Source organism: Janthinobacterium longum, assembly GCF_051380735.1.
GTDB lineage: Bacteria > Pseudomonadota > Gammaproteobacteria > Burkholderiales > Burkholderiaceae_D > Janthinobacterium.
In genome coordinates this window covers 340,753-397,137 of sequence record NZ_JBNYXQ010000003.1, presented here as the reverse complement: position 1 = coordinate 397,137, position 56,385 = coordinate 340,753, and the positions used below count along the sequence as shown (strand labels likewise).

The following is a 56,385-nucleotide window of genomic DNA, read 5'->3' as shown; positions in this document are numbered from 1 at the left end:
CATGGTGCCGATGGGTGCGGTGTTCAGCAAACAGCATATCCACGACGCCTTCATGGACGCGCCGCCCGGCATTGAACTGTTCCACGGCTACACCTATTCCGGCCACCCGCTGGCCTGCGCCGCTTCGCTGGCAACCTTGCAGGTATTCGAGGAACAGGACATCCTGGGCCACGCCAAGGCGATGCAGGGCTACTGGCAGGATGCGGTCCATTCGCTCAAGGGCCTGCCGCATGTGATCGACCTGCGCAGCATCGGCCTGATCGCCGGCATCGAGCTCGATCCCATCGCCGGCAAGCCCGGCACGCGCGCCTTTACCGCCTTCAAGCAGGCGTTTGCCGACGGCGTGCTGATACGCACCACCGGCGACATCATCGCCCTGTCGCCACCGCTGGTGCTGGAAAAGCAGCATATCGACGAGCTGTTCGGCAAGCTGGCGACGGTACTGAAAAATCTCGACTGAGGACCAACATGAACGATCTCGATACGATTACCCATTTTATCAACGGCGCCAAAGTCGATACCACCAGCGGCCGCTACGGCGACGTGTATAACCCTGCCCTGGGCGAACCTGTAGCGCGCGTTGCGCTGGGCACGGCGGAAGATGTGGACACGGCCGTGCAGGCCGCCGCTGCCGCATTTCCCTCGTGGTCGGCCACGCCGCCGCTGACGCGGGCCAGGGTGCTGTTTCGCTACCTGCAGCTGTGCCAGCAGCACACCGATGAATTTGCCGCCATGCTCACGCGCGAACACGGCAAGACCTTTGCCGACGCCCAAGGCGAGGTGGCGCGCGGCATCGAGATGGTGGAGTTTGCCGTCGGCATACCGCAACTGCTGAAAGGCGAATTCACCGACCAGATTTCGCGCGGCATCGACGCCTGGTCGATGCGCCAGGCGCTCGGCGTGGTGGCCGGCATCACGCCATTCAATTTCCCCGTGATGGTGCCGATGTGGATGTTCCCGGTGGCGATTGCCTGCGGCAATACCTTTGTATTGAAACCGTCCGAGCGCGATCCCTCGGCCTCGCTGCTGCATGCAAAACTGCTGAAAGAAGCTGGCCTGCCCGATGGCGTGTTCAATGTGGTGCAGGGAGACAAGGTCACGGTCGACGCCCTGCTTGACCATCCGGTAGTGCAGGCGATCAGCTTTGTCGGTTCGACCCCGATCGCCGAATATATCTATGCGCGCGGCAGTGCCAGTGGCAAGCGCGTGCAGGCGCTGGGCGGCGCCAAAAACCATATGGTGGTGATGCCCGACGCCGATATGGACATGACGGTCGACGCCCTGATCGGCGCTGCCTACGGTTCGGCCGGCGAGCGCTGCATGGCGATCTCGGTGGTGGTGGCGGTGGGCGATGCAGGTGACAAACTGATAGGCGCACTGGCAACGCGCACGGCCGCACTGAAAGTGCGCGACGGCATGGCAGATGGTGCGGAAATGGGGCCGGTGGTCTCGCTGGCGGCCAAGCAGCGCATCGAAAAACTGATCGCCTCGGGCGTGGAGCAGGGCGCGACCCTGGTGGTTGATGGCCGCAATCATGTGGTGGTGGGGCGCGAGAACGGCTTCTTTGTCGGCGGTACTTTATTCGATCACGTCACGCCCGACATGAGCATCTACAAGGAAGAAATTTTCGGCCCGGTACTGTGCGTGCTGCGCGCGCCCGACGTGGTGCATGCGGTGGACCTGATCAACGCCAACGAGTACGGCAATGGCGTGGCGATCTACACGCGCGACGGCGGCGTGGCGCGTGAATTCGTGCGCCAGATCCAGGTCGGCATGGTCGGCGTCAACGTGCCACTGCCGGTGCCGATGGCCTTCAACAGTTTCGGCGGCTGGAAGCGCAGCATGTTCGGCGATCACCACGCGTATGGCCCCGAAGGCGTGCGTTTCTACACGCGCCACAAGGCCGTGATGCAGCGCTGGCCGAATACCGCCAGCGCTGGTGTGGAATTTGCTTTTCCCCAGATGAAGTAAGGGCGTCACCCAGTATTTACCGTAGCTAACAAGAGGAAAGCGTGATGATCGAATCCCTGAATTATTTGCCGCATGCAGCCTTGCCCAGTGCCGAACTTGCTGGCCATTTCACCGACCTGGCGCCACCCCTGACGGCGCGCCAGGCCGCCATCGAAAGTGCGCGCTGCCTGTATTGCTACGATGCGCCGTGCAGCCGCATCTGCCCTTCCGAAATCGATGTGGCCAGCTTTATCCGCAATATCCACGACAAGAATATCAACGGCGCCGCCGCCGGTATTTTGAAAAGCAATATCCTGGGCGGCAGCTGCGCCCGCGTCTGCCCGACCGAAATCCTGTGCGAAGACGTCTGCGTGCGCAACCACGACGCCGAAGGCCAGCCCGTGAAAATCGGCCTGCTGCAGCGCTACGCGGTCGATCACATGCAGTTTGCCAGCCATCCGTTCAGGCGCGCCGCTGCCACCGGCAAGACCATCGCCATCGTCGGCGCCGGTCCGGCCGGCCTGTCGTGCGCGCACCGGCTGGCCATGCTGGGCCATGACGTGGTGATTTTTGAAAAAGAGAGCAAGGCCGGTGGCCTGAATGAATACGGTATTGCCAAGTACAAGCTGACCGACAATTTCGCGCAGAAGGAAGTCGACTTCCTGCTCGGTATCGGCGGCATCACGATCCGATGGTGCCAGGTGTTGGGTGACAACCTGCAGCTGCGCGAGCTGCATGCGCAGTACGACGCCGTGTTCCTGGGCCTGGGCCTGGGCGCCAGCCGCCAGCTGGGATTGACGGGCGAAGAGGCGCCGGGCCTGCTGGCGGCAGTCGACTATATCAGCGCGCTGCGCCAGGCCGACGACCTGGCCGCGCTGCCGGTGCCGAAACGCGCCATCGTGATCGGCGCCGGCAATACCGCGATCGACATGGCGGTGCAGATCCAGCGCATGGGGACCGAAGAAGTCACGCTGGTGTATCGCCGGGGCTTCGACGCCATGACCGCCACCCATCATGAACAGGAGATTGCCAAGGCCAACCAAGTGCGCATGCTGACCTGGGCCCAGCCGCAGCAGGTGCTGCTGGACGCTGCCGGAAAAGTGGCCGGCATGCGCTTTGAAAAAACCCGCATCGAAGGCACGCGCCTGATCGGCACCGGCGAGACGTTTGAGGTGGCGGCCGACGCCATCTTCAAGGCCATCGGCCAGAGTTTCGATACGCAAGTGCTCAATGACGCCATGGCGGCGCTGTTGCAGCGTGAAGGCGACAAGATCGCTGTCGACGCGGGTTTTCGCACCGTGCTGCCAGGCATCTATGCGGGCGGCGACTGCGTGGCGCCGGGGCAGGACCTGACGGTACAAGCCGTGCAGCATGGCAAGCTGGCCGCACTGGCCATCCATTCCGATTTGCTTAACAAAGTGGGGGCTGCATAATGGCTGATCTCAGCATCGAATTTTGCGGCATCAAGGCGCCGAACCCTTTCTGGCTGGCCTCCGCGCCACCGACCGACAAGGCCTATAACGTGGTGCGCGCGTTTGAGGCGGGGTGGGGCGGCGTGGTATGGAAAACCCTGGGTGAAGACCCGGCCGCCGTCAACGTCTCGTCGCGCTATTCGGCCCTGTATGGCAAGAACCGCGAAGTGGTCGGCTTCAACAATATCGAATTGATTACCGACCGTTCCCTGGAAATCAATCTGCGCGAAATCACGCAGGTGAAAAAGGACTGGCCTGACCGCGCCATGATCGTCTCTCTGATGCTGCCCTGCGAAGAGCACTACTGGGCCGATATCCTGCCCAAGGTGGCAGCGACCGGCGCCGACGGCATCGAGCTCAATTTCGGCTGCCCGCACGGCATGCCGGAGCGTGGCATGGGCGCGGCCGTCGGGCAGGTACCCGAGTACGTGCAGATGGTCACCGCCTGGTGCAAAAAGCACAGCCGCTTGCCTGTGATCGTCAAGCTGACGCCGAATATCACCGACGTGCGCATGCCGGCACGCGCAGCCAAAGCCGGTGGCGCCGACGCGGTATCGTTGATCAACACCATCAACTCGATCACCTCGCTGGACCTGGACCGCATGGTGGCCTTGCCGACAGTCGGTAGTGCCAGCACCCACGGCGGCTATTGCGGCGCGGCCGTGAAACCGATTGCGCTCAATATGGTGGCCGAAATCGCCCGCGATCCGGCCACGCACGGCCTGCCGATTTCCGGCATCGGCGGCATCGGCAACTGGCGCGACGCGGCCGAATTCCTGGCCCTGGGCGCCGGCTGCGTGCAGGTCTGCACGGCCGCCATGCTGCATGGTTTCCGCATCGTTGAAGAGATGAAGGATGGCCTGTCGCGCTGGATGGACGAGAAGGGCTATGAGCGCATCAGCGATTTTTCAGGCAAGGCGGTGGCCAACACGACCGACTGGAAATACCTGGACATGAACTACCAGGTGATCGCGCAGATCAACCAGGACGACTGCATCAAGTGCGGCAAATGCTACGTGGCCTGCGAAGACACTTCGCACCAGTCGATCGCGCAGCTGATCGACGCGGCCGGCACGCGCACCTACGAGGTGATCAAGGAAGAGTGCGTGGGCTGCAATCTGTGCGAAATCACCTGTCCGGTGCAAGGCTGCATCACGATGGTGCCACAGGCCACGGGCAAGCCGTACATGAACTGGACGCAGGACCCGAGAAATCCAAGGGCGTTGGTGACGGCCTAACATAACCTACTGCGCGTCGCGCTTTGCGGCCTGCGATGCTCACCGTGCTCTAGCACGGCTGCGCTTCTCGGCCACAAATCGCTGCCGCTCGCTACGGTTCTGTTAGCCGTTGTACGGCTAATGGTTGGAAAAAAGAGGGCATGATTTTTGCATATGTTTAATTGATAAACATTCACTGGCAATTGCGGTAAGCTCGATTTTTTACCGCAACTCCCTTTCCCTTTCCCGTATCGCGCTACCGATGGAGTACACCTGTGAACCACGACTATTCAGGCAACACGCAGCTATGGAATGAAGACCTGGCGCCCACCACGGCGGCCCAGCGTACCTGGCGCTGGTATCACTTCGCTGCGCTGTGGGTCGGCATGGTGATGTGCATACCCGCCTACACCCTGTCGGCCAGTTTGATCGACAGCGGCATGTCCGGCTACCAGGCGGTGCTGACGGTGTTCCTGGCCAACGCCATCGTGCTGCTGCCGATGCTGCTGATCGGCCATGCGGGCACCAAGTACGGTATTCCGTATGCGGTGCTGGCGCGTTCCTCGTTCGGCACCAGCGGCGCGCGCTTGCCGGCGCTGATGCGCGCGATAGTCGCCTGCGGCTGGTATGGTATCCAGACCTGGTTCGGCGGCCAGATGATCTACACGCTGATGGGCGTGTTGCTGGGCCATGAGCTGGGCGGCGAGAAGGTCGCGGGGCTGGGCATCAACGCCAGCCAGCTGCTGTGCTTCCTGGCGTTCTGGGCGATCCAGTTCTATTACATACTGCACGGCATGGAAGCGATCCGCAAACTGGAGACCTATACCGCGCCCCTGAAAATCCTGATCTGTTTCGTGCTGCTGTACTGGGTGCACAGCAAGGCCGGCGGCGTGGGCAGTCTGCTCGACCAGCCGTCGCAATTTATCGAAGGCGGCAAGAAGGCCGGCCAGTTCTGGATCGTCTTCTGGCCATCGCTGACGGCCATGGTGGGCTTCTGGGCTACCCTGGCGCTGAACATTCCCGACTTCACGCGCTTTGCGAAAACCCAGCGCGACCAGATCATCGGCCAGTCGGTCGGCCTGCCGGTACCGATGGGTTTGCTGGCCATGCTGGCCGTGATCGTTACGGCGGGTTCCGTCGTCATGTACGGCAAGGCCATCTGGGATCCGGTCGACCTGGCCAGCCGCATGACGGGCGCTGCCGTGCTGATCGCGCTGATCATCTTGCTGATCGACACCGTCAGCGTCAACCTGGCGGCCAACCTGGTCGGCCCTGCATACGACTTTTCTTCGCTGGCGCCCAAGCAGATTTCATACAAGATGGGTGGCTATATCACGGCCTTTATCGCGATTGTCATGATGCCGTGGAAGGTGCTCGAATCGACCCAGGGGTACATCTTCACCTGGCTGATCGGCTACTCGGCGCTGCTGGGCCCCATCGCCGGCATCCTGATCGTCGACTATTATTTTGTGCGCAAGACCGAGCTCGATGTGAAGCAGTTGTACCGCGCTGATGGCGTGTACTCGTACGGCAATGGCTGGAACATGGCCGCGCTGGTGGCGTTCATTATCGCCGTGCTGCCGAATATTCCGGGCTTTCTGAACGCTGCCTTCCCCACCGCGTTTCCGGGCGTGGGCGAGACGTTCAAAACCATTTACACCTACGCCTGGTTTGTCGGCGTGGCGATAGCCGCCGTGGTCTACGGCGTCATGATGAAGGGCAAAACGGTGGCGCGCGTGCAGCAGGTGCCGCTGGCCTGATCGGTTCCACCATTGGAGGAGACAAGCATGACTACACTGATACGCGGCGGCACCGTCGTCAACGCCGACCGGGCCTTTCGCGCCGATGTGCTGATCGAGGGCGATCTGATCGCCGCCGTCGGCGACAATCTTGCCGTTCCCGCTGGCGCCACCATCATCGACGCGGCCGGCCTGTACGTGATGCCGGGGGGGATCGACACGCATACGCACATGAACCTGCCGTTTATGGGGACGGTTACCTCCGACGACTTTTTCACCGGCACGGCGGCAGGCCTGGCCGGTGGCACCACCACCATCATGGACTTCGTCATCCCCGCGCCGAAGCAGTCGCTGATCGAGGCCTATCACCAGTGGCGCGCGTGGTCGGCCAAGGCGGCCGGCGACTATACCTTCCACGTGGCGATCACCTGGTGGAGCGAGCAGGTACATGAAGAGATGGGAGTGCTCGTGCGCGAGCATGGCGTGAACAGCTTCAAGCACTTCATGGCCTATAAAAACGCCATCATGGCCGACGATGAAACCCTGATCAAGAGCTTTACCCGCTCGCTGGAACTGGGTGCCCTGCCGACAGTGCATGCGGAAAACGGCGAGCTGGTTTATCAGCTGCAGCAGGACTTGCTGAAAAAAGGCATCACCGGGCCGCAGGCACATCCCCTGTCACGTCCGCCAGCGGTAGAGGCAGAAGCGGCCAACCGCGCCATCGCGATTGCCAACGTATTGAACACCCCCGTGTATATCGTCCATGTGTCGTGCGCCGAATCGCTCGACGCGATCACGCGCGCCCGCGCCAATGGCCAGCGCGTGTACGGCGAGGCGCTGGCCGGCCATCTGGTGATTGACGACAGCGTGTATCAGAGCGACGATTTTGACTACGTGGCCGGCCATGTCATGAGCCCGCCGTTTCGTGGCAAGCACCACCAGGCGGCGCTGTGGCACGGCCTGCAAAGCGGCAACCTGCACACCACCGCCACCGACCACTGCACCTTCTGTGCCGAGCAGAAAGCGGCCGGCAAGGACGACTTCACGCGCATCCCGAACGGCTGCGGCGGCGTCGAGGAACGCATGGCCGTGGTGTGGGATGCGGGTGTCAATTCGGGCACATTGACGCCGTCCGAATTCGTCAAGGTATCGTCAACCAATGCGGCGCAGATATTCAATATTTATCCGCGCAAGGGCGTGATTGCCGCTGGCAGCGACGCCGATATCGTGCTGTGGGATCCGCAAGGCACGCGCACGATTTCTGCAGCCACGCAGTTTGCAAAAGGCGGCTTCAATGTCTTCGAAGGGCGCACCGTGCGCGGCATTCCCGTCACCACGATTGCTCGCGGCCGCGTGGTGTTTCACAAGGGCGAGCTGATGGCGGTGGAAGGGGCGGGGCGCTATATCGAACGTCCGGCTTTTTCCGCCACCACGGCATGATCAAGGAGTTATTGATGACTGAACTACATATCAATGGGGAACGCTTGTGGGACTCCCTGATGGAACTGGCGCAGATCGGCGCGACCGCAAAAGGCGGCGTCAAGCGCCTGGCGCTGACAGACCTGGACAAGCAGGGCCGCGATCTGGTGGTGCGCTGGGGCCGCGAGGCCGGCATGAGTATCACGATAGACCAGATCGGCAATGTCTTCATGCGCCGCGATGGGGTTGATAATTCCCTGCCACCGGTGATGACGGGCAGCCATATCGACACCCAGCCCACCGGCGGCAAGTTCGACGGCAACTACGGCGTGCTGGCCGGGCTGGAGGTGGTGCGTACCCTGAACGATCTGAACATCACGACGCAGGCGCCGATCGAAGTGGCGTTCTGGACCAACGAAGAAGGTTCGCGCTTCGTGCCGGTGATGATGGGTTCGGGCGTATTTTGCGGTGCGTTTTCGCTGGAGACGGCGTATGCGGCAAAAGACACGGAAGGCAAGACTGTCGGTGAAGAGCTTGAACGTATCGGCTACAAAGGGCCGCAGGTGCCGGGCGACCATCCGATCGGCGCCTACTTCGAAACCCATATCGAGCAAGGGCCGGTACTGGAGGATGCCGACAAAGTCATCGGCGTGGTGCCGGCCGTGATGGGCCTGCGCTGGTACGACTGCACCGTCAACGGCATGGAGGCGCATGCGGGGCCGACGCCGATGGGCCTGCGCAAGGATGCGCTGCAGGTGGCAACAAGCATCATGCAGGAAGTCGTCGCGATTGCGCACCGCTACCCGCCTTACGGGCGCGGCACGGTTGGCATGGTGCAGGTGTTCCCGAACAGCCGCAATGTGATACCCGGCGAAGTAAAATTCAGCATCGATCTGCGCAACGTGAATGACGAACTGCTCGATACCATGGATGAGGACATCCGCGCCTTTATAGCGCGCACCCAGGCCGACACGGGCCTGGCCATCACGCTGGAACAGGTGTCGTACTTCGCGCCGACGCCATTCCACCCCGACTGCGTGGGCGCCGTGCGCAACGCCACCGAAAAGCTCGGCTATTCGGTGATGGACGTGGTCTCTGGCGCCGGCCACGACGCGATTTACGCTGCGCGCCTGGCGCCGGCCGGCATGATCTTCGTGCCCTGCAAGGACGGCATCAGCCACAACGAAATCGAGGACGCCAAACCCGAACATCTGGCAGCGGGCTGCAATGTGCTGCTGCTGGCGATGCTGGAGCGGGCGGTGGTGCTTTCCTAGTCATCCATTTGTTACGGTGCTATGCTGGCCGCATGACGTCTTCCGATATCCTCGCCCAGCAGGCCGGCCAGTTACTGGCCTCTGGTGATTTTGCCGCTGCCGAAACGCTGTTCCGGCAGGCACTGGCGCTCGATGCCGGCCAAGTGTTTGCACTGTCGAACCTGGCCTGGATGCGCGAGCAGCAAGGCTTGCTCCAAGAGGCGCAAAGCTGTTATCTGCGTGCGCTGGCGCAGTCGCCTGACGACGTGCACCTGCTGCAAAACCTGGGCGCGCTATTGATGCGGCTACGCCGGCCTGTCGAGGCCGAGCGTATCAGCCGGCGCGTGCTGGCGCTGGCGCCGGACATGCCGTCAGGCTGGTCCAACCTCGGCGCACTGCTGGCGGCCCTGCAGCGCGAAACCGAGGCCGAACGCTGCCACCGCGATGCCATCGAACTAGATGGCGGCTATGCCAACGCGCGCTACAACCTGTCCTATCTGCTGCTGCGCCAGGGCCGCCTTCCTGAAGGCTGGCAGATGCTCGAAGCGCGGCCGCAGCCGACCGCCTTTGGCGACTATTTCCGCTTTCCGCGCTGGCAGGGCGAATCGCTGGGGGACAAATCCATCCTGATCTGTCCTGAAGCGGGCATGGGCGATATGCTGATGTTGTGCCGCTATGCGTCCGTATTGCGCCAGCAGGGCGCATCGCGCGTGTCCATCCTGTGCCACGCACCGCTAAAAACACTGCTGCAAACACTGGCGGGTGTCGATACCGTGCTGGCCATAGGAGATGCGGTTCCCGATCATGGCTGGGACTATTGGACACCGATACTGAGCTTGCCCTGCTTGTGCGGCACGACGCTGGAAACGATACCGTTGTTGCCTTCTTATTTACATGCGCAGCCGCAGGCGGTGCTGGACTGGGCCGGCCGTTTGCCAGCAGCCAGGCTGCGCGTGGGGCTGGCGTGGAAGGGCAATCCCGGTTTTGAAAACGATGCGGAGCGTTCGCTGGCCTCACTTGATACTTTTGCGCCACTTGCTGCGGTGGATGGCGTCCAGTTTGTCAGTCTGCAAAAAGGCGCGGGCGAAAACGATATATCAAGCGCCATCAGCCTGGCCGGCGGCGGTTCAGCGCTGACCGATATGGCCGATACGGCGGCACTGATCGCTAACCTGGATCTGGTGATCAGCGTCGACACGGCGGTAGCCCACCTGGCCGGCGCAATGGGCAAACCGTGCTGGCTGCTGCTGCCCGATTACCTGCCGGACTGGCGCTGGCTGGCGGGCCGCCGCGATAGCCCGTGGTATCCGGCCATGCGGCTGTTTCGCCAGCCGTCCATAGTCGGCTGGGAACCACTGATCGGCCATGTCGCCGATGAACTGGCGCGCATGGTCGCGGCGAAACCTGTCAGAACTGGTAAGACAGCTTGAGCGACAGCGACGAGACGTCGGCGTCCTGCGCCACGCCGGCATTCTTGGGCTTGTATTTCTCGGAACTCAGGCGCAGAGTGCTCCATAACCTTGGCGTCAACGCATAGCCGATCTCGAATGCGCTGCCCACGGCGTTTTTGTAGCGGATGCTCTGTTGATCGCCATCGACGTCAGTCTTGACCTTCGGCGACACCACGTAACTGAGTCCCACGCCGAAGCGCACCGTTTCCAGGCCCGTGTAATACACCATGCCTTCCAGCGGAATCCGCGAAAACTTCGCGCTGCCATTTGCGCCAGCGCGTGGGTCGTACTGGTAGTTGACCAGCGCCGTAGCCTGGACCGGATACTGGCTGGACTGCCAATCTACGCCGCCACCCACCTTGAAGCGACCGCCGCCGCGAAACGTGATCGGGCGTCCCGCAGGCGTGCTGGCAACCTGCCAGTCGTCGCCGCTGTAGCTGACAGCCGCGCTGACCACCGGGCTGAAACCATCTGCTGCAATGGCGGCGCCGCCAGCGAGCAAACCGGCCAGCGCCACCAGATACTGCATGAAACGTTTATTCAAGACACACTCCATATCGATTGATTGTCGCTCACGATAACTTAAAAATGCCGGTCATGCATATTTCAGCCAGGCGCTAAGCCCTGGGCTGAAAATTGCGCAGGAAATACAGCAGCGCCTGCGCCGCGATATCGGCGTCGTCGGCCGTCATGGTTTCCAGCGGATTGTGGCTGATGCCGCCATTGCCGCAGCGCGTAAACAGCATGGCTACATCCGTAATGGCAGCCATCGCCATGGCATCGTGGCCGGCGCCGGACAGCAGGGCATAGGGCACGATATCGACCGAAGCGACGGCTGCGTCCAGCTGCGCCATCAGCCATGGTGCGCACGGCGCCGCGCTGGCCGACAGCAGCAGCTCGAGTTCGACATGGACCTGGCGCCGCGCGCAGATGGCGTTGATGCCGTCCAGGATATCGTCGACGGCGGCCTGGCGCACCGTGTCGCTGGCGGCGCGGATATCGAGCGACAGGTGGCAGGCGCCGGCGATCACGTTGACGGAACCGTTCGGCACGTTCAACTGGCCGACGGTGCCGACCAGTGCCTCGCCCTGGTTGCAGCGCTGCTCGATCAGCAAGATGATTTCGGCTGCCGCGCTGGCTGCATCGCGGCGCATGGTCATCGGCGTGGTGCCCGCGTGGCTGGCCAGGCCATGCAATTTGACCAGGTAGCGCGAGCTGCCGGCTATTGCCGTCACCACGCCCAGCGGCAAGTCGCGCTCTAGCAGCACCGGCCCTTGTTCGATATGCACTTCCACATAGCCGAGCAAGTCCTGCGGATCGCGCGCGATGGCGCCTATCTTTGTCGCGTCATGGCCGGCGGCAGCCAGCGCGTCGCGCATGCTCACGCCGTCCGCGTCGTGCTGCTCCAGCAAGGAAGCGTCGAACTTGCCCGTCACGGCCGTGCTGCCTAAAAAAGTGCTTTTGAAGCGTACGCCTTCTTCTTCGGCAAAGCCGACGATTTCAAAGTGAAAAGGCAGCCGTTCGCCGCGTTCATGCAGGTGGCTCACCACGGCAAGCGGCAGCACGATGCCCAGCCTGCCATCGTATTTGCCGCCATTGCGCACGGTGTCGTAGTGCGAGCCCGTCATCAGGGTTTTAGCGCCGGGCAGGTTGGCCTCGTAACGGCCCACCACATTGCCGACCGCATCGATGGTGACCTGCATGCCGGCTTCCTGCATCCAGGCGGCCAGTTGCGTCGCCGTGCGCTGGTGGGCGGGCGTCATGTAGGCGCAAGTCAGGTTGTCGCTGCTGTCGCTGAACGCAGCCAGGGCTTCGCAATGGCGCATGATGGCCGGGCCAAAAGGCAGTCGCACGTCCAGCAGGTCGTTCAGGCGCAGCTCGGCGATGCGCTTGATCTGGCGCAGCGACTCAAGCAGCTCGTCGGGCCGGCGGTTTTTCAGGCGCCGTGCAAAGGTGGCGATGATCTCCTGGCGCGTCAGGCCTTCGCCAGTCGGGCCTTTCACGGCCAGAATAAAGGGGAAACCGAACCTGGCGTTGTAGTCGGCATTGAGCCGCTGCAGGGTGGCGAATTCTTCGGCGCTGCACAGGTGCAGGCCCGATTTTGCCTGCTCGTGCGTGGACTCGGCCGTCAGCTGGCCGGCAATTGCCGCCTTGCCGGCTAGTTCCGGGTGGGCGCGGATCAGGCCCAGCTGTTCGTCTGGCGAGGCCTCGTCCAGCACCCGCTGCAGTTCGCGCTTGAGCGCCGTCAGGCTGGCAAACGGCCTTGCCGCAGCTGCGCGGCGGGCGATCCAGGGCGAGTGTTCATAGATGCCGTGCAGTTGCTGGACAAACTGTTCGGCGCTGCTGGCGTTCAGGTCGGAAAGGGAGGTCATGGGTATCCAATCATGCAAGCGTTGATGATAGCGCCACAGCACCTTGTTCGTTATATCTGCGCGCTGATAAAGCTTATCGCTGGACCAGGGCTTTGGCCGCAGCACTGACCTGGTCGCGCAGCCATTTGTGTTCGGGCGCCTGGTGCACGCGCTGGTGCCACAGCTGGTAAAAACGCATCGGCGGAAATTTCAGTGGCACGGTGTAGGTTTTCAGCGGCAGGGTCTTTTCATAGAAGCGCATGAACTGGCGGCCGGTGGTCAGCACCAGGTCGGTCTGCGTGAGCATATAGGGTATCAGGCCGAAATAGGCCGATTCCACCACCACATTGCGCTGCAGGTTCTGCCGTTCCAGGAAGGAGTCGATCACGCCGTGGTAGCCCGGCATCATGGGCGAGGGCGCCACGTGGGGCAGGCTCAGATAGTCGTCCAGGGTCATCGCGTCGCTGGCGGTGCGCCGCGCATAGGCGTTTTCCGCATGCATGGCGCAGATGATCGGGTCTTCGAACAGCTTTGAAATGTGCAAATGAGCGGGCGGTTCGTCCCAGTTGGCGATCACCAGGTCCAGGCCGCCGTCGGACAGTTGCCGGATATGGTCGATCCCCGGCCCCAGGCTGTGCAGCACCACGCGGCTTTTGGGCGAGCCGCGCCGCAGCAGCGCCACCACGTTGGGCAGGAACTGGCTGTCCAGGTAGTCGGGCGCGGCAATATGAAAGGTGCGCGCCTCTTCCTGCGCCACGAACGGCGTCTTGCGCACGAACAGGCTTTCCGTCTGGTCGAGGATGCGCTTGGCCGGGTTGAGCAGGCTTTCGCCATGCTGGGTCGGCACCATGCCGCGCGCGCCGCGCACCAGCAGCGGGTCGCCCGTCAGCTCGCGCAGCTTGCGCAGCGAGGCGGAAATCGACGGCTGCGGCTGGTTCAGTTTCAGCGCCACGCGCGAGACATTTTTTTCCACCAGCAGCAGATAAAGAATGCGGATCAGGTGCAGGTCGAGGTGTTGCGGCAGGCTGGACATGGGCGGCGTCTCTGTTGTATATCGATTCGGATATGTCAAATATACGATATTTTTCATGTGATGGGCGATGAATCCGGCTATCTTGTGTAGATTGGCGCCTTATCGGTTCTGCTGCAGCTCAAGAATAATTTCAAGGAATACTATGGAAGTGTTTGCCTACCTGATCCCTTACGGCCTTGAATGGCTGAACCTGATCGTGCGCTGGTTGCACGTGATTACCGGCATCGCCTGGATCGGCGCTTCCTTTTATTTCGTCTGGCTCGATAATTCGATCCGACCGCCTGCGCCTGGCTCCGAGCTGGCCAAAAAAGGCGTCTCGGGCGAGTTGTGGGCCGTGCATGGCGGCGGCTTCTACAATCCGCAAAAATACCTGGTGGCGCCCGCCGAACTGCCGAAAGAACTGCACTGGTTCAAATGGGAGGCGTATTCAACCTGGCTGTCCGGCTTTGCACTGCTCACCATTGCCTATTACTTCAATGCCCAGGCCATGATGATCGACAAGTCGGTGGCCGACCTGTCCAGCGGCCAGGCGATCGGCATCGGCATCGCCACCCTGGTGATAGGCTGGACCGTCTACGACCTGCTGTGCCGTTCCGCCCTGGCCAAACATGAACTGTGGTTCGGCGTGGTGGTGTTCGGGCTGATCGTCGCGGCCGCTTATGCGCTCACGCATTTGCTCAGCGGGCGCGCCGCGTATATCCACGTGGGTGCCATGATCGGCACCATCATGGTGGCCAATGTGCTGATGCTGATTATTCCTGGCCAGCGCAAGATGGTCGAAGCGATGGCGGCCGGCAAGCTGCCCGACCCCAGGCATGGCCTGAAAGCCAAGCAGCGCAGCGTACACAACAATTACTTTACCTTGCCGGTGCTGTTCATCATGATCAGCAACCACTACGCGATGACCTACCGTAACGATCACGCCTGGCTGGTGCTGGCTTTGATCATGGCGGCCGGCGTGTTTATCCGCCACTTCTTCAATCTGCGCCACAAGGGCAGGGTGGAGTGGCGCTATCCGGTACTGGGCGTGGCGCTGCTGCTGGCCGTGGCGGTGGCGATTGCGCCTAGGGCGCCTGTCGCCGTTGCCGCTGCGCCGATGGTCGACCAGGGAGCACAATTGAAGTCCGTGCAGGCGATCATTGCCCAGCGCTGCGCCACCTGCCATTCGGCCAAACCCGTGCAGCCCGGCTTTGCCACCGCGCCGGTAGGCATAATGCTGGACAATGAAACGGAAATCCGCCAGCACGCGGCGCAGATCTACAAGCAGGCAATCGAACTGAAAGCCATGCCGATCGGTAACCTGACCAATATGACGGAAGCCGAGCGCAACGAACTGGGCGCCTGGCTGCAACAGACACTGCAAGGAACAAAATGACCACCACAGAACAGCAAATCACCGACTGGATCGACGCGCACTTCGACGAAGAAGTGGCCTTTCTGCAGCAGGTAGTGCAGGTACCGACCGATACGCCGCCGGGCAACAATGCGCCGCATGCCGAGCGCGTGGCGCAGCTGCTGCAGGCGTATGGCTGGGAAGCAGAAAAACATGCGGTGCCAAGCGATCAGGTCGAAGCGTATGGCATGGAGAGCATCACCAACCTGATTGTGCGCCGCCAGTACGCAGCCGGTGGCCCCACCGTGGCCCTGAACGCCCACGGCGATGTGGTGCCGCCCGGCGACAACTGGACTTATCCGCCGTATGGTGCGCAGGTGGCCGATGGCTATCTGTATGGCCGCGCGGCGGCGGTGTCGAAAAGCGATTTCGCCACCTATGTGTTCGCCACCCGCGCACTCGAAGCGCTGGGGATTGATTTGAAGGGCCAGCTGGAACTGCACTTTACCTACGACGAGGAATTCGGTGGCCTGCTGGGGCCAGGCTGGCTGCTGGAACAAAAGCTGACGAAGCCCGATTTCGTGATCGCGGCCGGTTTCAGCTACAACATCGTTACGGCCCATAACGCCTGCTTGCAGCTGGAAATCACGGTGCATGGCAAGTCGGGCCACGGCGCCATGCCGGAAACCGGCATCGACGCGCTGCAGGCGGCCAGCAAGATACTGAACGCCATCTATGGCCAGCTGCCGGAGCTGAAAAAGATCAAGTCAAAGGTGCCGTGCATCGACTCGCCGACCATGCTGGTGGGCCGCATCGACGGCGGCACCAATACCAATGTGGTGCCGGGCAAGGTCACCATGAAGCTGGACCGCCGCATGATCCCGGAAGAAGATCCGGTGGCGGTGGAGGCGCAAGTGCGCGCGCTGATCGAGGCGGCGGTACAGGACGAACCTGGCATCCGCATCGAGATCCGCCGCCTGCTGCTGTCGCATGCGCTGCGCCCCTTGCCAGGTTCCGAGCAGCTCGTTGCCAATCTGCAGAAAAACGCGCTGGCGATTCTGGGCGAGACGATTCCCGCCCAGGGCACGCCGCTGTATGCAGACGCGCGCCTGTACGGCGAGCATGGCATTGCCGCCGTGCTGTATGGCGCCGGCCCGCGCACGGTGCCCGAGTCGAATGCGAAAAAGGCCGACGAACGGCTGGCGCTGGACGACTTGCGCAAGGCCAGCAAGATTGTGGCGCTGACCTTGCTCGATTTCCTGGCAGTCAGAGCGTGAGCAAAACCATCCGTGAATTGGCGGGCGAGCTTGCCGCCGGCCGCCTCACCAGCGTGGCACTCACGCAAGATATGCTGGCGCGTGCCGAAGCACACCGTGCCCAGGGCGGCCATGCTTATGTCAGCCTGGACGGCGAGCAGGCCCTGGCCGAGGCGCGCGCCAGCGATGCGCTGCGCGCGGCCGGCATGGTGGCCTCGCCGCTGGCCGGTATTCCGATTTCGATCAAGGACCTGTTCGACGTGCGCGGGCAGGTCAGCAGCGCAGCCTCGCTGGCGCTGGCCGATGCGCCACCGGCCAGTCGTGACGCCGCAGCAGTAGCGCGGCTGCGTGCGGCCGGCGCCGTGCTGCTGGGGCGCACCAATATGAGCGAATTCGCGTTTTCCGGCCTGGGCCTCAATCCCCATCACGGCACGCCGCGCAATCCGCACGATGCCAGCCGGGTGGCCGGTGGCTCCACTTCCGGTGGCGCCGTGACGGTGGCTTTAGCCATGGCGGCCGGCGCGCTGGGCACCGACACGGGTGGTTCGATCCGCATTCCGTCGGCGTTCTGCGGTCTGACGGGCTTCAAGCCGACGGCGGCGAGCGTACCGCTGGCTGGTACGGTGCCGCTGTCGCGCTCGCTGGACTCGGCCGGGCCGATCGCCCACAGCGTCGATTGCTGCGCCATGTTGCATGCGGCGTTGTCTGGCCAGGAGCTTGCATGCTCAAAGCCATCGCTCAAGGGCCTGCGCTTCGGCTACACGCTGGACTTTGTCGGCGCCGGTGTCGACGCGCAGGTGCAGCAGGCGTTCGATGCTGCACTGGCGCAGTTGCGCGCGGCTGGCGCACTGGTGGAACAGTTCGACTTCCCCGAGCTGCTGCAACTGCCGGCCATCAATGGCGGTGGCGGCCTGGTGGCGGCCGAAGCGTGGCACTGGCACCGCGAACTGCTCGAAGCGCGCGGCGCGCAGTACGACCAGCGCGTGGCGACCCGCATCCGGCGTGGCCAGCAGCAGGGCGCGGCTGAATATATCGACCTGCTCGACGCGCGTGCGCATATGCGCGCCATCGCGCAGCAAACACTGGCGCCGTACAACGCCTGGCTGATGCCCAGCGTGGCCATCGTCGCGCCTGAAGTTGCACCCCTTGAAGCAGACGATGCGACATTCTTTGCCACCAACGGCCTGGTGCTGCGTAATGCCAGCGTGATCAATTTCCTCGACGGTTGCGCCTTGTCGCTGCCGTGCCAGGGCAAAAGTATGCTGCCGGTCGGCCTGTCCCTCTGCGGCCTGCACGGCAGCGACGCCCGCATCCTGCATATCGGCCGCGCGGTGGAGGCGCTGTTGCGAGAACAGTAGGCAAGACGGGGCGCAGAAGTATGCCGGTTTGTAATATGATAGCTGGCATTGATATGGGAAAGTCGCGCACCGCGTGCCGGCAAACTACACACTGTGCTTCGATACGACCTGATCAGCTGTCATGAATGCGGTGTGCTGTACCGAAAGCGCCCCTTGCGCCCGCGTGAAAAGGCGCGCTGCGTGCGCTGCCGCTCGGTGCTGTATCGTGCCACACCGGGAGGTGGTGCTTCCGCCGACCTGAACCGGGTGGTGGCGCTGACCCTGGGCGCCACCTTCATCTTCCTGATCGCCCAATTTTTCCCCATCGTCGAACTCGACGTCAATGGCCTGACCTCCAGCGCCACCCTGCTGGGCGCCATCCGCGTGCTGTGGCATGAGCAGATGCAGGTGGTGGCCACCATGGTCTTCCTGTTTACCATGCTGTTTCCCGCGATTGAACTGGGCGCCTTGCTGTACGTGTCGCTGGGCTTGCGGCTGGGCGTGAAAGTGACCGGTTTCAACCCGGTGCTGCGCGCGGTGCAGACGGCGCGCGCCTGGGGCATGACGGAAGTGCTGATGATCGGCATCCTGGTCACCGTGATCAAGATGACCAGTCTGGCCACCGTGGTGCCGCGCCCCGGCCTGTTTGCCTTTGGCGCGTTGACCATGATGCTGGCGATCGTAGTCTCGTTCGATCCGAAGGCGCTGTGGAATGCGGGCGATGATTTGACGCGCCAGGCCTTGCCCGGCATCGGCTACAAAAGCTTCGAACCCGGCGACGCGCTCCTGCCCTGCCACAGCTGCGGCCTGGTAGCACCGCCAGGCGGCACGGCCAAACACCCGCACTGCGTACGCTGCGGATCAACCCTGCATGGACGCCACCCGGACAGCATCAACCGCACCTGGGCGCTGCTGATCGCCGCCGCCATTCTGTATATCCCCGCCAACCTGCTGCCGGTGATGGTCACGCGCTCGCTGTTCGGCGTTGAAGACGACACCATCATGAGTGGCGTGGTGTTTTTCTGGACCAGCGGCTCGAAAGGCCTGGCCATCATTATCTTTATCGCCAGCGTCGTGGTGCCGATGCTGAAACTGGCCACCCTGGCGCTGCTGGCTTTCACGGCGCAGCGTCGTTCGCGCTGGCGTCCGGAGCAGCGCACCAAACTGTACCGCATGGTCGAATTTATCGGCCGCTGGTCCATGCTCGATATCTTTGTCGTCACCCTGACGGTGGCGCTGGTGCGCTTCGATGCCCTGGCCGTGATCACGGCCGGCCCGGGCGCGCTGGCCTTTGGCGCGGTGGTGGTGCTGACCATGCTCGCGTCGATGCAGTTCGATCCGCGCCTGATCTGGGACCCGGTCGACGAGGCGGCCAAACCGCATGAACCCGCTGTAAAAAACCTGGCAATTGGAGAGCATCATGTCTGACAAGGAAGAGGGCGGCGTACGCGCGCCCGATACGCGGCAATTGCCGGAACCGGACGTGGACAAGGCCAGCCGCTGGCTGCCGTCCTTGGTGTGGCTGATCCCGCTGCTGGCCGCGCTGATCGGCGCCGGCCTGGCCGCCAGGTCCATCCTCGACCAGGGGCCGACGGTGACCGTCAGCTTCAAGAGCGCCGAAGGGCTGGAGCCGGGCAAGACCAAGGTCAAGTACAAGGATGTCGATATTGGCCAGGTGCGTTCCATCAACCTTGGCGAGGACCTGAGCCGCGTGCTGGTGACGATCGAGATGAGCAAGGAAGCACGCCGCTTTGCCACTGCCGATTCGCGCTTCTGGGTGGTGCGTCCGCAGATCGGCGCCAGTGGCGTGACGGGCCTGGGCACCTTGCTGTCGGGCGCCTACATTGGCGTCGACACGGGCAAGTCAGTGACGAAGAAAGAGAGCTTCACGGGCCTGGAAAGTCCGCCCGCCGTCGATGGCGACCAGAAGGGGAAATTGTTCACCCTGCATGCGGAAAGCCTCGGTTCGGTCGACGTCGGTTCGCCCGTGTTCTTCCACCGCCTGCGCGTGGGCAAGGTGGCCAGTTTCAGCCTGGACAAGGATGGCAACGGCATTTCCATGACGGTGTTCGTCAATGCACCGTACGACCAGTTTGTTGGCAAGAATGCACGCTGGTGGCATGCCAGCGGCGTCGATGTACGTCTCGACTCGAACGGCTTCAAGCTGAACACGCAATCGCTGGCAGCGCTGCTGATCGGTGGCATTGCCTTCGAAGCGGAAAACGGCCGCAAGCCGCCCGAGCCGGCGCCTGCCAATACCGCTTTCCGGCTGGCCCCCGACGAGGCCAGCGCCATGCGTGAGCCCGACGGCGAAGCCATTACCACCGTCTTTTATTTCGACCAGTCCCTGCGCGGCCTGCAGCCCGGCGCCACGGTCGATTTCCGCGGCATCGTGCTCGGTGAAGTGCGCTCGGTAGGCGTCGAGTTCGACCCCGTGAAGAAGAATTTCCGCATGCCCGTTACGGTGAACCTGTATCCGGCGCGCCTGGGCATGCGCTTCCAGACGGCGGTGGCCAATGCGGAAGAGTCCAGGAGCAACCAGATGCTGGAGCGCATGGTCAGCCGCGGTTTGCGCGCCCAGCTGCGCACTGGCAACCTGCTCACCAGCCAGCTGTATATCGCGCTCGACTTCTTCCCGAAAGCGCCAGCTGTGGCGCTCGACACCAGCAAGTATCCGCTGGAAGTGCCGACCGTGCCGAACACGCTCGACGAATTGCAGACGCAGGTGGCCAGCATTGCCAGGAAGCTCGACCAGGTGCCGTTTGCCGACATCGGCAATAATCTGAACGCCACCATCAAGGAGGCCAATGCCTTGTTCAAGCAGCTCGACAGCCAGGTGGTGCCGGAAATGCGCGGCACGCTGACGGCGGCAAAAAATACGTTTGGCACGGCCGAACAGGTACTGCAAAAGGATTCGCCGCTGCAGTCCGACGTGCGCCAGGCCATGCAGCAGTTGACGCAAACCCTGCAGTCGCTCAACGCCCTGACCGATTACCTGGAACGCCACCCCGAGTCGCTGATCCGTGGCAAACAAGGAGATGAGAAAAAATGAAGACCATAGTTGCCATGCTGGCCGCCACCGTGCTGCTGGGCGCCTGCTCCACGACGCCGCCCGAGCATTTCTATACGCTGTCCGGCGGCGCCGAGTCGAACCTGCAGCCCGCCAAGCCGGTGCAGTATTACGTCGAGATGCTGGCCGTCAGCGTGCCGCAGCAGGTCAGCCGCAACCAGTTCGTGGTGACGGCGCCGTCAGGCCGCATCGAACTGCTGGAGCAGCAGCGCTGGGCCGGGCCGCTGGCCGGCGAGATCGGCCAGGCGCTGTCGACCGCCGTCACCGGCGAGCTGGGCGCGATCGACGTGTTCCGCACGCCGTACCCGGACAAGTTGCCGGTCTACCGCATCAGCACCAATGTGCAGCGCTTTGAATCGGTAATGAACGACCATGCGCTGATCGACGCCGTGTGGAGCGTGCGCGAGCTGGCCAGCAACAAGGTGGTCACCTGCCGTACCGTGGCCAATCAAAAGACCGGCGCCGGCTACGATGAGCTAGTGCTGGGCCACCGCCGCGCCGTGCAGGCAATCTCGAAACAGATGGCCGACGTGGTGCGCGGTTTCGGCACCGGCAATCCCGCCTGTCCCGCAATTTGAAAGAAGCTTCATATGTCACTGATTGATTTCACCACCCTGTCTGCGCTGGCCGCCACTTCCGCCAGCATCAGCCAGCCGTGCAGCTGCTGCACCGTGCCGCTGGACGCCTGGCAGCGCTTGCCCACCTCGCTGGAACTGGATCGCTTCGAGGAAGTGGGCACCCTGGTGGCAGACGCCTACGAGGAAACGTCGTTTGCCGAATACCACCCGCAGGGCACGCGCGACGACAGCCCCGACGCACCGATCGCGCCGCGCTACTATCCGGCCAACCGCAGCCAGGTGGCGCGCTGCCTCAATTGCGGCCGCTACTACCTGCGCTACAACGAGGCCGGTGGCTATTTCACCGAGCTGCGCATCCGCGCGCTACGGCCGGAATTGCTGGTGGATGCTGCGTAGGCCGTAGCAGGTGCGCCGCGCCGCAAGCCGGCCCGGCCTGCTTTTCGCCAGGCTCGCCGCCGTGCAGTTACCGCGTCATTACTGAACTACGGCGCTACCCGCAGCAAGACGTCAGCGTGGTGATGGCCAGTAAAGTTGGAAAACATCTGACCGCGCAACTGGACCTGCTGGCCCAGCTGCGGCCTGAGGGCGGCGTATTGCTCGGGCGTCAGCACCAGCTGAATTTCCCGCACATCCTTGTGCGCCTCGTGCTCGGACCTGCCATCGTCCCGGGTGCAGATCGCCTGCGCGAGCGTCAGGTAAAAGCCGGTTTCGGCTTCGTCACCATCGGCGATGCTCTCGAAGTTCGGGCGGCCAGGAAACGTTGCCCGATGCAAGGTGCCGCTCAGGGCCACTGTGTCTGGCTCATATTTCAGGCAATCGGCGGCATGGGCGGCCGAGCAAAGCAGGCTGATAAACAGCAAACTCAACAGCTTCAGGCGAATCGCCATGGCAGCTCTCCAGTAAAAGCACTGGGCTTATATTAGCGGGGGTTTTGTAGCGAGCAAGGTGATTTGATGAACCTTGCTTAACTGTAATGAAGAAGCCCCAGGCGAATCAGCGGCATGCGCAGCGGATTTGGTCGGGGGCGAGAGGATTCGAACCTCCGGCCTCTGCGTCCCGAACGCAGCGCTCTACCAGGCTGAGCCACACCCCGCCGACTGCTATTGCATGACAGCAGACGGCGGGGCAGCTTTCAAGCGGAGGTATCAACGGGCTTGTTTTTTCTCCTGCTGGGCTTTTTTGATATCCGCTTCCGTCACTTTCTTCGCTGGCGCATTGGTCGCGGGCGCCTTCGGGGCCTTGCGCACGGCCTGGGCTTCTGCCATGACGGCGCCGCAGTCGGTGTCCGGGGCGCGGTCGACGTTGATCAGGGGCAGGATGGCGGCGACCGGGGCGACTATGGTGGCCAGGGCCACGGCGGCGCCGGCTTTCAGGGCCAGCGGGCCTTTTTGCGGGCCGATTTTCGGATCCTTGAAAGTGCCTTTTGCGTACAGCGGGGTGCGCAGCGAGAACACGCGGGCACCCTTGGTTTTCGGGCGGATGTCGAGGTCCAGCGCTTCGCTGGCCAGGCTGACGTTGCCCGTGACATTGACGACGGCGTTGTCGGTGTCGAGCACGAAGCGGCGCACGTCGGCCACGCCGTTCTTGACGGCAAAGTCGCTGGCCAGGCAGTTCAGTTGCACCTGTTTGTCGCCGAACACTTTCACGAACACGGCGTTGGCCAGGTTCAGGCCGGCCAATTCCAGGATGAACTGGCTGACCGTGCCTTCGCTGACGGTGGCCGCCAGTTCGCCATTGGCGCTGGCCAGCATGGTCGACACGGAATTGCCGTGGCCGGTCAGGGCGGCGTCGGCATAGACTTCACCGAAGCTGGCCTGCATCGATTGCAGTTTCGGGAACAGTTCGCGTATCTTGAGATGGCGCGCCGCCACCCTGGCCTGCGCAGCGATGATTTTCTGGCGGCCGTCGAGCGTGATGTTGGAGGTGACGTCGCCGCCGGCCAGGCCGAAGTTCAGCGGCGTCAGGCTCAGTACTTTGTCTTTCATCTGGATATGGGCAACGATGTCCTTGAACGGGATATCGTGCGTGCGCACCAGTTTCTTGCCCGAGAATTTTACGTCGGCATCGAGTGCATCCCACTTGGCCGTGTTGAACTGTTCCACCGGCAAGGCCTTGTCGGCTGGCTGGTTTGCCGCCTTGCCGCGCGATTTTTTGCTGGCATTGCTTTCGGCGCCGATGGTCGGCCCCAGGTCTTCCAGGCGCAACTGCTGCGAGACCAGTTCGCCACGCAGCAGGGCGCGCGGTTTGCGCGGCAGGTATTGCAGGGTGCCGGCCAGGTCGCTCTCGCCTACCTTGCCCTTGAATTTTTCATAGGTCCAGTTCCAGATGTCGCCCTCTTTTTTGCCCAGCAGGCGGCCGCGGGTGGCATATTCCGGGGTTTCCGGCAGCAGCACGCCTGTCAGCGGATACAGGTCGGCCATGCTGGCGCCTGCCAGGCTCAGCTGCAAGTCGATGCCGGACAGGCTGCGCGGGTCGGTCAGGGTGCCGTCCACGCTGGCTTTGTTCTTGCCCAGTACGGCATGGGCCTGGATCGGATAGACGGTATGGTCGTCGGTCAGTGACAGTACGGCACCGGCCTTGCCGCCACCGGTGACGGGGGCTTTGCGGTAGGTGCCGCCCAGCGTGAAGGCGATGCCGAATTTTTCGACTTTTGCACCGGCCGGCGCATCATTTGGCGTGGCGTCCGGTGCGGTGGAGCTGACCTTGGCGTTCAGGTCCATGTCGATGGTCTGGTCGAGGTAGCGCAGGGTGCCGGAGGCAAACGCCATGCGCTGGATTTCCACGTCCCATTCCGAGGGGCCATTGTCTTTCAGGGTCCAGCTGTTGCTGCCGTCGGCACGGCGCTGCAAGGCAACTTGTGGTGCTTCCAGCGCCAAGTCGGTCAGTACCACGCGATGGCTGAGCAGGGGCAGCAGATGGGTCGACACCACGATGCGCTGGGCGCTGGCCATCTGCTTGCCGGCCGTGGCCCAGTCGGGATTGCTGATCCGCACGTCATTGGCGGTAATCGTCGGGCGCGGCACGTAGCGGCGCCAGCCGGCTTCGGTTGTCAAGCCCTGGTGGAATTTGACTTGCAGGTCGCCGCCGATCACGAATTCGCGGCCCGTGCTTTCCGATACCTTTCGGTTGATATAGGGACGGGCGCGATTCCAGTCGAAGGTCATGAGGAAAATGACAATCAGAAGTATCACTGCCAACAGGCTGGCCAGTGTCCAGCCGACTATTTTCAAAGGTTTTGCGCGTGCCATAACAGATCCCGGTCATTTTGATTTTCACTGCAATGTAGGGGAAATGAAGCTGCGGGTCGGTTCGGTACCATACGCAAGCGGCCAGGCCGGCGCACCATGAAAAACGGCGCCATCGGCGCCGTTGTCATGCTCGCTGCGTGAATCGTGATCAGTGGTTGCGGGCCACGGCGAACGAGCACAGTTGCAGCATCGACTGTTTATACACGCTGTCGGGCCAGCCGGCGATGGCGTCGGCCGCGCGCCGGGCGGCAGCTTCCGCCTGCTGGCGTGTGTAGTCGAGCGCGCCGCTGCTGGTAATGGCGGCCAGGATGGCGTCGAAATGCTGTTCGTCGCCCTGTTCGATACAGCTGCGTACCAGCTCGCGCTGTTCCGGCGTGCCGTTTTCCATCAGGTAGATCAGCGGCAGTGTCGGCTTGCCTTCACGCAGGTCGTCGCCCACGTTCTTGCCGATTTCCGTGGCGTCGCCTGCATAGTCGAGCACGTCATCGATCAGCTGGAAGGCGGTGCCCAGCGAGCGGCCATATTCGGCCGCCGCTTCGATATCGGCTTCGCTGGCGCCGGCGATCAGCGCGCCCAGCTGGGCCGATGCTTCGAACAGCTTGGCCGTCTTCGAGCGGATCACGGTCAGGTAGCTTTCCTGCGTGACATCCGGATCGTGCATGTTCAGTAACTGCAGTACTTCGCCTTCGGCGATCACGTTGGTGGCGTCCGACAGGATTTGCATCACGCGCATATTGTCCAGCGCTACCATCAGCTGGAATGAACGCGAGTGCAGGAAGTCGCCCACCAATACCGAGGCGGCGTTGCCGAACAGTGCATTGGCTGTCTGGCGGCCACGGCGCATCGATGATTCATCGACCACGTCGTCGTGCAGCAGCGTGGCGGTATGGATGAATTCGACTACGGCGGCCAGTTCATGGTGCGCCGTGCCGCGATAAGCGTGGGCCTTGGCGACCAGCAAGATCAACACGGGGCGGATGCGTTTGCCGCCTGCGCTGATGATGTATTCGGCGATCTGGTTGATCAGAATGACATCGGAATGCAGTTTTTGGCGGATCACCGTGTTGACTGCGTCCATATCGGCGGCAATCGTTTCCACGATGGTGTTTTGATTAACGTGTTTGTGAGCGTCAGACAAGGCGAACCTGCAGTAGATTGTGGGTGCGACGATTATACGACATGGCTTGCTGGCGCGTGCCGTTTGACATGGTTACAGAGCAATGATTGCCTTTCCGTCCATCACGGCGCTGTGCTGCCAGCGCAGCGGGGTTGTCGACATACCACGATCATCCGCCTTTGTGAATAGTTTTTGACGCGATTTCTCAGGCCGTGTATAATCGCTGGTTCCCCCTGTTGTGCACGGCTTGCTTTTCATGGCGGTGGGACAAATTCTTTCAACATTTGATGAGGTTTCAAATCATGTACGCGGTCATAAAAACCGGTGGCAAACAATATAAAGTTGTCGCTGGCGAAAAACTTAAAGTAGAACAGATACCGGCAGACATTGGTTCCGAAATCACCATCGATCAAGTTCTCGCAGTAGGCGCGGGCGACACCATTAAATTTGGTGCGCCATTGGTCGAAGGTGCAACGGTACTGGTTACGGTTGTGGCGCATGGTCGCCATGATAAGGTCAAAATTTTCAAGATGCGTCGTCGTAAGCACTACCAGAAGCATCAAGGCCATCGCCAGAATTTTACCGAAATCCAAATCGTTTCGATCAACGGCTAATCGCCGCTGTCCGACATAATCAGCTATCAAGGAGTCTTAAATGGCACACAAAAAAGGCGGCGGCACAACGCGAAATGGCCGTGATTCAGAATCAAAACGTCTGGGCGTCAAAGTCTACGGCGGCCAAACCATCAATGCCGGCGGCATCATCATTCGTCAACGCGGCACCCCAGTGCGCGCCGGCGAAGGCGTAGGCATGGGCAAGGACCACACTCTGTTCGCGTTGATCGCTGGCAAAGTGAAGTTCGTTGTCAAAGGTGCTGGCTCGAAGCAGTTCGTGACCGTTGTAGCAAACGAAGCAGTACCAGCGTAATTCCCGCCCGGAGCGATACGTCGCTCCGCTGGAATCGCATGATGTAAGGCGCAAGCCTTCAATCGAAAGGCTCTGCCCAAGGTAGAGCCTTTTTAGTTTTATGGCGGCAAAATTATGAAGTTTATTGACGAAGCAAAAATCGAAGTCATCGCGGGCGATGGCGGCAACGGCTGTGCCTCTTTCTGCCGTGAAAAATTCCGACCTTTTGGCGGTCCCGATGGCGGCGATGGCGGAAAGGGCGGCACCATCTGGGCAGTCGCCGACCGCAATATCAATACGCTCGTTGATTTCCGTTTTTCCAAAATGCACAAAGCCAGGAATGGCGAACCTGGCCGTGGCGCCGATTGCTACGGCAAGGGCGCTGACGATATTCACCTGCGCATGCCGGTCGGCACCCTGATCGTCGACCATGCCAGCGGTGAAATCCTGGCCGACCTGACCGAACATGGCCAGATCGAAATGCTGGCCAAGGGCGGCGAAGGCGGCTGGGGCAATATCCACTTCAAGTCCTCGACCAACCGCGCACCACGCCAGAAGGGCGAGGGCAAGGAAGGCGAACGCCGCGAACTGCGCCTGGAACTGAAAGTGCTGGCCGATGTGGGCCTGCTGGGCATGCCGAACGCCGGCAAGTCGACTTTCATTTCGGCCGTCTCGAACGCGCGCCCGAAAATTGCCGATTATCCATTTACCACCCTGCACCCGAATCTGGGCGTGGTGCGCGTGTCGCACGAGAAGAGCTTTGTGATCGCCGATATTCCCGGCTTGATCGAAGGCGCTTCCGAAGGCGCGGGCCTGGGCCATCAATTCCTGCGCCATTTGCAGCGCACCGGCTTGCTGCTGCATATCGTCGACCTGGCGCCGTTTGAAACCAATGTCGATCCTGTCAAGGAAGCCAAGGCACTGGTCAAGGAACTGAAAAAGTACGACGAGTCGCTGGTCGACAAGCCGCGCTGGCTGGTGTTGAACAAGCTCGACATGGTGCCGGAAGAAGACCGTAAAAAGCTGGTCAAGGACTTCCTCAAGCGTTTCGCCTGGAAGGGTCCCGTGTTCGAGATCTCCGCGCTGAACCACCAGGGTTGCCCGGAACTGGTCAATGCCATCTACCAGCACCTGGAAGAGAAGAAACACAGCGAAAGCCGTGCCGAAGAAACGCAGATGACCGAAGAAGCACGCGGCATTTCGTCGATCGACCCGGACGATCCGCGTTTCAAGATCCTGGACTAGGCATTTGACGCCGGTACAGGCCGGCGCTGAGCCATCCCTGCGCAAGCTGGGTTGGCAGCGCCGTGTATTGCAACTGATTACTGCCGCCTACGGGCTGGGCGCATTCGCCTGCCTGCTGTTCGCCGATGAGATGGCGGCCGGCATGGGCATCTTTCTCAATGGCGTGAACGGCTACAGCCAGTTCTACGCCACGCATGTCGGCCTGTGGGGCGCTACCGCGCTCCTGGCGCTGTTCGCGGCACGGCAGGGCGAAATGCCCGTCCTCGGCGATATCACTGCAATATTGGTCCTGGCGCAGCCGGCCGGCCGCCTGTTCGCGGCTATCAGCTTCGGCTTGCCCCAGGGTGTGGTGTTGTACATGTGCGCGATGGAGTTGGCAGTGGGGCTGGTGTTGCTCTTGCTGCGTCCCGCGCGCTGACAGATAAGAGCGTCCATGGATTCCGTGATTCAAAAAGCTACCCGTATCATCATCAAGGTCGGCTCCTCGCTGGTCACCAACGACGGCCGTGGCCTCGACCATGCCGCCATCGCGCGCTGGGCCGCGCAGATCGCCGGCTTGCGCGCCCTTGGCAAGGAAGTGGTGCTGGTCAGTTCCGGCGCCATCGCCGAAGGCATGCTGCGCCTCGGTTTCGAGCGCCGCCCCACCGATATCCACGAATTGCAGGCCTGCGCCGCCGTCGGCCAGATGGGCTTGGCGCAAATCTACGAAAGCAGCTTTCGCGCGCACAGCCTGGGCACGGCACAAGTGCTGCTGACGCACGCCGACCTGGCCGACCGCGAACGCTACCTGAACGCCCGCTCCACGCTGACCACTTTGCTGCGCCTGGGGGTGGTGCCGATCATCAACGAGAACGACACGGTGGTCACCGATGAAATCAAGTTCGGCGACAACGATACCCTGGGCGCGCTGGTGGCCAACCTGATCGAAGCCGATGCGCTGGTGATTCTGACCGACCAGCACGGCCTGTTTTCGGCCGATCCGCGCAAGGACCCGAACGCCTACCTGATCACGCAGGGCGTGGCGGGCGACCCGGCGCTGGAAGCGATGGCCGGCGGCGCCGGCAGCAGCCTGGGCCGTGGCGGCATGCTGACCAAGATCCTGGCCGCCAAGCGCGCCGCCAAGTCGGGCGCGCATACTATCATCGCTTGGGGGCGCGACAGCGACGTACTGAGCCGCCTGGCGCAAGGCGAAGCGATCGGCACGCAATTGCGCGCGCAGACGGGCCAACTGACGGCGCGCAAGCAGTGGATGGCCGACCATTTGCAAACCGCTGGCGCAGTGGTGCTCGACGCGGGCGCCGTGCAAAAGCTGCAACTGGAAGGCAAGTCACTGTTGCCGATCGGCGTGGTGGCGGTGCAGGGTGAATTTGGCCGCGGCGCCGTGATCACCTGCCTCGATGGCACCGGCGTGCCGGTGGCACGTGGCTTGTGCAACTACACCAGCGGCGAAGCACGCCGCATCATGCGTAAACCTTCGAACGAGATTGAAGCTATCCTCGGCTTTATTGAAGGCCATGAGTTGATTCATCGCGATAATATGGTGTTGTTGTAATGAAAAGCGCTCCGAGTGGCCTGATGCCGTTAAGCTGAGAGCGTCGGGAGATGTCGCATTTGCCCCAAACAGCGGAAATGCCGGGGTCGGACCCGCCGGGTCCGACCCCAGAACTTGCTTCTTGGGTGAAAAAGAACACTAACTGAACGGCATTCGTCCGATGAGCCGCCTTCAGCTTCAGGTCAGCGCCGGCATCGGCGTTTTTTCCTTGTAATCGCACAAGTCGGCAATCATGCAATTCCAGCACTGCGGTTTGCGCGCGATGCAGGTGTAGCGGCCATGCAGTATCAGCCAATGATGCGCATCGAGCAAAAATTCCCTGGGCACGAACTTGAGCAATTTTTGCTCGACGATCTCGACATTCTTGCCCGGTGCAATGCCGGTGCGGTTCGAGACGCGAAAGATATGCGTGTCGACCGCCATCGTCAGTTCGCCAAACGCCGTATTCATCACCACATTGGCCGTCTTGCGGCCCACGCCGGGCAGCGCTTCGAGCGAGGCGCGGTCGCGCGGCACTTCGCCGCCATGCTGGTCGAGCAATATCTGGCAGGTGGCGATGACGTTTTTGGCCTTGGTGCGAAACAGGCCGATGGTACGGATATAGCTGGCCAGTTCATCGACACCCAGCGCCAGTATCGCAGCTGGCGTATTGGCCACCGGATACAGCACGCGGGTGGCCTTGTTGACGGAGACATCGGTCGCCTGCGCCGACAGCAGCACGGCGATCAGCAGTTCGAACGGCGTGGTGTACTCGAGTTCGGTCTTCGGTGCAGGGTTGGCAGCGCGAAAGCGCTTGAAAATTTCCAGGCGTTTGGCAGCGTTCATGCGTCTTTTTCCGGCGTCTCGGGTGTGACAGGGGCGCTGGCGGCAGCCGCCTTGGCGCGCGCGCGCTCCATGGCGGCAGCAATAATCGCGCGCTTGCGTTCTTTTTCGGCCGCTTCGGCCGTCGTGGCGGGCACTTCCTGCTGGAGCTCCTGCATTTTGGAGACAGCCTTGGCGGCCAGGCGCGCGTCGTTCTCGTCGGCTTCGCGGCGCAGCCGTTGCGTGCGCAGATCGTGGCGCGCGCGCGCGTCATCGGCGTCAAGCGCGCTCCAGGCATCCCATCCGGTAGCGTCACCGCTGACCGGATACATGACGATGCAGTCGACCGGGCAGGGCGCCACGCACAGGTCGCAGCCAGTGCACAGGCTGGCTACCACCGTGTGCATCTGCTTGGCCGCGCCGCTGATCGCATCGACCGGGCAAGCCTGGATGCACAGGGTACAGCCGATGCATAGCGATTCATCAATGTAGGCGACTGAACGGGGACGTTCGAAGCCATTGACGGGGTTCAGTGGAATGACTTTTTTGCCCAGTAAATTGGCCAGCAGCGCGATGCCTTGCGCACCGCCCGGCGGGCACTGGTTGATCTCGGCGCTGCCTGCGGCAATCGCCTCGGCATACGGGCGGCAGCCGCTGTAGCCGCATTTGGTGCATTGCGTTTGCGGCAGCAAATCTTCTATCTGGTCGGCAAGGGAGGGGGTAGCTTGGTGCGGCACGGTGATCTTTAATGCTCAAAAACCTTATTATCGGCCATCTGGCCTGTGCACAAGTGAAAAACCTGTGCGGCACAGGACTTGCGTTGGGAAAGACATGTATTGTATTTCCAACAGGAATTAATGACGTCCAATAAACAACTTTTAAAAAGTGCCATTGTATGTGACGATGAGGTCAGGCCATACCGTCAAAAACCGACCACATTACCCGCGCCTTTACTTGATATGCCGGGTGACAGGAGCAGTACATGCGTTTTTTGCGCACAGTTGCTTTGTCCTTGATCACTTTCTGCGCCATGCCCGCCTTGCACGCGCAGGTGGCGCCGCCCCTGGGCGTTCTGCGCTTCGCCACTGATGACTGGCCGCCTTTTGTATCGCCCAGCTTGCCGGCCAATGGCATGTCGGCTGCCATGGTCAGTGCCGTCTTCGAGCGCGTGGGGTATCAGGTCGAGTATGAGTATTTCCCCTGGAAGCGAACCATGCAGTTGGGCCTGAGCAGCCCCCGCTATGCCGGCTTCATGGCCGTATGGCGTACGCCGGAACGGGAGACGCGTTGTTATTTTTCTGTCCCTATTGGCAATACGCATGGTGTGCTGGCGTATCTGAAGGAGGACGGTGCACCCGGTGCCACACTGCAGGAACTGGGCAAGGTGCGCATCGGAACGGTTGCCGGCTATGCCAACGGCGAGCAGTTCGACGCGATGGTGGCGCGCGGTGAACTGAACACCGAAGAAGGCCTGAACGATGCCACCAACCTCAGGAAACTGTTGATCGGGCGTTATCGCGTGATCGTCATCGAGCGCCATGTGCTGCAGCATTTGCTGAGAGGACCTGGTTTCAGCAGGGCGGAACGCGAGCGCATCGCGGTGGTCGACACCGCCTTCAGGGAGCGTTCCGTGCATGTCTGCTTCAAGCGCGATGCGGGCGGCGCGCTGCAGCAAAAACGTTTCAACGAGGCTGCACGCGAAGTCGACCTGGCCAGGCTGGAGCGTGATTACTGGAAACGCCTGGACCAGGCCATGGCCAGCGTACCGGCCGCGCCATAAAAAACGGCACGCCGCGTGATGCCGGCGTGCCGTTCTGGGCGAAGCGTGCTGATCAGGAATACTTCTGGATGAATTCACCGATTTTGGGGCAGATGATCTCGCGCCAGCGGCGGCCCGAGAAGATGCCGTAGTGGCCGCATTTCGGCGCCACGAAGTCTTGCTGCATGTCGGCCGGAATGCTGCTGCACAGGTCATGCGCGGCCTGCGTCTGGCCGGCGCCGGAAATGTCGTCCAGCTCGCCTTCGACGGTAAACAGCGCCACGTTGGTGATATCTTGCGGACGCACCAGCTGCCCGCCGACTTCCCACGTGCCCATCGGCAGGCTGAAGTCCTGGAATACGGTTTTAATCGTTTCCAGATAATACTCGGCCGGCATGTCCAGCACCGCGTTGTACTCGTTGTAGAACTGGCGGTGGCCTTCCGCCGGTTCGTCGTCGCCGGTGACCAGATGCATGTAGAACTCGCGGTGGCTTTGCGCGTGGCGGCCAGGGTTCATGGCGATAAAGCCTGCGTGCTGCAGGAAGCCCGGATAGACCTTGCGGCCAAAGCCCGGATAGTTCGGCGGCACTGCGTAGATCACGGTGTTTTCAAACCACGAAAATTTCTTTTCTGTCGCCAGGTTGTTCACTTGCGTCGGCGAGCGGCGCGGATCGATCGGGCCGCCCATCATGGTCATGGTTTTCGGCATGTGCGGATCTTTTGCCGTCGCCATCAGCGAGATGGCGGCCAGCACCGGCACGGTCGGCTGACAGACCGAGATCACATGCAGATCGGGCGCCAGCAGGCGCATGAATTCCTGCACATAGTAAATGTAGTCGTCCAGGTGGAACGGACCTTCGCTCAAAGGCACCATGCGCGCGTCGGTCCAGTCGGTGACGTAGACATCATGCTCGGCCAGCAGACCGCGCACGGTGTCGCGCAGCAGGGTCGAGTGGTGACCGGAGAGGGGAGCGACGAGCAGGACTTTCGGCTGTTGCAAACCAGCTGTTTCTTTTTTGAAGTGGATCAGGCGACAAAATGGTTTTGTCACGACAACGTGTTCGCTGATGTCGACGCTCTCGCCTTTGACGAGTACGGATGTGATGTCAAATTGGGGTTTTTCGTAGTCTTTGCCAAGGCGGTACATCAGCTCGTAGCCGGCTGCGATGCGTTGCGAAAACGGCGTGTGGGCCAGAGGGGAAACCGGGTTGGTAAATAACTTGGAGGACATGTCTGCCCATTGCATCACCGGGGTGAGGAAAGAGCGTTGCAGTTCGTGCAGTTGGTAAAGCATATAGAGTCCTTGTTTAATTCCAAGCGCCAATGTGGCTCAAATATCATAATCCAATTCTATGACATTTGTTGAGGACAAAATGTGCTTTAACACGCACAGGGCCACACTTTGCGGCTTTCTGTCTCCAATCGCGCCACACTTGCATGGCAGTCGTGCAACCATGTTTTTAACATAAAAAAAGCAGCGTTTCCGCTGCTTTTCTGGGGGTTTGCCGGCTGCTGTTACTTGATCAGCAAGTGCAGCTTGTCCTTGACGTCCTTCATTTCCTCGGCTTCCGGCAAGGCGGCCTTGGTCTTGGTGATCGACGGCCAGTTGCGCGCCAGGTCGACGTTAATCTTGATAAAGGCTTGCTGGTCGCCCGGCACGTCTTCTTCCGCGAAAATCGCGTTCACCGGGCATTCGGCCACGCATACTGCGCAGTCAATACATTCGTCCGGATCGATCGCCAGGAAATTCGGGCCTTCCCGGAAACAATCTACCGGGCAGACATCGACGCAATCGGTGTAACGACAGGCGACACAGGATTCGGTGACAACGTGGGTCATAACAGTCCTATCAAATGGGGAGGTGCTGTAGCGCCTGCAGGAACTTCAACGGCGCGTACTAAAGCAAAGCACCGTATTTTAAGGCAATTCGCCACTTCTCACAAATCCGCTTTATATACAATACATATAAGCAAATTCATTTTGTGGCGCTGCCGGGCCGCGCGGGAAGCGGGCCGGGGGCGCTATAGACAGAAAAACCACAGGCGAGGCACTGTGGCTTTATTCAGGTCAAACTTTTCAAACAAATCAGGCGTTGGCGCGGATTTTCTCCAGCAGTTGCTGCCAGCGCGCCATGTCGGCGCTGCCATCCTCGGCAAACGTGACGGTATGCTGGTTGCCGGGGGCCTCGACGGTGATGCGCCATTGCGCGATATCGGCCCCCATCGGTTCGCTGTCGGCCAGGTCATTGGCGGGCGGCGCCGTAAAGAAGCCGCAACCGGCCAGTGCTGCCTCCAGCGCATGACCGGCGGGATGAGCAAGAGTGTCGATTTCGTAGTGCTCGCCAAGGCCTGCAAAACCACCGCTGCTGCTTGCTGAAATTTTCATGTTGTTTCCTGTGATGAGTGGCTGGAGTGCCGGTTCAATCATGGCGCGGGCCATAGTCGCGGCACCAGGCGGCCAGCGCCTCGCGCTCCGCATCGAAGGCCTGGTCGGCCGCGCTGTATTGGGCGTTGTTCATGGTACCGCAGCAGGCGCGGCGGTCCTGTACGGCGCCGTCGTCATCCTCGGCGCCCGGTGCAAACTGCGCCATGTCATTTTCGCCGCCGCCATCGAGCTGCGCACCGAGCACTTCGCGTACCGTAAAACTGTTGCGGATAAACTCCAGGTAGGCGTCCTTGCCATCGGCCGCCGCCAGCGACAGCATTTGGTTGGCCACGTCGGCGTAGGTGGCCGCGCTGCCGGGCGCGGCCAGCAGGGCGCGCAGCACCAGGCTGCACAGGTATTCGCCGCAGGCCAGCAGCACGGCCGCATCGTCTTTCAGCTGCGGCCGGCGTTCATGGTCGAAAATGTCGGCCAGGATGTCGTAGATGGCGCCGGTAAATACTTGCGAGATGGCGTGCACTTCGGTGCCTGCTTCCGACAGTTTGATGTCATTGTCTGCGTTGCGCAAGCCGTTGGGCCGGCCCAGTGCCAGGCCGAACTGTTCGGCCAGGTCGGCCAGGAAGGTCTTGTCGTGCAGGTCGGCCTTGGTTTGCGTGATCACCGCTTCGACCTGGTCCAGTTGCGACAAGGCCAGGAAGATGGCAGTCAGGTCGCCGAACGATTCATGCAGCCCGCCCGTTTGCGGCGGGTTGCTGTTGAGCAGCCAGTTCGGTTTCAATCCGTCAAGCACGGCGTGGCCCGTTTCATGCGAGACGATATCGAGCGAACGGCAGGTGTACACGCGTTCGGTGGCGCCGCTGGGAATAAAGTCGCCGAATTTCAGCGCCTTTTCCCGGCGGCTGTAATAGGCGTTCATGACATTGGGCAAGCCGTGCGGAAACACGTGCAGCGGATCGGTATTGCTGGCGCCGTTCCATTGCCAGGGCAGCGGCGCGGCCGTGCCGTCCAGTGCCAGCGCGCGCTGAAACATGGTCAGGGTCATGCGCACGATGGCGAAGGTATGGACGGCGTCGAACTGGTCGGTATTGGGTGAGACAATGAAGTCGCCAAAGGTGTTCGGGCTGACCTGAGTGATGCCGGGTTGGCCGGACGTGATGCGTGCGTCGCGCGGCCCTTCCAGGATCAATCCTGGCAGGAAAGCCTTGCGCGTGCCCAGTTCGCTGACCGATGGATCCTGCTTCCAGACCAGCACGCGCGCGCCGGCGGCGATGGCGGCAGCTTTGCGCACGGTGGGCTCATTCAGGCGCGGCAGCCCCGGCTGCAGGGTCAGTTGCGCCTGCTTGCGGTGCTGGCGGTAGGGCGCCGACGGCGTCGGCACATAGCCGACCGGCAGCGAAACGCATTTGGTCAGCACGGCTTCGACCGGGACGATGACTTTCTGGTCCATGATGGCTCTCCACGACAGGGGTAGATGGAGCTGGAATAGTCGACCCGGGCGGCGATATGGGGTTTGACCCCGCGCAAACGATGTGAGGGACGGGGCGGCTGGTATCATGGCAACCTTGCTACTACCCGTTTTGACGAAAAGGAAGGTTTGATGGCGGATATAAATATAGTTCAGCAACATAAGCTGACAGCGGAAAAAGCCCGTGCGGCGGCGCAGCAGGTGGCCGACAAGCTGGCTCAGGAATATGATCTGTCGTGCGCTTGGGATGGCGATGTATTGCGCTTCGAGCGCAGCGGCGTCGATGGCGCGCTGACCCTGGAGAAAGACCAGGCCCAGCTCAACCTGAAGCTCGGTTTCATGCTCAGCGCCTTTGCTCCCATGATCGAAGACAAGATCGCCGACAAGATGCGCAAGGTGTTCGCCGACGTGTCCTGAGTTTACGGTTCATCGATTGCTTGTGCTGCCTTATTGTCCCGCCTTATGTGTGCTAGCGAACATTGCTAGCACACTTTGCACCGCAGTGTCACTGGACTTTGGCCTGTTTTGTTGCTATACTTGCCGCCTATTTACAACGACTACCCCTTTGCAGCACTGCTGCTCCGCAGGTATTGTTCGCTGATGCAGCGAGCAATCATCTCAGGGCCTTGCGCCCGCATCCAGCAAGCATTTTGACCCGTTTTTTTTGGTCAAATACATTTGGTTCCATGTATTTGCATGGCACCGCGCGCCGCTGAAAGTCCTGAACCCCAGCCTCTTTCAGCACGCACACCGACACCCCGGCATGGCTAGCGTCTGTCCGGCAACACGCGTGTCACCCTTTTTCCTGTCGCTCCCGTGCGCTTGTCAGCGCCATTGCGCAGCCGACGGAAAAAGCTTTGCTGATCCCCGCCGCAGGCGTACTGCCTGCCGGGTTTCAATCCATTCGTCAAATCGAGGGAGAACCACAACGTGGCAAAACAAATTATTATCGACCATGTATTCAAAGTATTTGGCGACCAGCCGAAAGAAGCCCTGGCACTGGTCCGTCAAGGCGCCAGCAAGCAGGATATCCTGGCCCAGACCGACTGCACCATCGGCGTATTCGACGCCACCTTTACGATTGAAGCGGGCGAGATCTTCGTCATCATGGGCCTGTCCGGTTCCGGCAAGTCGACCCTGGTGCGCATGCTCAACCGCCTGATCGAGCCGACCGATGGCCGCATCCTGATCGACGGCAACGACATCAATACCTTGCCCGACGCCCAGTTGCGCGCGCTGCGCCGCAAGGACATCAGCATGGTGTTCCAGTCGTTCGCGCTGCTGCCGCAAATTACCGTACTCGACAATACCGCCTTTGGCATGGAGCTGGCCGGCATGCCCAAGGCCGAGCGCCATGCGCTGGCCCAGCAGGCACTGGAGCAGGTAGGCCTCGATGGCTACGGTGCCAGCTACCCTGACGAATTGTCGGGTGGCATGCAGCAGCGCGTGGGCCTGGCCCGTGCGCTGGCCTGCGATCCGTCGATCCTGCTGATGGACGAGGCGTTTTCCGCGCTCGACCCGATCATGCGCACGGAAATGCAATCGGAACTGCTGCGCCTGCAACAGATCAAGCGCCGCACCATCGTCTTTATTTCCCACGACCTCGACGAAGCGATGCGCATCGGCGACCGCATCGCCATCATGAAAGATGGCCATGTGGTGCAAGTGGGCACGCCGGAGGAAATCCTGCGTAAGCCTGCCAACGACTACGTGCGCAACTTCGTGCGCGGCGTCGATGCAGCGGCCGTCTTCAAGGCCAGCGATATTGCCCGCAAGAGCCAGATCGTGGTGTCCGAGTCGCCTGCCCGCGGTTCGCGCGCCGCGCTGTCGATGCTGGAAGAGCAGGATCGCGCCTATGCCTATGTCGTCAGCCCACAGCGCAAGTTTCTCGGCGTGGTTTCGGCCGACTCGCTGCGCAATGCGCTCGATGGCCATGTCGGACCGCTGGGCCTGGCGCATGCCTACCTGCCCGATGTGACGACCATCGATGCCGATGAACCGGTCGCCGGCCTGTTCGGCCAGGTGGCGCAACTGCCTTACGCCGTCCCTGTGGTGGCCAACGATGGCAGCTTCCGTGGCGCCATCAGCAAGACCACCTTGCTGAAGTTCCTGGACCGCGATACGCCAGCCATAGCCGAGCCACAATTACAGAAAGGACAAGCATGAATCCAGCTACCGTCAATGCAGTAAAACCAGTCGTCGAACAGACGACACAGATCAATCCCTGGCTGCCATCCGCGCCCGGCGACACCTCGTGGCTGGACGCTGCTGCACCCGCCATCACGCCTGAACACGCCGCCGGCGGCTTTCACCTGACGCAAATTTTTGACGGCTCGCTGCCGCTGGAAGCCTGGATCAACCAGGGTTTGGGCTGGGTCGTGGCCAATTTCCGTCCCTTCTTCCAGGCCGTGCGTGCGCCGATCGACGCCACCCTGACGGGCGTGAGCGACGTGCTGCTGGCGGCGCCGTCGCTGACGGTGATCGCCATTATCGGCCTCTTGGCGTGGCAATTTACCAGCCGTGCGCTGGCGATCGGCACCGTGCTGGCGCTGCTGGTAGTGTCCATGCTGGGCATCTGGCCGGAAGCCATGATCACCCTGTCGCTGGTGCTGACCTCGCTGGTGTTCTGCATGATTATCGGTTTGCCGCTGGGTATTTTCCTGGCCAGCAGCGACCGTGCGCAAAACATCTTGCGCCCGTTGCTCGATGCGATGCAGACTACGCCCGCCTTTGTTTACCTGGTACCGGTGGTGATGCTGTTTGGTATCGGCAATGCGCCTGGTGTGATCGTCACGATTATCTTCGCGCTGCCGCCGCTGGTACGCCTGACCAACCTCGGCATACGCCAGGTGCGTCCCGACCTGATCGAAGCGGCGCGTGCCTATGGCGCCTCGCCATGGCAACTGCTGTCCCGCGTACAGTTTCCGCTGGCCATGCCGAACATCATGGCCGGCATCAACCAGTCGCTGATGCTGTCGCTGTCGATGGTGGTGATCGCTTCGATGATTGCCGTCGGCGGCCTGGGCCAGATGGTCTTGCGCGGCATTGGCCGCCTGGACATGGGCCTGGCGACCATTGGTGGTCTCGGCATCGTGCTGCTGGCCATTACGCTGGACCGTCTGACGCAAGCGATGGGCCAGCCCCGCCGCGGCGTGCGTCACTGGTACCAGACCGGCCCGGCCGGTTTCGTGATGCGCCTGGTGCGCGGCAAGCCGGCGCAGGACGCCGCACCAGCGCCGCTGGCGACCGCACAATAACAAGAAAATAACAAGAAAGGAATTCCATGCATCAAGTTGAACATTTTAAAGTGACACAAAAATCGCAACGCAAGTTCCAGTGGCTGTCGTTCCTGGGCATTGCGGCCCTGGCCCTGAGTACCAGCCTGGCCATGGCGCAAACGCCGGCGGCCAGCCTGCCCGGCAAGGGCATCAAGGTGCAGGCGCTGCAAAGCTCGATCGCGGAAGAAACCTTCCAGACCATGCTGGTCGAGCGCGCGCTGGAAAAACTCGGTTATGAAATGCAGCCGGTCAAGGAAGTGGAGTATCCGACCGCGCATATCGCCATTGCCAATGGCGACGCCACCTTTTTGGCGGTGCATTGGGACCCGCTGCACAAGGATTACTACGACCATGCCGGTGGCGACGCCAAACTGCTGCGCACCGGCCAGTATGCGGGTCCGGCCGCGCAGGGCTATCTGATCGACAAAAAGACGGCCGAGAAGTACCACATCACCAATATCGACCAGCTGCGCGACCCGACCCTGGCCAAGCTGTTCGATCACGATGGCGACGGCAAGGCTGATCTGACCGGTTGCAATCCGGGCTGGGGCTGCGAGGCGATGATTGAAAACCATATGGACTCCTACAAGCTGCGCGATACCGTGCAGCATGTGCAGGGCAGCTATTCTGCCTTGATTGCCGATACCATCGGGCGCTACAAGCGCGGCGAACCTATCCTGTACTACACGTGGACGCCGTACTGGGTCAGTGGTGTGCTGGTGCCGGGCAAGGACGTGGTATGGCTGAAAGTGCCATTCTCGTCGAATCCTGACAAGACCAATACCCGCATGATGGACGGCAGCGATTATGGCTTTGCCGTCAACACCACACGCATCGTCGTGAACCGTGCCTGGGCCGGGAAAAACCCGGCGGCCGTGAAGCTGTTTGAGGTCATGCGCTTGCCGATCGCCGACATCAATGCGCAAAACGAGCGCATGCGCAGCGGCGAAAACACCCAAGCCGATATCGCCCGCCATACGGCTGGCTGGATCAAGTTCCACCAGAAGACATTTGACGGCTGGATCGCGCAAGCACTGGCGGCTGCCAAGAAATAAGTTTCAAGCAAAAATGGCTGCCTGTGGCAGCCATTTTTGCATTATTGCGTTAGTCGCCTGTTGCCAGAACGCGTAGCTTAGTCTTTCAGATCTTCGATCAGATCAATGTACTGCTGTTGCGCGTCCTCTTTCGAGGTGCCGGCCAGGGCAGCCCAGGCGTCGAACTTGGCGCGGCCGACGAAATCGGTCATGCCAGGACGGTCACCGGTGGCGTCGCCGCTGGACGCTTGCTTGAACAGGGCATAAATTTTCAGCAAGGTCATATTGTCCGGACGTTCGGACAGGGTCTTGGAATCGAGCTGGGCTTGGTCGAATTGCTCTTGCAGGGTCATATAGTCTCCTCAATGCTGGGTGGATCACTGTAACGGTCAAGCGGCAGTGCGGCGGAGTGGCCACCGTGCCTGCCGCGGTGCCTGACATCATAGTAAAAAAACCGCGCGGCGCATTAGAGGGCCGCCTCAAAAAAACGCCGCCTGAAAAGGCGGCGCATGGTGCGGCTGAAGGGGCAATTACACGCCCAGCAGTTCGACGTCGAAAATCAGGGTGGCGTTCGGTGGAATCACGCCGCCGGCGCCGCGTGCGCCATAGCCCAGTGCTGCAGGAATGATCAGCTGGCGCTTGCCGCCGACTTTCATGCCTTGCACGCCTTCGTCCCAGCCCTGGATGACGCGGCCTGCGCCCAGCGGGAATTCGAATGGATCGTTGCGGTCCTTGCTCGAATCAAATTTCGAACCGGCGCTGCCGTCGTCGTTTTGCAGCCAGCCAGTGTAGTGCACGACAACATTGTTGCCGGCTTTGGCTTCGGCGCCTTCGCCGATCACGGTGTCCGTGTATTGCAGGCCGGAGGCGGTGGTGGTGATGGACATGATATTCCTTGTAGTGACGATAAAAGCTACAGATTGTAGAGCATGGGCCGCGAATGCGCCACGCTGCGCGTTATCGTGCCTGCCGCCACCGCCCTCGACCATTTTTGTCATCAGTGTGTCGTCGATTATTGCTATCATCGCGCCTCGCACCGTTTTGTTTGACGACGTACATGAAGGGACGCCCTGATGCGCAATGTAATCAATTCCTATGGCCGTGCGCTGCTGTCCCAGCTGCATGGCAAGATGCTGCTGCTGAGCGCGCTGCCTTTTTTGCTGTCGCTGCTGCTGTGGGGCGCCTTGCTGTGGTTCGGCCTGCAGCCGCTGATCGACAGCCTGCACGCCTGGTTTACCGAATACGATTTCTTCCGCACCAGCAGCGCCGTGCTGAGTACCTTTGGCCTTGGCATGCTGAAAGCCGTGATCGTGCCGTTGATCGCCATGTTCATGCTGCTGCCGCTGATGATACTGACGGCGCTGATCTTCATGGGCCTGTTCGCCATGCCGGCGATTGCGCGCCATGTGGGCGGCCGGCATTTTCCGCAGTTGGAACAAAAGCATGGCGGCAGCGTGCTGGGCAGCGTCGGTACTTCGCTGGCTACGTTCTTGTTGTTCATTCTGGCCTGGGTGGTGATGCTGCCGCTGTATGCGTTTCCACCGGCGGCGCTGGTGGGCCAGGCCGTGCTGTGGGGCTGGCTGACCTACCGCGTGATGGCGTATGACGCGATGGCTGACTACGCCAGCGTGGAAGAGCGCCAGGCCATCATGCGCGCGCACCGCACGCAGCTGTTCGTGATCGGCCTGGTCTCCGGTGTGGCCGGCGCCGTGCCCGGCATGCTGTGGATGGGCGGCGTGATGTCGGTGGTGTTCTTTCCGTTCCTGGCGGGGTTCGCCATCTGGCTGTATGTGCTGATCTTTATTTTCACCGGCCTGTGGTTCCAGTACTACTGCCTGGAAGCGCTGGCGGCGCTGCGTGGCGTGCGCGGCATGCAGGATGTGCCGGCGGCCGACGCGTAACCTCATATCGAATCGAACAAGGAGTGACATGGCTATCGGACTGATCATCATTGGCGACGAAATCCTGTCGGGCAAGCGCACCGACCAGCATTTCCCGAAAGTGGTGCAATTGCTCAAGGCGCGCGGCTTGCAGCTGAGCTGGGCGGAATATGTGGGTGACGAGCCGGAGCGCATCGTCGCCTTGCTCAAGCGTACCTTTGCCAGCGGCGACATCGTGCTGTGCTTTGGCGGCATCGGCGCCACCCCGGACGACCATACGCGCCAGGCGGCGGCAACCGCTTTGGGCCTGCCGCTGGTATTGCACCCGCAAGGCAAGTTGAACATCCAGCAGCGCATCACGGAAATGGGCGCCGAGGCGGGCGTGGCGGTCGACCTGGAATCGCCGGAAAACCTGCACCGTCTGAAAATGGCCGAGTTTGCCGAGGGCGCCGAGCTGATCCCGAATCCGTACAACAAGATTGCCGGTTTTGCCGTGCGCGAGCATTATTTCGTGCCCGGTTTCCCTGTCATGTCGTGGCCGATGATCGAATGGGTGCTCGACACGCACTACGCCCACCTGTTCAATCAGGTGCCGCATGCTGAACATGCGCTGCTGGTGTATGAAACAGCCGAGTCCTTGCTGACGCCGCTGATGGTGAAGCTCGAAGCGCAGTTCCCTTTGATCAAGGTATTCAGCCTGCCCAGCGTGGGCGACGCGCAGACGCGCCGCCATATCGAATTGGGCGTGAAAGGCGAACCGGGCCAGGCTGCCAGCGCGTTTGCCGACATGCGCGCCGCGCTCGACACGCTGGGCGCTGAATACCACACCATCTGACTCCTGCGACAGCGGCGCCGGGCGTTTTGCCGTCCGGCGCAGAGCCACCTTGCAGCTATGTACGCAAGCGTACACACCGGACGTTGTTTTTTGGCGAAAATCCTCAGTCTGGAAAAATTTTTGTGCGCGCCCGTCCATCCTTGTCATGCCGTTGTGGTGCAATGGTAAGCATGACTGCACGTCATTGCCGCCATGCTCGCACAGCGGCATTTTGTTGATTCACCGGTCTGGATATCATGTCAAGCAAGCTGCATCGTTACCGGCCCCGCCTGGCCATCGTCTTATCTTGCGCAGAGCACGCCGGCTGCATTTGCCGTAGCCGCCTGGTTTGCGCCAACCCCGATCTTACTCAAACTTCCCCCAGCACCCCATGAAAGACACAGGCGACAATTTGGCCCATGCGCAAGTACGGCCACCATCCGATCCGGAACCGATCCAGGCAACTGTAGCCGATCCCGACGTACCGCCGCCGGCCGCGCCGCCCAGGAAACGCCGTTCGCGCGTCTGGCCGATCTTCCTGCTGATCGTGCTGGCGCTGATTGCCGGCATCGCCTGGTTGGTCGTGCGCGAAGTGCGCAGCTCGGCATTGCAGGCAGAATTTTTCAGCCGCCTGAGCCGCCAGCTGAGCTACAAGGTCGAGCCGGGCGCCAGCCCCGCCGGCGCGATGCGCTATCCGCAGCACGGACCTTATGACGAGCGGCTCGGTTATGCCAGCCTGCCCGACTTTATCGGCAAGCTCAATGCGCGCGACTATACCGTCACGGCGCAGGCGCGCATGTCGCCGAAAATGGTGGAGCTGGCCGACATGGGTGTGTTCGCCACCTACCATGAAAAAAACCGCGCCGGCCTGACCATCCTCGACTGGCGCGCCGCGCCGCTGTTTTCGGCCGTTTATCCCGAGCGCGCCTTCAACAGTTTTGCCGAGGCGCCGCCAGCGCTGGTGCAAAGCCTGCTGTTCATCGAGAACCGCGAATTGCTCGACCCGGGCACGCCCGAGCGCAATCCTGCCGTCGAGTGGGACCGCCTGAGCAAGGCCGTGCTGGACAAGGGCTTGAACATGGTCGGCGGCCATCGCGGCGGCGGCGGCAGCACGCTGGCCACGCAGATCGAAAAATACCGCCATTCGGAAGACGGCCGCACCAGTTCCATGAAAGACAAGCTGCTGCAGATGCTGTCGGCCAGCCTGCGCTCGTACCAGGATGGCGAAAACACCATGGCCGTGCGGCGCAAGATCGTTGTCAATTACCTCAATACCGTGCCGCTGTCGGCAAAAAGCGGTTTTGGCGAAGTCAACGGTATCGGCGACGGCATGTGGGTCTGGTATGGCCGCAACTTCGACGAAGTCAAGCGGCAGCTCAATGCCAAGCTGGACCAGCCGGGCAGCGCGCTGGCCTACAAACAGGCGCTGAGCCTGTTGATCGCGCAGCGCCGTCCTTCGCATTACCTGGTGGCCGGCGGGGCCGACCTCGAAGCCCTGACCAACAGTCACTTGCGCCTGCTGGCGCAGGCCGGCGTGATCACGCCGCAGCTGCGCGACGCCGCCATGGCCCAGCCGCTGCGCCCTTCGACAGCATCCGGCGTGCAGTCGGAAGCTGCCACCTCGTTTGTCACGCGCAAGGCCTCGAATGCGGTGCGCAACCACCTGGCCAGCATGCTGGGCGACCCGCGCCTGTACAACCTCGACCGCCTGGACCTGAGTGTGGTCAGCACGCTCGACGCGCAGGCTCAAAATGAGGTGACGAAGGTGCTGCGCGAACTGCGCGACCCGGAAATGGCGAAAGCGGCCGGCCTGACGGGCAAGGGCATGCTGGGCAATGGCGACCCGGCCAATGTGGTGTACAGCTTTACCTTGCTGGAAAAGGGCGACAAGGCCAATTTGCTGCGCGTGCAGACCGATAACTTCGACCAGCCGCTCGACATCAACGAGGGCGCCAAGCTTGACCTCGGTTCCACCGCCAAGCTGCGCACCCTGGTCAGCTACCTCGACATTATTGACCAGCTGCAAAAGCGCTATGGCGCCATGTCGTCCGGCGAGCTGGCCAAGGTGGCCGTCGATCCGAAGGACATGCTGACGCAGTGGGGTGTTGCCTATCTGGCCTCGAAACCGCTGGGCGAGGCGCGCAACCTGCCGGACATGCTGGCAGCGGCGATGGAGCGCCAGTATTCGGGCAACCCCGCTGAAGGCTTTTTCACGGGCGGTGGCCTGCATCACTTCGGCAACTTCTCGAAGCTCGACGACAGCCGCATCATGACGGTGCAGCACGCCTTGCAGCAGTCGACCAACCTGGTGTTCGTGCGTTTGATGCGCGACGTGGCGCGCTACTATATGTTCTCGCGTCCCGATTCGTCGGCCTCGCTGCTGGCGGACGCCGACGATCCGCGCCGGGCCCAGTACCTGAGCCGCTTTGCCGACAAGGAAGGGCGCGAATTTTTGCACCGCTTCTACCAGAAGTACCGTGGCAAGAGCGTCGATGAGCAGGAGAAGGTCTTGCTGGCGAGCATACGTCCGACGCCGGTGCGCCTGGCCAATATCTATCGCACCATCAATCCGAAAGGCACGCAGGCCGAGTTTGCCGATTTCCTGAACGTCAACCTGACGTCGCAGAACGAAGTGCCTCCCGAGCGCGCGGCCAAATTGTACGATCAGTATGCGATGGAAAACTGGTCGCTGGCCGATCGTGGCTACCTGGCCAATGTCCATCCGCTGGAACTGTGGATGGTCGCCTTTTTGCGCCAGAACCCGGGCGCGACCTTGTCGCAGATGGTGACTGCAAGCGAGAAGCAGCGCCAGGAAGTGTACAAATGGCTGTTCAATACGCATCGCAAGCATGCGCAGGACCGCCGCATCGCCGACTTGCTGGAAGTCGAAGGTTTCCTGGAAATCCACCGCCAGTGGAAAAAAATGGGTTATCCGTTTGATTCGCTGGTGCCGTCGTTTGCCACCACCCTCGGTGCCTCGGCCGACCGTCCCGCTTCGCTGGCCGAATTGATGGGCATTATCATCAATGACGGCGTGCGCAAACCAAGCGTGCGCATCGACTCCATGCATTTTGCCGCCAACACGCCGTATGACACCATGGTCAAGCGCTCCGCCAACGCCAAGGCCGAGCAGGTGCTGTCGCCGGAGGTGGCGCGCGCGGTGGCCAAGGCGATCCGTGCAGTGGTCTCGGACGGTACCGCCAAGCGCGCAAAAACCGCATTTATCGGCGCCGACGGCCTGCCGATCCCGGTCGGCGGCAAGACCGGTACCGGCGACCAGCGCTTTGATGTGTATGGCGCCGGTGGCCGGCTGATCGAGTCGCGCTACGTGAACCGTTCGGCAACGTTTGTCTTCAATATCGGCGAGCGTTTCTACGGCAGCATGACCGCTTATGTGCGCGGGCCGGAGTCGAAAAACTACGACTTCACCAGTGCCTTGCCGGTGCAGTTGCTGGTCTCGCTGGCGCCCAGCCTGATGCCGCTGATTGACCCGGACGCACCAGTGCGTGCTGCGGTGAAACCGCCGGTCGTCCCGGTGGCCAAGCCGCCGCTTGCACAGGCAGCCAAGCCGGCAGTCAAACCGCCGGCCGAACAGGCAGCGAAGCGGGCAGTCAAGCCGCCGGCCACGCAGCCTGTCAAGCAGGCGGCCAAGCATCCGGAGAAGCCGCCCGTCAAGCCGGCAGCCAAGCATCCGGAGAAGCCGCCCGTCAAGCCGGCAGCCAAGCATCCGGAGAAACAGCCGCAGAAACAGCCAGCCAAGCAGCCAGCCAAACAGGCTGCCGATTAGCCTGCAAACGCCGCCGTCTTGTGCGCCAGGCGCGCATGATAGGCGGCGATTGCCGGATAATCGGGCCGCGCCATCGGCGCCATCAGCCAGCGCTTGACCGACAAGCCCAGCACGATATCGGCCAAAGTGAAGCGCTCGCCGCAGACATGCGCGCCGGTGCGCTGCAGCTGCTGTTCCAGCACACCCATCATCGCGTTCCAGCCGGCAATGCCGGCCGCCAGCAGCGCCGTATCCTGGTGTGCCGGACTCTGGCGCACCAGCGACATGAAGGCGTAGCGCCAGGAGTTGTTCAGCTCACCCATCTGCCAGTCCATCCATTTTTCCACCTGGGCACGCTCGCGCGGCTTCAGCGGCAGCAGGTCGTCGCGGCTTTCGCGCGCACACAGGTAGCGGCAGATGGTGTTCGACTCCCACAGCACCAGATCATCATCGACCAGCACCGGTACCATGGCGTTCGGATTGAGCGCCAGGAAGTCCGGCTCGCTGGTCGCCTTGAAGCCGCTGCCCCAGTCCTCGCGTTCATAGGGCAAATTCAGTTCTTCGCAGGTCCACAAGACCTTGCGGACATTGATCGAGGCGGCTTTTCCGAGAATTGTCAGCATGCGGGGCTCCGTATATGGGATGGAGTTACCACTGTAGCGCAGGCGGCGCTTGCATAGTTGCGCATTTGTTGGCATGGTAGCCCCCCATGAAACCCATGCGCCACCATATGACCAAAATCCTCGCGTTCAGCCGTTTTTCCGTACGCGACTTTCTCGCCGCCGCCGGCCCCACCTTGTTGCTGATCGCCGCTGTCTGCGCGCTGGCCTACTGGCTGGTCGATCCGGCGCCGCCGCGCCAGGTCAGGCTGTCGACCGGACAGGACAACAGTGCCTACGAAGAGTTCGCCAAGCAATACGCTGCCACCCTGGCCAAGCACGGCATCAAGGTCAGCTTGCAGCCCTCGCTGGGCTCGCAGGAAAACCTGCAGCGCCTGAACGCCGGTACGACCGACATCGCCTTTGTGCAAAGCGGCTCGACCGAACACGCTGATGCCGAGCGCCATGGCCTGATTTCCCTGGGCAGTCTGTTTACGGAGCCGGTCTGGCTGTTTTTGCGCGAAGACAAGGCGGTCACGGAGCTGACGCAATTGCGCGGCATGAAGATCAACCTGGGGCCGGAAGGCACGGGCGTGCCGGGCTTGTTCCGGCAATTGCTGGCTGTCAATGGCGTCGAGCCAAATGAACTGACCACCGGCGCGCTGCAAAACACGCCAGCCACGGTGGAACTGCTGGAAGGGCGCATCGATGGCCTGGTGTTCAGCTCGGCGCCGGAAGCGCCGTTGATCCAGATGCTGCTGCAAACGCCGGGTATCCGGCTGTTCGATTTTTCCCAGGCCGAAGCCTACACGCGGCGTTTGCCATTTTTGACGCATGTGGTGCTGCCGCGCGGCATCGTCGACCTGGGGCGCAATATCCCGGCCCAGGATTATCAGCTGATCGCGCCGACCGCCACCCTGGTGGCGCGCGAAGACCTGCATCCGGCGCTGGTCGACCTGTTCGTGCAGGCGGCCGCCGCGATCCATGGCGGCACCGGCTGGTTCCAGCAGCAGGGGCAGTTTCCGTCGGCGCGCTACACGGAAATTCCGGTGGCGCCCGAAGCGCTGAAATTCTACAAGGATGGCGCACCGGTACTGCAGCGCTACATGAGTTTCTGGCTGGCCAATTTCTTTGACCGCATGTGGGTAGTCGTGGTGGCGCTGGGGGCTTTGATCCTGCCGCTGTCGCGCGTGGTGCCGCCGCTGTATGTATGGCGCATCCGTTCGCGCGTGTACCGCTGGTACGGGCAGTTGCGCACGGTGGAGCAGGCGCTGGAAAATGTGCCTTTGGTGCGCCGCCCGCAGGTGTACGCAGAGCAATTGAAACGCCTGGACGAGATCGAAGAGATGGTCAACCAGATTTCGATTCCGCTGTCGTTTGCCGATGGGCTATACGGTTTGCGCAGCCATATCAATTTCGTGCGCAAACGCGTCTTGACACTGATGGGCGAGCATGCGCCAGCGGTTATACCAGAGTAACTGACAGCTTGCGCCCGACCAGCGCGGCGGCCCGCTCCAGGGTGGACAGAGTCACGTCGCTGGTGGGGTCGAGCAGGCGGTCGAGCTGCGAGCGGCTCGTTTGCAGCATCGCAGCCATGCGGGTTTTCGACAGCGATTGTTCCTGCATCGCTTGCGTCAATTGCCAGGCGATTACTTCCTTGATGGCCTGGGTTTGCGTTTGCTCAAAAATGCCTTCTTCCTTGAGGAAATCGTCGAGACTGCTGCCGAGATGGGGATGCGCTTGGGTCATCACAGTTCCTTCAGTCCTTTGCGCGCCAGCGCCAGGTCATCAATCGGCGTGGTACGGCTTTTCTTTATAAAACCGTGCAGCGCCACCAGGCAGTCGCCATGCTGGCAGATCAATACACGGGCGATGCGTTTGCCGGGCAGGCTGCTGCGAATTTCACACAAGCCCTGCCCGAGATGCCGGCACAGCGGCATGCCGGCGGGCCAGCGCCACTGTGCATGCATCAGGTCTTGCCCGATTATCTGGCGTTCGACGGCAGGCAGGCACTTGAGCCAGTCGCCACCGGTTCGCTGTCATTGCCGTTCGCATAGAACAGCAAGCTTATCTGCTTCAATTGGGAGCCATCCATGACGCACCTCAATTTTGTACTATAAAAGGTACTATTTCGCAAGGAGTATTTGCGCCACTTGAACCAGTGGCCATGGATGGTTATAAGCGATCTCAGCGCAGGTGATGGCTGGTCATGTCAAACACCTTGTGTGTTCAGGCACCCAGCCAGGGCAAGCCGGCCTTGCACCAGCCGCCGATTTCCTTGCGGTGGCCATCGGCGTCCTTGTCGCCTTCAAAGCCTTCCAGGATGTCGTAGCTGCTGGCGTAGCCATGTTCGGTGGCCAGCTTGGCCGCGTGGCGCGAGCGCACGCCGGAACGGCACAGGAACAGCAATATGGTGTCCTGGCCGGCCTGGCCGGCCAGTTGCTGCACGAAGTCGGGATTGGGTACGCCGCCCGGATAGGTGGCCCACTGTACCGCGCCATGCTGGGTGTCGGCGATATCGACCCGTCCGACCCAGTCGCGCTCGGCATTGGTGCGCACGTCGATCAGCTTGACGGCCGGGTCCAGTTGCAGCAACTCGTAGGCTTCCCTCGGCGTGACGGCGCCAGCATACGGCGTACCCTCGTTGGCACGGCTGCGGGCAAGGTTCAGGATTTCGGCTGCGGTGCTCATGATGTGCTCCTGTGTGGGAATCGGTGTGGACGACTGTGGGTCATTATAGTGCGCCGGCGACGCACCGCAAACGACAGCGCCGGGTGCACCATGATGTGGCGTTTTCTATGTTTTCAAAGAAAATGTCACAAATTGGTGCATTATTTATCTTTCGCACTTGCATGGTGCATTTTTATTTATCCCTATACACACAAAAAATTAGACCTGATGAAACTTTCACAGGGATAGCCTTGGTATTGCGATACCGGCCCTGGCGACTTAGACGCTGGCATGGAATCTGCTATGATCCCTGTGAGTTTTGGTCGCACGCAATCTTTGCTTGGCAGCATCAGCCCAGACGCATTCGGGTCGGCTCACCCCACATTCATTTAGGAGATACGCATGGCAATGACAGCCGCAGAAGTCTTGAAGATGGTAGAAGAGAACGAAGTCAAATTCGTTGATTTCCGCTTTGCCGACACCCGTGGTAAAGAGCAGCATGTAACGGTGCCCGTGTCGCACTTCGACATGGACAAATTTGAATCGGGTCACGCCTTCGACGGCTCCTCGATCGCTGGCTGGAAGGGCATTGAAGCGTCCGACATGATTTTGCTGCCGGATCCAAGCACCGCCAATATCGACCCGTTCATGGAAGAAACCACCCTGTTCATGCAGTGCGACGTGATCGAACCGTCGGACGGCAAGGGCTACGACCGCGACCCGCGCTCGATCGCGAAACGCGCCGAAGCCTATCTGAAATCGTCGGGCATGGGCGACACCGCCTACTTCGGCCCTGAGCCAGAATTCTTCATCTTCGACAGCGTGCGCTGGAAAATCGACATGTCGGGCTGCTTCGTCAAGATTGGTTCGGACGAAGGTTCGTGGTCGACCGGCAAGGACATCGAAGGCGGCAACAGCGGCCACCGTCCTACCGTCAAGGGCGGCTACTTCCCGGTGCCACCAGTGGACAGCTTCCAGGACATGCGTTCGGAAATGTGCCTGATTCTGGAGTCCCTGGGCATCCCGGTCGAAGTGCACCACCATGAAGTCGCTGGCGCCGGCCAGAACGAAATCGGCACCAAATTCTCGACCCTGGTCGAGCGCGCCGACTGGACGCAGAACCTGAAATACGTGGTCTGGAACGTGGCCCACAGCTATGGCAAGACCGCCACCTTCATGCCGAAACCTATCGTTGGCGACAACGGTTCGGGCATGCACGTGCACCAGTCGGTATGGAAAGACGGCAAGAACCTGTTCGCTGGCGATGGCTATGCCGGCCTGTCCGATTTCGCCCTGTACTACATCGGCGGCATCATCAAGCACGCCAAGGCACTGAACGCGATCACCAACCCGGGCACCAACTCGTACAAGCGCCTGGTTCCAGGCTACGAAGCACCGGTGAAACTGGCGTACTCGGCGAAAAACCGTTCCGCCTCGATCCGTATTCCGCACGTCGCCAATCCAAAAGGCCGCCGCGTCGAAGCACGTTTCCCGGATCCACTGGCCAACCCATACCTGTGCTTCGCCGCACTGCTGATGGCCGGCCTGGACGGTGTTGCCAACAAGATCCATCCGGGCGAAGCCGCCTCCAAAGATCTGTACCATCTGCCGCCTGAGGAAGATGCACTGATCCCTACCGTCTGCGCTTCGCTGGAAGAAGCCCTGGACGCACTGGACAAGGACCGCGAGTTCCTGACCCGTGGCGGCGTGTTCAGCGATTCCATGATCGATGCTTACCTGGAACTGAAAATGCAGGACGTGCAGCGCATGCGCATGACCACGCATCCTGCCGAGTTCGACATGTACTACTCGCTGTAATGGCGTGATGCCGGCAACACTGCTGGCAAGCAACCAAAACGCGGGGTGAGGCTTTCGGTCTTCCCCGCGTTTTTTCATGGGCACGCAGGCATGATGTTGTATAGTCGGCCCGGTACCGTGAGAGCTGACAGGAGTGGAAAGTGAACAAGCAATACAGGATGGCGCTGGCAGCAGCCTTGCTGGGCGCTGCCAGCTTGGCGCATGGGCAATTGTATGTCTGCAGTGATGCCCAGGGCCATAAAACCTATACCGACAAGCGCGAAAACGCGGCGTGCAAGCTGCTCGATTTGCCCGGCGCCATGACGGAGCCGCCGCGCAGGAGCGCACCGCCGGCCGCACCAAACGCCAGGCCGCCAGCCCAGGCTGGCGCTACGCCGGCCACCGCCTTTCCCCGTGTCGATGGCGCTGAACAGCGCGCGCGCGACCTGGACCGGCGACAGATACTGCAAGACGAGCTGCGCAGCGAAGAGCAGAAGCTGGCGGCGCAGCGCCAGGAATTGAACGAGGGCCAGCCCGAACGCCAGGGTAACGAGCGCAACTATGCGAAATACCTGGAGCGGGTAGCCCAACTGAAAGACAACCTCGGCCGGACGCAGCAAAACGTCGAGGCCTTGAAACGTGAGATTGCGAATATCCGATGACTGATTCCACTACTCCCGCACGCCGTCCACCCCATCTGGCCGGGCTGGACCTGCTGGCCTCGGCCGTGATCGTGCTCGACCAGGACGGCCGCATCAGCTACGCCAATGCGGCGGCGGAAAACTTGCTGGAAAGTTCGCTGAAAGCGCTGTCGCGGCAAAAGTTGACGGCCTTGTTCATCAATCCCGAGGAGCTGGCCGGCATCTGTGCCCAGGCGCGCGAACACAAGTTTTCCGACCTGCGCCAGGACCTGAGCCTGGAGCGCATCGGGCGCGACCCTTTGCGCGTGCACAGCATTATCAGCGCGCTGGACGGCCCCGAGGACAGCATCCTGATCGAGCTGCGTGAAAACGTGCAGCAACTGAAGCTGGACCGCGAAGAGCGCATCCTCGACCAGAGCCAGGTCAACAAGGAGCTGATCCGCAACCTGGCGCATGAAATCAAGAACCCGCTGGGCGGCATCCGCGGCGCGGCGCAGCTGCTGGAACTCGAATTGCCGGCGCTGCACCTCAGTGAGTTGCGCGAATACACGCAGGTCATCATCAAGGAAGCGGACCGTCTGCAAACCCTGGTCGACCGCCTGCTGGCGCCGCACCGTCGCCCGCATATCGTCGGCGACGTGAATATCCACGAAGTATGCGAGCGCGTGCGCAGCCTGATCCTGGCCGAGTTTCCCAGCGGCCTGACGATCTTGCGCGACTATGATGCGTCGATTCCCGAGTTTCGTGGCGACAAGGAGCAACTGATACAGACCGTGCTCAACATTGCCCACAACGCGGCGCAAGCGCTGTCCGAACGGATAGAAGCGGGCGACGCGGAGCTGATTTTCAAGACGCGCGTGGCGCGCCAGGTGACGTTGGCCAAGGTTCGCTACGGCCTGGCATTAGACTTGCATATCATTGACAATGGACCGGGCATCGCACCCCAGATCCGTGACCGGATTTTCTACCCGCTGGTGTCGGGACGGGAAGGCGGCAGCGGATTGGGACTGACCTTGGCACAGACCTTCGTGCAACAGCACCTGGGCGTGATCGAATGCGAAAGCCGGCCTGGATATACCGATTTCAGGATTGTTTTACCTTTGCCATAAGCGTGGGAAGCACCTGCCGTCGTATCCCACTCATGAAATCCATTGCGGGACGCACACACTAATGAAGCCAATCTGGATAGTTGACGACGACGAATCAATCCGCTGGGTGCTGGAAAAAGCCCTGGCCCGTGAAAACCTGGCCACCAAGAGCTTTGCCAATGCGCGCGACGCCATTGCCGCGCTTGAATTCGATACGCCGCAAGTGCTGGTATCCGACATCCGCATGCCGGGCGCGTCAGGGCTGGACCTGCTGCAGATGGTCAAGACGCGCTTTCCCGGCCTGCCCGTCATTATCATTACGGCCTTTTCCGACCTCGATTCGGCCGTCGCCTCGTTCCAGGGCGGCGCCTTTGAATATCTGGCCAAGCCCTTCGATATCGACAAGGCGGTCGAACTGATACGGCGCGCGCTCGAAGAAAGCCTGCGCGAGACCAGCGTTGAAGCAGGTCCGTCGGAAACGCCGGAAATCCTCGGCCAGGCGCCGGCCATGCAGGAAGTGTTTCGCGCCATCGGCCGTTTGTCGCAATCGAACGTGACGGTGCTGATCACGGGCGAGTCCGGTTCCGGCAAGGAACTGGTGGCGCGCGCGCTGCACAAGCACAGCCCGCGCGCAGCCCAGCCCTTTATTGCCCTGAATACGGCGGCGATCCCGAAAGACCTGCTGGAATCGGAACTGTTCGGCCACGAGCGGGGCGCATTTACGGGCGCGCAGACTACCCGCCGCGGTCGCTTCGAGCAGGCCGAGAACGGTACCCTGTTTTTGGACGAGATCGGCGACATGCCGTTCGACCTGCAGACGCGCTTGCTGCGGGTGCTGTCGGATGGGCATTTCTACCGGGTTGGCGGTCATCAGCCTATGAAGGCCAATGTGCGCGTGATTACCGCCACCCACCAGAACCTCGAACAGCGCGTGCGCGACGGCCTGTTTCGCGAAGACTTGTATCACCGCCTGAACGTGATCCGTTTGCGCCTGCCCAGTTTGAGGGAGCGGCGTGAGGATATCCCCATTTTGGTGCGTCACTTCCTGGTGCAAAGCGCGCGCCAGCTGGGCGTGGAAGCGAAGCGCATGAGCGAGCCGACGATGCAATTTCTCAGCAGCCTCGATTTGCCCGGCAATGTGCGCCAGCTGGAGAATCTGTGCAACTGGATCACCGTCATGGCGCCCGGCCAGACAGTGGAAATCAAGGACTTGCCGCTGGAACTGACGCAGGGACAAGGGCCGGGGCAGGGCGAGTCGACCGGCATGAGCAACCCGTCCGCGCCGCAGCAGGCGCAGGGCGAGCTGCCTTCCGGCGCACCGCACGGTGGCCAGGTGTTCGACGCCGCTGCACCGATCAATGGTGCGCCGCCGGGCTGGATCGGCTTGCTGGAAATGCAGGCGGCCGGCATGCTGGGGGCAGGGCAGCAGGAAGTGATGGCAGTGCTGGGTCGCCAGTTCGAGTCGGCCCTGATCAAGACGGCACTCAAGCATACGCACGGGCGCAAGAATGACGCCGCCGTGCGCCTGGGCATCGGTCGCAACACCATTACCCGCAAGATCTCGGAACTGGGCATCGACGGCGCCAAGGAAGACTGATCGCGGTAGCTGCTGTTCCTTTCGGGCGGGGCGTTCTGCTCCGCCCGCTTTCCTTCTCGCGTGTTTCCTTGCACGCCACAACACACCGCGAACAATAGGGTAAGCTGGCGCCTGCCGGACTGTGTCGTCCGGCATCAACTTGAACGATGGAACTGTATGCTGATTAACTGTGTTGCCTACCAGGATGGCAAGAAACTGGCCGACTTGCCGATTGACGATATCAGCGACTACGTGGAGCGTCCCGATTGCTTCGTGTGGGTCGCCTTGCTCGACGCCACGCCCGATGAACTGAAGCAGATGCAGCACGAATTCTGCCTGCATGAACTGGCGGTGGAAGACGCGCAGCGCGGCCACCAGCGCCCGAAGATCGAGGAATATGGCGATTCGCTGTTTGCGGTGGTAAAAACCGTGGAAATGGTGGGCGATGAACTGGTGCTGGGTGAAGTCGATATCTTTGTCGGCAGCAACTATGTGCTGTCCTCGCGCAGCAACAGCTCGCAGGGTTTCCTGGGCGTGCGCGCACGCGCCGAGCGCGAACCGCACCTGCTGCGCCAGGGCTCGGCCTTTGTGCTGTATGCACTGATGGATGCCGTCGTTGACCGCTATTTTCCCATCCTCGATGCGTTCGAATCGGAACTGGAGGCGATCGAGGACCGCATGTTCGATTCCGGTACCGAGCGCGACAACATCGAACGGCTGTACCAGCTGAAACGCAAGGTGATGGTGCTGCGCCATGTGGTGGCGCCACTGATGGAAGCGGTGGGCAAATTGCACGGTGGGCGCGTGCCGCCGCTGGCGCACGACACACAGGAATATTTCCGCGACGTCCACGACCACCTGGCGCGCATCAACGGCACGCTCGACTCGATCCGCGACACCATCAGCACGGCGATCCAGGTCAACCTGTCGATGGTGGCCATCGACGAGAGTGAAGTGAACAAGCAACTGGCGGCCTGGGCTGCCATCTTTGCCGTATTTACCGCCTTTGCCGGGATCTGGGGCATGAACTTCAAGTTCATGCCGGAACTGGACTGGCACTATGGTTATCCGGCCGCCGTGGCCGTGATGTGCGGCGCTTGCGGCTATATGTATTACCTGTTCAAGCGCTCGGGCTGGCTATAAAAATTTCCGCACATCTGTATTATTTAATAATTTCCGGAGGTACAATCAGCGAGGGTCCGCCTTTGCTGGCCTGCGAGGAGGGCCCGCTTGCCGCGCTGTGCAGGAGCACGCATGAGTATTCCGCTGTTTGATGTCAATTCGCAAGAACCTCTGTTCGACCAGGCG

General features: G+C 61.5%; 53 protein-coding genes and 1 tRNA gene (2 of these 54 cut by a window edge). 35 read left to right on the top strand and 19 right to left on the bottom strand.

Features of this window, described 5'->3' with window-relative positions; genetic code table 11:
- The 8 genes from aptA to ACQ4WM_RS12535 form a co-directional block, all read left to right on the top strand.
- A protein-coding gene (gene aptA / locus ACQ4WM_RS12570) for an omega-aminotransferase AptA (protein ID WP_436546999.1) crosses the window boundary here: on the top strand, positions 1 to 460 show its final stretch. It extends 869 nt beyond the left edge of the window; only the last 460 of its 1,329 coding nucleotides appear in the window; its start codon lies beyond the left edge, outside the window; the stop codon is at positions 458 to 460.
- 8 nt (positions 461 to 468) lie between these two features.
- Entirely contained in the window at positions 469 to 1,971 is a 1,503-nt protein-coding gene (locus ACQ4WM_RS12565; RefSeq protein ID WP_436546998.1) for a CoA-acylating methylmalonate-semialdehyde dehydrogenase, read from the top strand.
- A 44-nt stretch (positions 1,972 to 2,015) separates the two neighbouring features.
- Complete coding sequence (locus ACQ4WM_RS12560) at positions 2,016 to 3,383, top strand: NAD(P)-dependent oxidoreductase (RefSeq protein WP_436546997.1); 1,368 nt, start codon at positions 2,016 to 2,018, stop codon at positions 3,381 to 3,383.
- Positions 3,383 to 4,660 (top strand): NAD-dependent dihydropyrimidine dehydrogenase subunit PreA, encoded by a 1,278-nt coding sequence (preA, locus tag ACQ4WM_RS12555; RefSeq protein ID WP_436546996.1) that lies wholly within the window; start codon positions 3,383 to 3,385, stop codon positions 4,658 to 4,660. Before ACQ4WM_RS12560 ends, preA begins: the two co-directional genes overlap by 1 nt.
- A 254-nt stretch (positions 4,661 to 4,914) precedes the next feature.
- Positions 4,915 to 6,399 (top strand): NCS1 family nucleobase:cation symporter-1, encoded by a 1,485-nt coding sequence (locus tag ACQ4WM_RS12550; RefSeq protein ID WP_436546995.1) that lies wholly within the window; start codon positions 4,915 to 4,917, stop codon positions 6,397 to 6,399.
- Between the two features lie 27 nt (positions 6,400 to 6,426).
- On the top strand, positions 6,427 to 7,818 hold the full coding sequence (gene hydA / locus ACQ4WM_RS12545) for a dihydropyrimidinase (protein WP_436546994.1): 1,392 nt from the start codon (positions 6,427 to 6,429) through the stop codon (positions 7,816 to 7,818).
- A 14-nt stretch (positions 7,819 to 7,832) separates the two neighbouring features.
- The gene (locus tag ACQ4WM_RS12540) at positions 7,833 to 9,071 is read left to right on the top strand and encodes a Zn-dependent hydrolase (RefSeq protein WP_436546993.1); all 1,239 of its coding nucleotides are present in this window, start codon (positions 7,833 to 7,835) and stop codon (positions 9,069 to 9,071) included.
- A gap of 32 nt (positions 9,072 to 9,103) precedes the next feature.
- Positions 9,104 to 10,480, top strand: coding sequence for a tetratricopeptide repeat protein (locus tag ACQ4WM_RS12535; protein ID WP_436546992.1), 1,377 nt, complete (start codon positions 9,104 to 9,106; stop codon positions 10,478 to 10,480).
- Here the strand turns inward: ACQ4WM_RS12535 and ACQ4WM_RS12530 are convergent.
- The 3 genes from ACQ4WM_RS12530 to ACQ4WM_RS12520 form a co-directional block, all read right to left on the bottom strand.
- Entirely contained in the window at positions 10,458 to 11,045 is a 588-nt protein-coding gene (locus ACQ4WM_RS12530; protein ID WP_436546991.1) for a hypothetical protein, read from the bottom strand. The two genes, ACQ4WM_RS12535 and ACQ4WM_RS12530, sit on opposite strands and share 23 nt — an antisense overlap.
- 73 nt (positions 11,046 to 11,118) lie before the next feature.
- Positions 11,119 to 12,873, bottom strand: a complete 1,755-nt coding sequence (locus ACQ4WM_RS12525; RefSeq protein WP_436546990.1) for an allantoate amidohydrolase — start codon at positions 12,871 to 12,873, stop codon at positions 11,119 to 11,121.
- 73 nt (positions 12,874 to 12,946) lie between these two features.
- The gene (locus ACQ4WM_RS12520) at positions 12,947 to 13,885 is read right to left on the bottom strand and encodes a LysR family transcriptional regulator (protein ID WP_436546989.1); all 939 of its coding nucleotides are present in this window, start codon (positions 13,883 to 13,885) and stop codon (positions 12,947 to 12,949) included.
- Between the two features lie 142 nt (positions 13,886 to 14,027).
- Here ACQ4WM_RS12520 and ACQ4WM_RS12515 point away from each other — a divergent pair, with 142 nt between their 5' ends.
- The 7 genes from ACQ4WM_RS12515 (at position 14,028) to ACQ4WM_RS12485 (ending at position 21,855) form a co-directional block, all read left to right on the top strand.
- Positions 14,028 to 15,260 (top strand): urate hydroxylase PuuD, encoded by a 1,233-nt coding sequence (locus ACQ4WM_RS12515; RefSeq protein ID WP_436546988.1) that lies wholly within the window; start codon positions 14,028 to 14,030, stop codon positions 15,258 to 15,260.
- Positions 15,257 to 16,495, top strand: a complete 1,239-nt coding sequence (locus tag ACQ4WM_RS12510) for a M20/M25/M40 family metallo-hydrolase (RefSeq protein ID WP_436546987.1) — start codon at positions 15,257 to 15,259, stop codon at positions 16,493 to 16,495. The genes ACQ4WM_RS12515 and ACQ4WM_RS12510 overlap by 4 nt, the downstream gene beginning before the upstream one ends.
- Positions 16,492 to 17,832: an amidase gene (locus tag ACQ4WM_RS12505; RefSeq protein WP_436546986.1), complete on the top strand. Its 1,341-nt coding sequence runs from the start codon at positions 16,492 to 16,494 to the stop codon at positions 17,830 to 17,832. The genes ACQ4WM_RS12510 and ACQ4WM_RS12505 overlap by 4 nt, the downstream gene beginning before the upstream one ends.
- A 132-nt stretch (positions 17,833 to 17,964) precedes the next feature.
- Positions 17,965 to 19,239 (top strand): paraquat-inducible protein A, encoded by a 1,275-nt coding sequence (locus tag ACQ4WM_RS12500; RefSeq protein ID WP_436546985.1) that lies wholly within the window; start codon positions 17,965 to 17,967, stop codon positions 19,237 to 19,239.
- On the top strand, positions 19,232 to 20,863 hold the full coding sequence (locus ACQ4WM_RS12495; protein ID WP_436546984.1) for a PqiB family protein: 1,632 nt from the start codon (positions 19,232 to 19,234) through the stop codon (positions 20,861 to 20,863). Before ACQ4WM_RS12500 ends, ACQ4WM_RS12495 begins: the two co-directional genes overlap by 8 nt.
- Positions 20,860 to 21,459 (top strand): PqiC family protein, encoded by a 600-nt coding sequence (locus ACQ4WM_RS12490; RefSeq protein ID WP_436546983.1) that lies wholly within the window; start codon positions 20,860 to 20,862, stop codon positions 21,457 to 21,459. Before ACQ4WM_RS12495 ends, ACQ4WM_RS12490 begins: the two co-directional genes overlap by 4 nt.
- Before the next feature lie 12 nt (positions 21,460 to 21,471).
- The gene (locus tag ACQ4WM_RS12485) at positions 21,472 to 21,855 is read left to right on the top strand and encodes a hypothetical protein (protein WP_436546982.1); all 384 of its coding nucleotides are present in this window, start codon (positions 21,472 to 21,474) and stop codon (positions 21,853 to 21,855) included.
- A gap of 86 nt (positions 21,856 to 21,941) precedes the next feature.
- On the opposite strand, the gene ACQ4WM_RS12480 is transcribed toward ACQ4WM_RS12485, so the two are convergent.
- From ACQ4WM_RS12480 to ispB, 4 genes are all read right to left on the bottom strand, one after another.
- Positions 21,942 to 22,346: a DUF4431 domain-containing protein gene (locus ACQ4WM_RS12480; protein WP_436546981.1), complete on the bottom strand. Its 405-nt coding sequence runs from the start codon at positions 22,344 to 22,346 to the stop codon at positions 21,942 to 21,944.
- Positions 22,347 to 22,474: 128 nt separating this feature from the next.
- Positions 22,475 to 22,552 (bottom strand) — tRNA-Pro (locus ACQ4WM_RS12475).
- Between the two features lie 52 nt (positions 22,553 to 22,604).
- The gene (locus ACQ4WM_RS12470) at positions 22,605 to 24,707 is read right to left on the bottom strand and encodes an AsmA family protein (RefSeq protein ID WP_436546980.1); all 2,103 of its coding nucleotides are present in this window, start codon (positions 24,705 to 24,707) and stop codon (positions 22,605 to 22,607) included.
- A gap of 148 nt (positions 24,708 to 24,855) precedes the next feature.
- Complete coding sequence (ispB, locus tag ACQ4WM_RS12465; RefSeq protein ID WP_436546979.1) at positions 24,856 to 25,845, bottom strand: octaprenyl diphosphate synthase; 990 nt, start codon at positions 25,843 to 25,845, stop codon at positions 24,856 to 24,858.
- 281 nt (positions 25,846 to 26,126) lie between these two features.
- On the opposite strand from ispB, the gene rplU reads away from it, so the two are divergent.
- From rplU to proB, 5 genes are all read left to right on the top strand, one after another.
- Positions 26,127 to 26,438 (top strand): 50S ribosomal protein L21, encoded by a 312-nt coding sequence (gene rplU, locus ACQ4WM_RS12460; protein WP_038500602.1) that lies wholly within the window; start codon positions 26,127 to 26,129, stop codon positions 26,436 to 26,438.
- 40 nt (positions 26,439 to 26,478) lie between these two features.
- The gene (gene rpmA / locus ACQ4WM_RS12455; RefSeq protein ID WP_094445744.1) at positions 26,479 to 26,751 is read left to right on the top strand and encodes a 50S ribosomal protein L27; all 273 of its coding nucleotides are present in this window, start codon (positions 26,479 to 26,481) and stop codon (positions 26,749 to 26,751) included.
- Between the two features lie 114 nt (positions 26,752 to 26,865).
- Entirely contained in the window at positions 26,866 to 27,975 is a 1,110-nt protein-coding gene (obgE, locus tag ACQ4WM_RS12450) for a GTPase ObgE (RefSeq protein WP_308922867.1), read from the top strand.
- A gap of 4 nt (positions 27,976 to 27,979) precedes the next feature.
- On the top strand, positions 27,980 to 28,393 hold the full coding sequence (locus ACQ4WM_RS12445) for a hypothetical protein (protein WP_436546978.1): 414 nt from the start codon (positions 27,980 to 27,982) through the stop codon (positions 28,391 to 28,393).
- A 15-nt stretch (positions 28,394 to 28,408) separates the two neighbouring features.
- A complete protein-coding gene (proB, locus tag ACQ4WM_RS12440; RefSeq protein WP_436546977.1) occupies positions 28,409 to 29,527 on the top strand; it encodes a glutamate 5-kinase in 1,119 nt (372 codons plus the stop codon).
- 177 nt (positions 29,528 to 29,704) lie between these two features.
- Here proB and nth read toward each other — a convergent pair whose 3' ends face one another.
- Complete coding sequence (nth, locus tag ACQ4WM_RS12435) at positions 29,705 to 30,352, bottom strand: endonuclease III (RefSeq protein ID WP_436546976.1); 648 nt, start codon at positions 30,350 to 30,352, stop codon at positions 29,705 to 29,707.
- The gene (gene rsxB, locus ACQ4WM_RS12430; protein WP_436547040.1) at positions 30,349 to 31,071 is read right to left on the bottom strand and encodes an electron transport complex subunit RsxB; all 723 of its coding nucleotides are present in this window, start codon (positions 31,069 to 31,071) and stop codon (positions 30,349 to 30,351) included. Before rsxB ends, nth begins: the two co-directional genes overlap by 4 nt.
- 239 nt (positions 31,072 to 31,310) lie before the next feature.
- Here rsxB and ACQ4WM_RS12425 point away from each other — a divergent pair, with 239 nt between their 5' ends.
- Positions 31,311 to 32,108 (top strand): substrate-binding periplasmic protein, encoded by a 798-nt coding sequence (locus tag ACQ4WM_RS12425; RefSeq protein WP_436546975.1) that lies wholly within the window; start codon positions 31,311 to 31,313, stop codon positions 32,106 to 32,108.
- A 52-nt stretch (positions 32,109 to 32,160) separates the two neighbouring features.
- Here ACQ4WM_RS12425 and ACQ4WM_RS12420 read toward each other — a convergent pair whose 3' ends face one another.
- From ACQ4WM_RS12420 to ACQ4WM_RS12405, 4 genes are all read right to left on the bottom strand, one after another.
- On the bottom strand, positions 32,161 to 33,381 hold the full coding sequence (locus ACQ4WM_RS12420; RefSeq protein WP_436546974.1) for a polyhydroxyalkanoate depolymerase: 1,221 nt from the start codon (positions 33,379 to 33,381) through the stop codon (positions 32,161 to 32,163).
- Between the two features lie 221 nt (positions 33,382 to 33,602).
- A complete protein-coding gene (fdxA, locus tag ACQ4WM_RS12415; RefSeq protein WP_065307363.1) occupies positions 33,603 to 33,926 on the bottom strand; it encodes a ferredoxin FdxA in 324 nt (107 codons plus the stop codon).
- 246 nt (positions 33,927 to 34,172) lie between these two features.
- Complete coding sequence (locus ACQ4WM_RS12410; protein WP_436546973.1) at positions 34,173 to 34,472, bottom strand: protealysin inhibitor emfourin; 300 nt, start codon at positions 34,470 to 34,472, stop codon at positions 34,173 to 34,175.
- Between the two features lie 34 nt (positions 34,473 to 34,506).
- Entirely contained in the window at positions 34,507 to 35,916 is a 1,410-nt protein-coding gene (locus ACQ4WM_RS12405) for a gluzincin family metallopeptidase (protein WP_436546972.1), read from the bottom strand.
- A 150-nt stretch (positions 35,917 to 36,066) separates the two neighbouring features.
- Here ACQ4WM_RS12405 and ACQ4WM_RS12400 point away from each other — a divergent pair, with 150 nt between their 5' ends.
- The 4 genes from ACQ4WM_RS12400 to proX all read left to right on the top strand — a co-directional run bounded on the left by ACQ4WM_RS12400 (position 36,067) and on the right by proX (position 40,267).
- A complete protein-coding gene (locus tag ACQ4WM_RS12400; RefSeq protein ID WP_436546971.1) occupies positions 36,067 to 36,351 on the top strand; it encodes a polyhydroxyalkanoic acid system family protein in 285 nt (94 codons plus the stop codon).
- 513 nt (positions 36,352 to 36,864) lie between these two features.
- Positions 36,865 to 38,100 carry a glycine betaine/L-proline ABC transporter ATP-binding protein ProV gene (proV, locus tag ACQ4WM_RS12395; RefSeq protein ID WP_436546970.1) on the top strand — a complete coding sequence of 412 codons (1,236 nt, stop codon included), beginning with the start codon at positions 36,865 to 36,867 and terminating at the stop codon, positions 38,098 to 38,100.
- A complete protein-coding gene (gene proW / locus ACQ4WM_RS12390) occupies positions 38,097 to 39,191 on the top strand; it encodes a glycine betaine/L-proline ABC transporter permease ProW (RefSeq protein WP_436546969.1) in 1,095 nt (364 codons plus the stop codon). The genes proV and proW overlap by 4 nt, the downstream gene beginning before the upstream one ends.
- Positions 39,192 to 39,217: 26 nt before the next feature.
- Positions 39,218 to 40,267 (top strand): glycine betaine/L-proline ABC transporter substrate-binding protein ProX, encoded by a 1,050-nt coding sequence (gene proX / locus ACQ4WM_RS12385; protein ID WP_436546968.1) that lies wholly within the window; start codon positions 39,218 to 39,220, stop codon positions 40,265 to 40,267.
- 77 nt (positions 40,268 to 40,344) lie between these two features.
- Here proX and ACQ4WM_RS12380 read toward each other — a convergent pair whose 3' ends face one another.
- Positions 40,345 to 40,599, bottom strand: a complete 255-nt coding sequence (locus ACQ4WM_RS12380; protein WP_436546967.1) for an acyl-CoA-binding protein — start codon at positions 40,597 to 40,599, stop codon at positions 40,345 to 40,347.
- 177 nt (positions 40,600 to 40,776) lie between these two features.
- Entirely contained in the window at positions 40,777 to 41,133 is a 357-nt protein-coding gene (locus ACQ4WM_RS12375; protein WP_436546966.1) for an FKBP-type peptidyl-prolyl cis-trans isomerase, read from the bottom strand.
- Between the two features lie 186 nt (positions 41,134 to 41,319).
- On the opposite strand from ACQ4WM_RS12375, the gene ACQ4WM_RS12370 reads away from it, so the two are divergent.
- The 3 genes from ACQ4WM_RS12370 to ACQ4WM_RS12360 all read left to right on the top strand — a co-directional run bounded on the left by ACQ4WM_RS12370 (position 41,320) and on the right by ACQ4WM_RS12360 (position 46,727).
- Positions 41,320 to 42,147, top strand: a complete 828-nt coding sequence (locus ACQ4WM_RS12370) for an EI24 domain-containing protein (RefSeq protein ID WP_436546965.1) — start codon at positions 41,320 to 41,322, stop codon at positions 42,145 to 42,147.
- Positions 42,148 to 42,175: 28 nt separating this feature from the next.
- The gene (locus tag ACQ4WM_RS12365) at positions 42,176 to 42,961 is read left to right on the top strand and encodes a competence/damage-inducible protein A (protein WP_436546964.1); all 786 of its coding nucleotides are present in this window, start codon (positions 42,176 to 42,178) and stop codon (positions 42,959 to 42,961) included.
- A 370-nt stretch (positions 42,962 to 43,331) separates the two neighbouring features.
- Positions 43,332 to 46,727 carry a transglycosylase domain-containing protein gene (locus ACQ4WM_RS12360; protein WP_436546963.1) on the top strand — a complete coding sequence of 1,132 codons (3,396 nt, stop codon included), beginning with the start codon at positions 43,332 to 43,334 and terminating at the stop codon, positions 46,725 to 46,727.
- Here the strand turns inward: ACQ4WM_RS12360 and ACQ4WM_RS12355 are convergent.
- Positions 46,724 to 47,329 carry a glutathione S-transferase family protein gene (locus ACQ4WM_RS12355; RefSeq protein WP_436546962.1) on the bottom strand — a complete coding sequence of 202 codons (606 nt, stop codon included), beginning with the start codon at positions 47,327 to 47,329 and terminating at the stop codon, positions 46,724 to 46,726. The genes ACQ4WM_RS12360 and ACQ4WM_RS12355 overlap by 4 nt on opposite strands.
- A 107-nt stretch (positions 47,330 to 47,436) precedes the next feature.
- On the opposite strand from ACQ4WM_RS12355, the gene ACQ4WM_RS12350 reads away from it, so the two are divergent.
- The gene (locus ACQ4WM_RS12350; RefSeq protein WP_436546961.1) at positions 47,437 to 48,783 is read left to right on the top strand and encodes a TAXI family TRAP transporter solute-binding subunit; all 1,347 of its coding nucleotides are present in this window, start codon (positions 47,437 to 47,439) and stop codon (positions 48,781 to 48,783) included.
- Here the strand turns inward: ACQ4WM_RS12350 and ACQ4WM_RS12345 are convergent.
- The 3 genes from ACQ4WM_RS12345 to ACQ4WM_RS12335 all read right to left on the bottom strand — a co-directional run bounded on the left by ACQ4WM_RS12345 (position 48,770) and on the right by ACQ4WM_RS12335 (position 49,996).
- Complete coding sequence (locus ACQ4WM_RS12345; RefSeq protein ID WP_436546960.1) at positions 48,770 to 49,054, bottom strand: Fis family transcriptional regulator; 285 nt, start codon at positions 49,052 to 49,054, stop codon at positions 48,770 to 48,772. The two genes, ACQ4WM_RS12350 and ACQ4WM_RS12345, sit on opposite strands and share 14 nt — an antisense overlap.
- Positions 49,054 to 49,275 carry a type II toxin-antitoxin system RelE/ParE family toxin gene (locus tag ACQ4WM_RS12340; protein ID WP_436546959.1) on the bottom strand — a complete coding sequence of 74 codons (222 nt, stop codon included), beginning with the start codon at positions 49,273 to 49,275 and terminating at the stop codon, positions 49,054 to 49,056. Before ACQ4WM_RS12340 ends, ACQ4WM_RS12345 begins: the two co-directional genes overlap by 1 nt.
- Positions 49,276 to 49,534: 259 nt before the next feature.
- Positions 49,535 to 49,996 (bottom strand): rhodanese-like domain-containing protein, encoded by a 462-nt coding sequence (locus ACQ4WM_RS12335; RefSeq protein ID WP_436546958.1) that lies wholly within the window; start codon positions 49,994 to 49,996, stop codon positions 49,535 to 49,537.
- Positions 49,997 to 50,377: 381 nt separating this feature from the next.
- On the opposite strand from ACQ4WM_RS12335, the gene glnA reads away from it, so the two are divergent.
- The 6 genes from glnA to ACQ4WM_RS12305 all read left to right on the top strand — a co-directional run.
- Positions 50,378 to 51,793, top strand: coding sequence for a type I glutamate--ammonia ligase (glnA, locus tag ACQ4WM_RS12330; protein ID WP_065307351.1), 1,416 nt, complete (start codon positions 50,378 to 50,380; stop codon positions 51,791 to 51,793).
- 140 nt (positions 51,794 to 51,933) lie between these two features.
- Positions 51,934 to 52,434, top strand: a complete 501-nt coding sequence (locus ACQ4WM_RS12325; protein WP_436546957.1) for a DUF4124 domain-containing protein — start codon at positions 51,934 to 51,936, stop codon at positions 52,432 to 52,434.
- Positions 52,431 to 53,522: a nitrogen regulation protein NR(II) gene (glnL, locus tag ACQ4WM_RS12320; RefSeq protein WP_436546956.1), complete on the top strand. Its 1,092-nt coding sequence runs from the start codon at positions 52,431 to 52,433 to the stop codon at positions 53,520 to 53,522. The genes ACQ4WM_RS12325 and glnL overlap by 4 nt, the downstream gene beginning before the upstream one ends.
- Positions 53,523 to 53,583: 61 nt before the next feature.
- Entirely contained in the window at positions 53,584 to 55,098 is a 1,515-nt protein-coding gene (gene ntrC / locus ACQ4WM_RS12315) for a nitrogen regulation protein NR(I) (RefSeq protein ID WP_436546955.1), read from the top strand.
- A 156-nt stretch (positions 55,099 to 55,254) separates the two neighbouring features.
- Positions 55,255 to 56,220 carry a magnesium/cobalt transporter CorA gene (gene corA / locus ACQ4WM_RS12310; RefSeq protein WP_436546954.1) on the top strand — a complete coding sequence of 322 codons (966 nt, stop codon included), beginning with the start codon at positions 55,255 to 55,257 and terminating at the stop codon, positions 56,218 to 56,220.
- A 111-nt stretch (positions 56,221 to 56,331) separates the two neighbouring features.
- On the top strand, positions 56,332 to 56,385 hold the start of the coding sequence (locus ACQ4WM_RS12305; RefSeq protein ID WP_436546953.1) for a sensor histidine kinase. It continues 1,314 nt past the right edge of the window; the window shows 54 of its 1,368 coding nt (coding positions 1–54); its start codon is at positions 56,332 to 56,334; its stop codon lies beyond the right edge, outside the window.

Bases quoted from the DNA above. Each gene is read 5' to 3' on its own strand.
- nth (WP_436546976.1), bottom strand. From the start codon at position 30,352: ATGAACGCTGCCAAACGCCTGGAAATTTTCAAGCGCTTTCGCGCTGCC.
- hydA (WP_436546994.1), top strand. From the start codon at position 6,427: ATGACTACACTGATACGCGGCGGCACCGTCGTCAACGCCGACCGGGCC.
- rpmA (WP_094445744.1), top strand. From the start codon at position 26,479: ATGGCACACAAAAAAGGCGGCGGCACAACGCGAAATGGCCGTGATTCA.
- ACQ4WM_RS12340 (WP_436546959.1), bottom strand. From the start codon at position 49,275: ATGCATGCACAGTGGCGCTGGCCCGCCGGCATGCCGCTGTGCCGGCAT.
- ACQ4WM_RS12405 (WP_436546972.1), bottom strand. From the start codon at position 35,916: ATGGACCAGAAAGTCATCGTCCCGGTCGAAGCCGTGCTGACCAAATGC.
- ACQ4WM_RS12565 (WP_436546998.1), top strand. From the start codon at position 469: ATGAACGATCTCGATACGATTACCCATTTTATCAACGGCGCCAAAGTC.
- proW (WP_436546969.1), top strand. From the start codon at position 38,097: ATGAATCCAGCTACCGTCAATGCAGTAAAACCAGTCGTCGAACAGACG.
- ACQ4WM_RS12535 (WP_436546992.1), top strand. From the start codon at position 9,104: ATGACGTCTTCCGATATCCTCGCCCAGCAGGCCGGCCAGTTACTGGCC.
- ACQ4WM_RS12345 (WP_436546960.1), bottom strand. From the start codon at position 49,054: ATGACCCAAGCGCATCCCCATCTCGGCAGCAGTCTCGACGATTTCCTC.
- ACQ4WM_RS12360 (WP_436546963.1), top strand. From the start codon at position 43,332: ATGAAAGACACAGGCGACAATTTGGCCCATGCGCAAGTACGGCCACCA.
- ACQ4WM_RS12410 (WP_436546973.1), bottom strand. From the start codon at position 34,472: ATGAAAATTTCAGCAAGCAGCAGCGGTGGTTTTGCAGGCCTTGGCGAG.
- ACQ4WM_RS12525 (WP_436546990.1), bottom strand. From the start codon at position 12,873: ATGACCTCCCTTTCCGACCTGAACGCCAGCAGCGCCGAACAGTTTGTC.
- corA (WP_436546954.1), top strand. From the start codon at position 55,255: ATGCTGATTAACTGTGTTGCCTACCAGGATGGCAAGAAACTGGCCGAC.
- ACQ4WM_RS12350 (WP_436546961.1), top strand. From the start codon at position 47,437: ATGACCAAAATCCTCGCGTTCAGCCGTTTTTCCGTACGCGACTTTCTC.
- ntrC (WP_436546955.1), top strand. From the start codon at position 53,584: ATGAAGCCAATCTGGATAGTTGACGACGACGAATCAATCCGCTGGGTG.
- ACQ4WM_RS12540 (WP_436546993.1), top strand. From the start codon at position 7,833: ATGACTGAACTACATATCAATGGGGAACGCTTGTGGGACTCCCTGATG.
- ACQ4WM_RS12400 (WP_436546971.1), top strand. From the start codon at position 36,067: ATGGCGGATATAAATATAGTTCAGCAACATAAGCTGACAGCGGAAAAA.
- fdxA (WP_065307363.1), bottom strand. From the start codon at position 33,926: ATGACCCACGTTGTCACCGAATCCTGTGTCGCCTGTCGTTACACCGAT.
- ACQ4WM_RS12365 (WP_436546964.1), top strand. From the start codon at position 42,176: ATGGCTATCGGACTGATCATCATTGGCGACGAAATCCTGTCGGGCAAG.
- ACQ4WM_RS12355 (WP_436546962.1), bottom strand. From the start codon at position 47,329: ATGCTGACAATTCTCGGAAAAGCCGCCTCGATCAATGTCCGCAAGGTC.
- rplU (WP_038500602.1), top strand. From the start codon at position 26,127: ATGTACGCGGTCATAAAAACCGGTGGCAAACAATATAAAGTTGTCGCT.
- ACQ4WM_RS12420 (WP_436546974.1), bottom strand. From the start codon at position 33,381: ATGCTTTACCAACTGCACGAACTGCAACGCTCTTTCCTCACCCCGGTG.
- ACQ4WM_RS12375 (WP_436546966.1), bottom strand. From the start codon at position 41,133: ATGTCCATCACCACCACCGCCTCCGGCCTGCAATACACGGACACCGTG.
- ACQ4WM_RS12425 (WP_436546975.1), top strand. From the start codon at position 31,311: ATGCGTTTTTTGCGCACAGTTGCTTTGTCCTTGATCACTTTCTGCGCC.
- obgE (WP_308922867.1), top strand. From the start codon at position 26,866: ATGAAGTTTATTGACGAAGCAAAAATCGAAGTCATCGCGGGCGATGGC.
- preA (WP_436546996.1), top strand. From the start codon at position 3,383: ATGGCTGATCTCAGCATCGAATTTTGCGGCATCAAGGCGCCGAACCCT.
- ACQ4WM_RS12335 (WP_436546958.1), bottom strand. From the start codon at position 49,996: ATGAGCACCGCAGCCGAAATCCTGAACCTTGCCCGCAGCCGTGCCAAC.
- ACQ4WM_RS12510 (WP_436546987.1), top strand. From the start codon at position 15,257: ATGACCACCACAGAACAGCAAATCACCGACTGGATCGACGCGCACTTC.
- ACQ4WM_RS12515 (WP_436546988.1), top strand. From the start codon at position 14,028: ATGGAAGTGTTTGCCTACCTGATCCCTTACGGCCTTGAATGGCTGAAC.
- ACQ4WM_RS12470 (WP_436546980.1), bottom strand. From the start codon at position 24,707: ATGGCACGCGCAAAACCTTTGAAAATAGTCGGCTGGACACTGGCCAGC.
- ACQ4WM_RS12560 (WP_436546997.1), top strand. From the start codon at position 2,016: ATGATCGAATCCCTGAATTATTTGCCGCATGCAGCCTTGCCCAGTGCC.
- glnA (WP_065307351.1), top strand. From the start codon at position 50,378: ATGGCAATGACAGCCGCAGAAGTCTTGAAGATGGTAGAAGAGAACGAA.
- ACQ4WM_RS12485 (WP_436546982.1), top strand. From the start codon at position 21,472: ATGTCACTGATTGATTTCACCACCCTGTCTGCGCTGGCCGCCACTTCC.
- ACQ4WM_RS12495 (WP_436546984.1), top strand. From the start codon at position 19,232: ATGTCTGACAAGGAAGAGGGCGGCGTACGCGCGCCCGATACGCGGCAA.
- ACQ4WM_RS12490 (WP_436546983.1), top strand. From the start codon at position 20,860: ATGAAGACCATAGTTGCCATGCTGGCCGCCACCGTGCTGCTGGGCGCC.
- ACQ4WM_RS12380 (WP_436546967.1), bottom strand. From the start codon at position 40,599: ATGACCCTGCAAGAGCAATTCGACCAAGCCCAGCTCGATTCCAAGACC.
- glnL (WP_436546956.1), top strand. From the start codon at position 52,431: ATGACTGATTCCACTACTCCCGCACGCCGTCCACCCCATCTGGCCGGG.
- proX (WP_436546968.1), top strand. From the start codon at position 39,218: ATGCATCAAGTTGAACATTTTAAAGTGACACAAAAATCGCAACGCAAG.
- ACQ4WM_RS12370 (WP_436546965.1), top strand. From the start codon at position 41,320: ATGCGCAATGTAATCAATTCCTATGGCCGTGCGCTGCTGTCCCAGCTG.
- proB (WP_436546977.1), top strand. From the start codon at position 28,409: ATGGATTCCGTGATTCAAAAAGCTACCCGTATCATCATCAAGGTCGGC.
- ACQ4WM_RS12520 (WP_436546989.1), bottom strand. From the start codon at position 13,885: ATGTCCAGCCTGCCGCAACACCTCGACCTGCACCTGATCCGCATTCTT.
- ACQ4WM_RS12480 (WP_436546981.1), bottom strand. From the start codon at position 22,346: ATGGCGATTCGCCTGAAGCTGTTGAGTTTGCTGTTTATCAGCCTGCTT.